The sequence below is a fragment of the Paenibacillus sp. O199 genome (assembly GCF_001636635.1).
GTDB lineage: Bacteria > Bacillota > Bacilli > Paenibacillales > Paenibacillaceae > Paenibacillus > Paenibacillus marchantiae.
Map to the genome: position 1 here is coordinate 245254 of NZ_LGRP01000005.1, position 57671 is coordinate 302924.

At 46.6% G+C, this 57671-nt stretch carries 59 protein-coding genes (1 of these 59 running past the window's edge); 12 read left to right on the forward strand and 47 right to left on the reverse strand.

Annotated elements, in window-relative coordinates; all coding sequences use genetic code 11:
• Positions 1 to 143: 143 nt before the first annotated feature.
• The 34 genes from A6049_RS10195 to A6049_RS10355 form a co-directional block, all read right to left on the reverse strand.
• Positions 144 to 1148, reverse strand: a complete 1005-nt coding sequence (locus A6049_RS10195) for an ABC transporter permease (RefSeq protein WP_024632912.1) — start codon at positions 1146 to 1148, stop codon at positions 144 to 146.
• Between the two features lie 154 nt (positions 1149 to 1302).
• Positions 1303 to 2952, reverse strand: coding sequence for an ABC transporter substrate-binding protein (locus A6049_RS10200; protein WP_063564641.1), 1650 nt, complete (start codon positions 2950 to 2952; stop codon positions 1303 to 1305).
• A gap of 818 nt (positions 2953 to 3770) precedes the next feature.
• A complete protein-coding gene (locus tag A6049_RS10205; protein ID WP_063564528.1) occupies positions 3771 to 4700 on the reverse strand; it encodes a glycoside hydrolase family 25 protein in 930 nt (309 codons plus the stop codon).
• 297 nt (positions 4701 to 4997) lie between these two features.
• On the reverse strand, positions 4998 to 5495 hold the full coding sequence (locus A6049_RS10210) for a phage holin family protein (RefSeq protein ID WP_063564529.1): 498 nt from the start codon (positions 5493 to 5495) through the stop codon (positions 4998 to 5000).
• A 209-nt stretch (positions 5496 to 5704) separates the two neighbouring features.
• On the reverse strand, positions 5705 to 8845 hold the full coding sequence (locus A6049_RS10215) for a pyocin knob domain-containing protein (protein ID WP_063564530.1): 3141 nt from the start codon (positions 8843 to 8845) through the stop codon (positions 5705 to 5707).
• Positions 8846 to 9391: a putative phage tail protein gene (locus A6049_RS10220; RefSeq protein ID WP_063564531.1), complete on the reverse strand. Its 546-nt coding sequence runs from the start codon at positions 9389 to 9391 to the stop codon at positions 8846 to 8848.
• Positions 9388 to 10446: a baseplate J/gp47 family protein gene (locus A6049_RS10225; RefSeq protein ID WP_063564532.1), complete on the reverse strand. Its 1059-nt coding sequence runs from the start codon at positions 10444 to 10446 to the stop codon at positions 9388 to 9390. Before A6049_RS10225 ends, A6049_RS10220 begins: the two co-directional genes overlap by 4 nt.
• Positions 10439 to 10852, reverse strand: coding sequence for a DUF2634 domain-containing protein (locus A6049_RS10230; protein WP_063564533.1), 414 nt, complete (start codon positions 10850 to 10852; stop codon positions 10439 to 10441). Before A6049_RS10230 ends, A6049_RS10225 begins: the two co-directional genes overlap by 8 nt.
• Positions 10849 to 11106 carry a DUF2577 family protein gene (locus A6049_RS10235; RefSeq protein ID WP_205412005.1) on the reverse strand — a complete coding sequence of 86 codons (258 nt, stop codon included), beginning with the start codon at positions 11104 to 11106 and terminating at the stop codon, positions 10849 to 10851. The genes A6049_RS10230 and A6049_RS10235 overlap by 4 nt, the downstream gene beginning before the upstream one ends.
• Before the next feature lie 6 nt (positions 11107 to 11112).
• The gene (locus tag A6049_RS10240; RefSeq protein WP_063564534.1) at positions 11113 to 12123 is read right to left on the reverse strand and encodes an XkdQ/YqbQ family protein; all 1011 of its coding nucleotides are present in this window, start codon (positions 12121 to 12123) and stop codon (positions 11113 to 11115) included.
• 13 nt (positions 12124 to 12136) lie between these two features.
• Positions 12137 to 12832, reverse strand: coding sequence for a LysM peptidoglycan-binding domain-containing protein (locus A6049_RS10245; protein WP_063564535.1), 696 nt, complete (start codon positions 12830 to 12832; stop codon positions 12137 to 12139).
• Complete coding sequence (locus A6049_RS10250; protein WP_063564536.1) at positions 12833 to 14926, reverse strand: phage tail tape measure protein; 2094 nt, start codon at positions 14924 to 14926, stop codon at positions 12833 to 12835. It lies immediately after the preceding gene.
• A 201-nt stretch (positions 14927 to 15127) separates the two neighbouring features.
• Positions 15128 to 15550 carry a phage tail assembly chaperone gene (locus tag A6049_RS10255; RefSeq protein ID WP_063564537.1) on the reverse strand — a complete coding sequence of 141 codons (423 nt, stop codon included), beginning with the start codon at positions 15548 to 15550 and terminating at the stop codon, positions 15128 to 15130.
• Positions 15551 to 15722: 172 nt separating this feature from the next.
• On the reverse strand, positions 15723 to 16181 hold the full coding sequence (locus tag A6049_RS10260) for a phage tail tube protein (RefSeq protein ID WP_063564538.1): 459 nt from the start codon (positions 16179 to 16181) through the stop codon (positions 15723 to 15725).
• Between the two features lies 1 nt (position 16182).
• Complete coding sequence (locus tag A6049_RS10265; protein WP_063564539.1) at positions 16183 to 17499, reverse strand: phage tail sheath family protein; 1317 nt, start codon at positions 17497 to 17499, stop codon at positions 16183 to 16185.
• A complete protein-coding gene (locus A6049_RS10270; protein WP_063564540.1) occupies positions 17499 to 17738 on the reverse strand; it encodes a YqzN/YkzM domain-containing protein in 240 nt (79 codons plus the stop codon). Before A6049_RS10270 ends, A6049_RS10265 begins: the two co-directional genes overlap by 1 nt.
• An 83-nt stretch (positions 17739 to 17821) precedes the next feature.
• Complete coding sequence (locus A6049_RS10275; RefSeq protein WP_063564541.1) at positions 17822 to 18247, reverse strand: phage tail terminator family protein; 426 nt, start codon at positions 18245 to 18247, stop codon at positions 17822 to 17824.
• 31 nt (positions 18248 to 18278) lie between these two features.
• Positions 18279 to 19781: a tail fiber protein gene (locus A6049_RS10280; RefSeq protein WP_063564542.1), complete on the reverse strand. Its 1503-nt coding sequence runs from the start codon at positions 19779 to 19781 to the stop codon at positions 18279 to 18281.
• Positions 19781 to 20371, reverse strand: a complete 591-nt coding sequence (locus A6049_RS10285; RefSeq protein ID WP_063564543.1) for a YmfQ family protein — start codon at positions 20369 to 20371, stop codon at positions 19781 to 19783. The genes A6049_RS10280 and A6049_RS10285 overlap by 1 nt, the downstream gene beginning before the upstream one ends.
• On the reverse strand, positions 20331 to 20591 hold the full coding sequence (locus A6049_RS32940) for a hypothetical protein (protein WP_145921916.1): 261 nt from the start codon (positions 20589 to 20591) through the stop codon (positions 20331 to 20333). Before A6049_RS32940 ends, A6049_RS10285 begins: the two co-directional genes overlap by 41 nt.
• Positions 20584 to 21723 carry a baseplate J/gp47 family protein gene (locus A6049_RS10290; protein ID WP_063564544.1) on the reverse strand — a complete coding sequence of 380 codons (1140 nt, stop codon included), beginning with the start codon at positions 21721 to 21723 and terminating at the stop codon, positions 20584 to 20586. The genes A6049_RS32940 and A6049_RS10290 overlap by 8 nt, the downstream gene beginning before the upstream one ends.
• Positions 21724 to 21727: 4 nt before the next feature.
• A complete protein-coding gene (locus tag A6049_RS10295; RefSeq protein WP_063564545.1) occupies positions 21728 to 22183 on the reverse strand; it encodes a DUF2634 domain-containing protein in 456 nt (151 codons plus the stop codon).
• Entirely contained in the window at positions 22176 to 22586 is a 411-nt protein-coding gene (locus A6049_RS10300) for a hypothetical protein (protein WP_063564546.1), read from the reverse strand. Before A6049_RS10300 ends, A6049_RS10295 begins: the two co-directional genes overlap by 8 nt.
• On the reverse strand, positions 22579 to 23565 hold the full coding sequence (locus tag A6049_RS10305; RefSeq protein ID WP_063564547.1) for an XkdQ/YqbQ family protein: 987 nt from the start codon (positions 23563 to 23565) through the stop codon (positions 22579 to 22581). Before A6049_RS10305 ends, A6049_RS10300 begins: the two co-directional genes overlap by 8 nt.
• On the reverse strand, positions 23562 to 24191 hold the full coding sequence (locus A6049_RS10310) for a LysM peptidoglycan-binding domain-containing protein (protein WP_063564643.1): 630 nt from the start codon (positions 24189 to 24191) through the stop codon (positions 23562 to 23564). Before A6049_RS10310 ends, A6049_RS10305 begins: the two co-directional genes overlap by 4 nt.
• 54 nt (positions 24192 to 24245) lie before the next feature.
• Positions 24246 to 26120, reverse strand: coding sequence for a hypothetical protein (locus A6049_RS10315; RefSeq protein WP_063564548.1), 1875 nt, complete (start codon positions 26118 to 26120; stop codon positions 24246 to 24248).
• A gap of 183 nt (positions 26121 to 26303) precedes the next feature.
• Positions 26304 to 26738: a phage tail assembly chaperone gene (locus A6049_RS10320; protein WP_053783415.1), complete on the reverse strand. Its 435-nt coding sequence runs from the start codon at positions 26736 to 26738 to the stop codon at positions 26304 to 26306.
• 183 nt (positions 26739 to 26921) lie between these two features.
• Positions 26922 to 27329, reverse strand: coding sequence for a phage tail tube protein (locus A6049_RS10325; protein ID WP_063564549.1), 408 nt, complete (start codon positions 27327 to 27329; stop codon positions 26922 to 26924).
• A 94-nt stretch (positions 27330 to 27423) separates the two neighbouring features.
• Positions 27424 to 28887 (reverse strand): phage tail sheath family protein, encoded by a 1464-nt coding sequence (locus A6049_RS10330; protein ID WP_063564550.1) that lies wholly within the window; start codon positions 28885 to 28887, stop codon positions 27424 to 27426.
• Positions 28887 to 29087, reverse strand: coding sequence for a YqzN/YkzM domain-containing protein (locus A6049_RS10335; protein WP_090807999.1), 201 nt, complete (start codon positions 29085 to 29087; stop codon positions 28887 to 28889). Before A6049_RS10335 ends, A6049_RS10330 begins: the two co-directional genes overlap by 1 nt.
• Before the next feature lie 181 nt (positions 29088 to 29268).
• Entirely contained in the window at positions 29269 to 30174 is a 906-nt protein-coding gene (locus tag A6049_RS10340; RefSeq protein WP_143038117.1) for a hypothetical protein, read from the reverse strand.
• 387 nt (positions 30175 to 30561) lie between these two features.
• Positions 30562 to 30921, reverse strand: coding sequence for a hypothetical protein (locus A6049_RS10345; protein ID WP_063564552.1), 360 nt, complete (start codon positions 30919 to 30921; stop codon positions 30562 to 30564).
• 54 nt (positions 30922 to 30975) lie between these two features.
• On the reverse strand, positions 30976 to 32079 hold the full coding sequence (locus A6049_RS10350) for a matrixin family metalloprotease (protein WP_063564553.1): 1104 nt from the start codon (positions 32077 to 32079) through the stop codon (positions 30976 to 30978).
• Positions 32080 to 32380: 301 nt separating this feature from the next.
• A complete protein-coding gene (locus A6049_RS10355; protein WP_063564554.1) occupies positions 32381 to 34237 on the reverse strand; it encodes a DUF4127 family protein in 1857 nt (618 codons plus the stop codon).
• A gap of 353 nt (positions 34238 to 34590) precedes the next feature.
• Between A6049_RS10355 and A6049_RS10360 the strand changes: the two genes are divergently transcribed.
• Positions 34591 to 35073 (forward strand): hypothetical protein, encoded by a 483-nt coding sequence (locus A6049_RS10360; protein WP_063564555.1) that lies wholly within the window; start codon positions 34591 to 34593, stop codon positions 35071 to 35073.
• A 55-nt stretch (positions 35074 to 35128) separates the two neighbouring features.
• Here the strand turns inward: A6049_RS10360 and A6049_RS10365 are convergent, their stop codons facing one another.
• From A6049_RS10365 to A6049_RS10395, 7 genes are all read right to left on the reverse strand, one after another.
• Complete coding sequence (locus A6049_RS10365) at positions 35129 to 36253, reverse strand: hypothetical protein (protein ID WP_240321371.1); 1125 nt, start codon at positions 36251 to 36253, stop codon at positions 35129 to 35131.
• Positions 36228 to 36863 carry a VOC family protein gene (locus A6049_RS10370; protein ID WP_063564556.1) on the reverse strand — a complete coding sequence of 212 codons (636 nt, stop codon included), beginning with the start codon at positions 36861 to 36863 and terminating at the stop codon, positions 36228 to 36230. Before A6049_RS10370 ends, A6049_RS10365 begins: the two co-directional genes overlap by 26 nt.
• Entirely contained in the window at positions 36860 to 37330 is a 471-nt protein-coding gene (locus A6049_RS10375) for a VOC family protein (protein ID WP_063564557.1), read from the reverse strand. The genes A6049_RS10370 and A6049_RS10375 overlap by 4 nt, the downstream gene beginning before the upstream one ends.
• Before the next feature lie 19 nt (positions 37331 to 37349).
• Entirely contained in the window at positions 37350 to 37925 is a 576-nt protein-coding gene (locus A6049_RS10380; RefSeq protein ID WP_063564558.1) for an NADPH-dependent FMN reductase, read from the reverse strand.
• Positions 37926 to 38105: 180 nt separating this feature from the next.
• Positions 38106 to 38828, reverse strand: coding sequence for a response regulator (locus tag A6049_RS10385; protein ID WP_063564559.1), 723 nt, complete (start codon positions 38826 to 38828; stop codon positions 38106 to 38108).
• Between the two features lie 17 nt (positions 38829 to 38845).
• Positions 38846 to 40516, reverse strand: coding sequence for a GAF domain-containing sensor histidine kinase (locus tag A6049_RS10390; RefSeq protein ID WP_063564560.1), 1671 nt, complete (start codon positions 40514 to 40516; stop codon positions 38846 to 38848).
• A gap of 95 nt (positions 40517 to 40611) precedes the next feature.
• Positions 40612 to 41094, reverse strand: a complete 483-nt coding sequence (locus A6049_RS10395) for an ArpU family phage packaging/lysis transcriptional regulator (RefSeq protein ID WP_053783401.1) — start codon at positions 41092 to 41094, stop codon at positions 40612 to 40614.
• A gap of 982 nt (positions 41095 to 42076) precedes the next feature.
• Between A6049_RS10395 and A6049_RS10400 the strand changes: the two genes are divergently transcribed.
• The 3 genes from A6049_RS10400 to A6049_RS10410 all read left to right on the forward strand — a co-directional run bounded on the left by A6049_RS10400 (position 42077) and on the right by A6049_RS10410 (position 44964).
• Positions 42077 to 42523, forward strand: a complete 447-nt coding sequence (locus A6049_RS10400; protein ID WP_063564561.1) for a helix-turn-helix domain-containing protein — start codon at positions 42077 to 42079, stop codon at positions 42521 to 42523.
• Between the two features lie 42 nt (positions 42524 to 42565).
• The gene (locus A6049_RS10405) at positions 42566 to 42973 is read left to right on the forward strand and encodes an ImmA/IrrE family metallo-endopeptidase (protein ID WP_053783399.1); all 408 of its coding nucleotides are present in this window, start codon (positions 42566 to 42568) and stop codon (positions 42971 to 42973) included.
• Between the two features lie 191 nt (positions 42974 to 43164).
• Complete coding sequence (locus tag A6049_RS10410; RefSeq protein ID WP_063564562.1) at positions 43165 to 44964, forward strand: 5'-nucleotidase C-terminal domain-containing protein; 1800 nt, start codon at positions 43165 to 43167, stop codon at positions 44962 to 44964.
• A gap of 582 nt (positions 44965 to 45546) precedes the next feature.
• Here the strand turns inward: A6049_RS10410 and A6049_RS10415 are convergent.
• The gene (locus A6049_RS10415) at positions 45547 to 47316 is read right to left on the reverse strand and encodes a proline--tRNA ligase (RefSeq protein WP_063564563.1); all 1770 of its coding nucleotides are present in this window, start codon (positions 47314 to 47316) and stop codon (positions 45547 to 45549) included.
• A gap of 530 nt (positions 47317 to 47846) precedes the next feature.
• Between A6049_RS10415 and A6049_RS10420 the strand changes: the two genes are divergently transcribed.
• Positions 47847 to 48518, forward strand: a complete 672-nt coding sequence (locus A6049_RS10420) for a 3'-5' exonuclease (protein ID WP_063564564.1) — start codon at positions 47847 to 47849, stop codon at positions 48516 to 48518.
• Between the two features lie 54 nt (positions 48519 to 48572).
• Here the strand turns inward: A6049_RS10420 and A6049_RS10425 are convergent, their stop codons facing one another.
• The 3 genes from A6049_RS10425 to A6049_RS33600 all read right to left on the reverse strand — a co-directional run bounded on the left by A6049_RS10425 (position 48573) and on the right by A6049_RS33600 (position 50780).
• Positions 48573 to 49538: a helix-turn-helix transcriptional regulator gene (locus A6049_RS10425; protein WP_063564565.1), complete on the reverse strand. Its 966-nt coding sequence runs from the start codon at positions 49536 to 49538 to the stop codon at positions 48573 to 48575.
• 162 nt (positions 49539 to 49700) lie between these two features.
• A complete protein-coding gene (locus A6049_RS10430; RefSeq protein ID WP_139295681.1) occupies positions 49701 to 50405 on the reverse strand; it encodes a hypothetical protein in 705 nt (234 codons plus the stop codon).
• Positions 50406 to 50612: 207 nt separating this feature from the next.
• Positions 50613 to 50780: a hypothetical protein gene (locus A6049_RS33600; RefSeq protein ID WP_162842433.1), complete on the reverse strand. Its 168-nt coding sequence runs from the start codon at positions 50778 to 50780 to the stop codon at positions 50613 to 50615.
• Positions 50781 to 51120: 340 nt separating this feature from the next.
• Between A6049_RS33600 and A6049_RS10435 the strand changes: the two genes are divergently transcribed.
• The 6 genes from A6049_RS10435 to queF all read left to right on the forward strand — a co-directional run bounded on the left by A6049_RS10435 (position 51121) and on the right by queF (position 55200).
• Positions 51121 to 51576 carry a hypothetical protein gene (locus A6049_RS10435; RefSeq protein WP_024632428.1) on the forward strand — a complete coding sequence of 152 codons (456 nt, stop codon included), beginning with the start codon at positions 51121 to 51123 and terminating at the stop codon, positions 51574 to 51576.
• An 18-nt stretch (positions 51577 to 51594) separates the two neighbouring features.
• Positions 51595 to 52299: an AIM24 family protein gene (locus A6049_RS10440; protein ID WP_063564567.1), complete on the forward strand. Its 705-nt coding sequence runs from the start codon at positions 51595 to 51597 to the stop codon at positions 52297 to 52299.
• Positions 52300 to 52659: 360 nt separating this feature from the next.
• Positions 52660 to 53346 carry a 7-cyano-7-deazaguanine synthase QueC gene (queC, locus tag A6049_RS10445; RefSeq protein WP_063564646.1) on the forward strand — a complete coding sequence of 229 codons (687 nt, stop codon included), beginning with the start codon at positions 52660 to 52662 and terminating at the stop codon, positions 53344 to 53346.
• Positions 53346 to 53837, forward strand: coding sequence for a 6-carboxytetrahydropterin synthase QueD (gene queD / locus A6049_RS10450; protein ID WP_063564568.1), 492 nt, complete (start codon positions 53346 to 53348; stop codon positions 53835 to 53837). The genes queC and queD overlap by 1 nt, the downstream gene beginning before the upstream one ends.
• Positions 53830 to 54582: a 7-carboxy-7-deazaguanine synthase QueE gene (queE, locus tag A6049_RS10455; protein ID WP_063564569.1), complete on the forward strand. Its 753-nt coding sequence runs from the start codon at positions 53830 to 53832 to the stop codon at positions 54580 to 54582. Before queD ends, queE begins: the two co-directional genes overlap by 8 nt.
• 126 nt (positions 54583 to 54708) lie before the next feature.
• Positions 54709 to 55200 (forward strand): preQ(1) synthase, encoded by a 492-nt coding sequence (gene queF, locus A6049_RS10460; protein WP_063564570.1) that lies wholly within the window; start codon positions 54709 to 54711, stop codon positions 55198 to 55200.
• A gap of 145 nt (positions 55201 to 55345) precedes the next feature.
• On the opposite strand, the gene A6049_RS10465 is transcribed toward queF, so the two are convergent.
• Positions 55346 to 55558 (reverse strand): hypothetical protein, encoded by a 213-nt coding sequence (locus tag A6049_RS10465; RefSeq protein ID WP_063564571.1) that lies wholly within the window; start codon positions 55556 to 55558, stop codon positions 55346 to 55348.
• Between the two features lie 217 nt (positions 55559 to 55775).
• Here A6049_RS10465 and A6049_RS10470 point away from each other — a divergent pair, with 217 nt between their 5' ends.
• On the forward strand, positions 55776 to 57044 hold the full coding sequence (locus A6049_RS10470; RefSeq protein ID WP_062324021.1) for an MFS transporter: 1269 nt from the start codon (positions 55776 to 55778) through the stop codon (positions 57042 to 57044).
• 322 nt (positions 57045 to 57366) lie between these two features.
• On the opposite strand, the gene A6049_RS10480 is transcribed toward A6049_RS10470, so the two are convergent.
• Positions 57367 to 57671 carry the 3' end of an EcsC family protein gene (locus A6049_RS10480; protein ID WP_063564573.1) on the reverse strand. The gene runs 541 nt beyond the window's last position, so the window shows 305 of its 846 coding nt (coding positions 542-846); its start codon lies off the right edge, out of view; its stop codon occupies positions 57367 to 57369.

Consider the following 57671-nt stretch of genomic DNA (forward strand, 5'->3'; position numbering starts at 1 on the left):
ATTGATCCACCTATTTAAAGGTGAAAATCCGGTGATAAATGCGAACACTTCGCTTCTACAGATTGGTTCTGCACTCTTCGTGTCGTGAAATTTTTTAAAGATCTTATATTAAGTTCCATTCATCAACCCAAATGATGAATTTCCTATTTATAACTAATACGCGGATCGAATACGGCGTACAGCAAGTCCACAATCAGGTTGATCACTACGAAGAAAAATGCCACGATCAGAATGCCACTCTGGATCACCGGATAGTCCCGCGAACTAATTGCTTCATATATATAGCGACCTACACCGGGCCAAGCAAAGATCGTTTCCGTCAGTACGGCTCCCCCCAGCAAAGATCCGGTCTGTATGCCGATGACGGTGAGCACGGGAATAAACGCATTTTTCAACGCATGTCCATATACAACGAAAAACGGGCCGAGTCCCTTAGCCTTCGCGGTTCGGATATAATCCGAACTCATTACTTCGAGCATGCTGGAACGCGTCATCCGTGCAATAACGGCCATCGGAATTGTTCCAAGCGCGATACTTGGCAGCAGCAAATGTTTCGTAACCGTCCACAGCTGATCCCAACGTCCGGCAATCATCGTATCCAGAACATACAAGCCCGTAATGGCTTCAATGGGATCACGCGCATTCATTCTGCCGATGGATGGCAGCCAGTGCAGTTTGTTCGCAAATAGCCATTGTTCCATCAGCCCAAGCCAAAAGATCGGCATCGATACACCAACCAATGCAATGACCATGCAGCAGTAATCGAACCACGAGTTATGTTTCCACGCACTAACGATCCCTGCATTCACGCCAATAATGATCGCAAACAGCATACTCGCCATCGTTAATTCAAGGGTCGCTGTCAGATAGGGCACAATTTCCTGGGCAATGGGAACCTTAGTGCGGATGGATGTGCCCAGATCTCCCTTAAACAGATCACCCAGATAAGCAAAATATTGTTGAAACCAGGGTTTGTCCAGTCCGAGCTGGTCACGCAGAGCTTGCTTGGATTGTTCGGTTGCCTTTTGCCCGAGTATGGTCTCGGCCGGATCACCTGGAATGGCGTGGATAATGGAAAAGACGATCAGGGTCATGCCCAGCAGCACGGGCAGTAACACGAGTACACGTTTGACGATGTAACTGTTCACTCCTCATTCACCTGCCTTTAACGTATAAAAAGCGCTGGCAGACATGCATGCTTTAGATCGTTACATCCTGATGTGGGTTCTGCCAAGCATTGCGTATACGCCAGCGCTTTGAACTAATGGTTCCTATTTAAACTAAGTTCATCTCATATATAAGTTATTCAAAGTAGGCATTGGCATAGGATTCCGTGCCCAATGGGGACGGTACGAAATCTTTCAGGTTCGCTTTACCAGCCAAAATAGGAGTGGTGTGCACAAGTGGAATCCATGGAGCATCTTCCTTAATAATCACTTGCGCTTGCTTGTACAGTTCCGCACGTTTGTCCTGATCCGTTTCTTTCTGCGCACTCGTTAGCAACGTATGCAATTCTTCGTTTACGTAGAAGCTGCGGTTGTTACCCGGGATTGCATCCTTATCGAGCAGCGTGTACAGGAAGTTATCCGGGTCACCGTTATCACCGGTCCAGCCAAGCATGTAAATATCGTCTTTCTCCCCGGCTTTGGCATCATCCAGATACGTTGCCCACTCTGGTGATTCAATGTTGACGGTCACTCCGATTTTCTCAAAATCTGCCTGAATCGCTTCGGCCACCTTCTTGCCATCAGGCATATACGGTCGGGATACTGGCATAGCATAGAATGTTACCGGGTCAGGCAATCCGTCAGGGTAGCCAGCTTCGGCAAGCAACGCTTTTGCTTTTTCCAGATCGTAAGCATAGTCCTCTATACTGTCGTTATACCCCCACAGCGTTGGCGGCATCGGGTTCACCGCTGGCTGCGCTTGTCCCGCAAAAAAAGCATCAATAATGCCCTGTTTGTTTACCGCATGGTTGAGGGCTTGTCTTACTTTCACGTTATCAAACGGTTTTTTCTTAAAGTTGAAGCCAATGTATGACACGTTAAATGGTGGACGCTCGATTTTTTGCAGCTCACTATTTCCCTCAAGGATGGACAGATCGTCCGGGTTCAGATCCTCCATGATATCAATCTCTCCGTTTTGCAGCGCATTGAAGCGAGCCGTATTATCCGGAATCGAACGCACGATCACTTTGTTCAGCTTCGGCAGTCCCTCTTTCCAATAATTCGGATTCTTCTCCAGGGTGATGGAGTCGTTCCGCTTCCACTCTTTGAATACAAATGGGCCTGTGCCTACTGGCTCGCTCTTGAAATTTTCCTTTTTCTCCTGTATCGCGGTTGGACTTGCAATGCCAAATGGCGTCATCGCAATGTTTTGCAGGAATGGCGCTTGTGGCTGGTTCAGTGTGAACTCGACCGTTGTCTCGTCAATCGCCTTTACTTCCTTGATCACACGTCCGTCTTCCGGACCAAACATAGAGTCATAATAGTCGAAGGAATCTCCCTCGAATTTATATTCACTGGCCGGATCACTCCATCGGTTGAAGTTGAACACCACAGCGTCTGCGTTGAAGTCGGTACCATCGTGGAATTTCACGCCGGACTTCAGCTTGAAGTCATACTTGAGTCCATCCGCCGAAATCTCCCAACTCTCAGCCAGTCCAGGAACAACCTCGGTTCCACCTTCTTTGTAGTCCAGCAATGAGTCGAATACCTGATGTCCAATCTTCAGCGACTCTCCGTCTGTTACAATTGCAGGGTCCAATGCCACCGAATCCCCACCGCGGCCCATGATCATCGTATCCTGAGCCTCGGTCACTTCCGCTGGAGGTTCGCTGCCTTCGGCCGGAGCAGGTGAATTCCCAGCCCCCTCATTGCTGGAGCAGCCTGACAGAATCAACACTGTGCTCATGGCCATTGCCATGACCCCGGATAACCACTTTTTTCTCATTCGCATACGTACAACACCCTTCCCTGTCTCATAATGTGTGTGATACTGGCTTGAAAAAACTCCAATGATTACAATCGATCGGTTTGGTGCTTTGTATCATATGAAAGGCTTTAGATGCCTTTGATACCTGTCATGTAAATCTGGATAAGTAAAAGCGTATATATGAAATGCAAAACGGGATGTAACCGTACACATTTTGTAAGTTTTTTCGGATGATGTGACGAGTTGTAAATGCCTGTGGTTGTTGCGTAATAATTGAACTTAGGTCAATAAGCAACTGTAGAATGGTACAGACTGTGTGGCGGCCGACAAGGCTGATTTTGAGAGTAAATGTCTGGGGTGGAGTTTGGCTTAGGGTTTGGCTTGGAGTTAAACGTCATGGCTAAAGTGTAATAGGCAAAAATTTAATGGTGGTAAGTAGCTGAAACAGAAAGTTGGTAAACAAAACATTTTAGTGGTTTCTCAAACAGGTTGGGTTGGATTGAATTGTTTCAAAACGTTGCGAGATTGATCTAGAGATGTTGGATTTTACAACAGGGAGACATTACAATAACTTTTCATGTTAAAGTCTTGTCATGATGAGGAGGTTTGTGTAAATAAACAGTGGTGAAAAACGATTTCATGTAACTTACTTTACATCACATTCATCAATTAGACAAGAGATTTACGGACATAAGTCTTCAACTTTATTATATATGTCAATATCATTTACATAAAACACAAAAAAGGAACACTATTCGACAAAAAGTGTCGTGTGTCCCTTGTTGTGTTCCCTCTTTTAAAACCAGGTCCAACTTATATTTTTATGTTAGGTCAGCTTATTTTTTGAATAAACCTCTGCGGTACATGACCGTGATAAAACGGTAAAAATCATAACTCGCCCCACTATCGATGCTGAACAACGGATTCTTGGTGTCATATGCCAGTGCTGCGTCAACGGCCGCTTTCGCCCAGACTGGAACTTCCATCTGCTGGCGCGCCTGCAGTTTATCGACCTGGGATTTGAGCGCATCAAACGCTGCTTTCTCTTCGGCTGTCATCGGTTCGCCCCCTTTCGGTGGTTCGGCTGGATTCGTGGGATTGGTTGGTTTGGGTGGCTTTGGTGTTGCTGTTGCATATCTTGCTCTCAATTCCGCTGCCGATCCTTGGAACTCGTTCATATCCACGTTGCCGCTGATCCCGTTCACCTTGCCCGAGTCCGTATACTGCCAGAATGTCCAACATTTCCAGGCAGGCTGGTCATCTGGTACACGTGTGTTGCTGTAACGCGCAATCCATAGATCGTATGAGCTCATTGAAGGTTCAAAATTGCCGGCAAATGAATTGCCCGTGTATATGATCGGTTTCACACCCGTGAGACGTTGCAATTCCGTTAAAAAAGCCTTGGCGACCGTATTGATCTGAGCTTTGCTCAGGTTACCCGGATTGTTCTCGTAGTCCATCACAGGAGGTAATTGTAGCGCCTTGGCCCCTCCAACTTTGTTAAGTGTATTGGCATAATTTGCCGCTTCAGCCTTGGCACCGTCGGTAGTCGTTGCGCGAAAAAAATGGTACGTCCCTACCAGCATGCCCGCCGCCAGTGCGCCAGTCACATTGGTTTGGAAATTCGGATCTGTATACGTCTGCCCTTCGGTGGCCTTGATGAACACAAATGTCATACCGCTTGCCTTCACTTTGGCCCAGTCAATCGTGCCCTGATAACGGGAGACGTCAATGCCCTGCGTGTTGCCCGAACTTCTCGTTTGCATGTTTCTCACACCCTTTATGCGGCAAATTGCCGTTTGTATATAGTTAATGCTTGGTGGTCAGGGGTTGCTTGTGTGCGTGTCCCTGATGTGTTTGAAATGAACTAAGCCTTGTTCACACGGATACTCCGATGACAGAATAACCTTCCAATCGCTGTTATCCCCGGATTGTTTGATTCCCTTTATAAAGGGGAAAATCCGGGGATAAAGGCGACCGCTTCGCTTTTTCAGGTTTTTTTCTGTCCTCTCCGTTATTGTGTGGAATGTTTAAGTTCAATCTATTTAGTTGCTGTGGTGGAGCTACTTCGTTCCATCTCTGGTCTGTTGATCAGCGTCCTCATGATCTGACTGTACATAAGATTCTCTGGAATCAGGAGTATAGTTACCGGAAATCCCCCCGTCTCCTCCCTTGCCCTTGAGCACCTCAATAGCCTGCCGGATCACAGGTGGAATTGGTGCGCCCAGCCTGCCCCCGTTTTCAATAATGGACAACAACTCATTTGCGATATAAAAAAAGGCGACCGCATCCCTGAACAAATGTCCGTCTCCCAGAACACCGTCCACCAGATGTGCCACCGATACCATTGCAAATATAAATACCTTTCGAGCGATGCCGAACATCCCCACATTACTCTCCAGCTTGCCAGTCATCCCCGCCGCCGCGATACCTGTTAGGTAGTCGAGGATGACGAATACGAGCAATACGCCGAGTACGCCTGACCAGCCTCCGAAGAAGTAGGTTACTGAGCTGCTCATGAGTGCAATTCCCCATTTCCATAGGGTATCCCATCGTTCCATGTTTTCACCTCCTTGGTCTAAAAAATTGTTAACTTGTTTTAGTTGGTAAGGAGAAGAATTACCTTAACTATTTGTTCGCAAACTCTTCACTTCCCCATGTAAAAAGATAAACTAAGTAAATTTATCTGTTATCAGGCAACTGAATAAACAGATAATCCATCTTTTACTTTATTAGTAAGTTTTTGTTCTAATGTCCTTTACTTCGACTTCTAAACCCTGAATGCTTCCCATGTGTAAGACGTATTTGAATTTAGAACAGGAACACGAAAGCCACTACTGTTTACGAAAGCATTCGAAGATGGAATTCCAAGCCCTGAATATTCATAGACATTCACGATGTATGCTGATCTTCCCTGACCATTCGAAAATGTATAGTAGTTGTAGTTTGAACCTGTCGAATTCTCTGCTGCAGCACGAGTGTAATAATCGTAAACATTCAGATCCTCACCACTTGCTTGTACAGTTCGGCGGATAATAATTTTGTTTGGCCTGAAATCAAGATTGGATACTGATAAATAGTTAAAGGCGTAGCTGCCGTTATATGTCATAAAATACATTGAAGTAGCCGCTGATTGAATCGTTCCAGTTGCATATTTCGGCCCGACATTAATTTGATTGATCTTTCTCGCAAATTCTAAATGTGTATCGCTGCCTGATGCCACTATACCTTTGCCAGTAATGGCGGCAGCGATAGCCGATTTCCCATCACTGACAGAGGACTTTAAACTTTCAAACTCTTCTCTGGATGGAACTTGTACCCATACGCCCCATATGTCATAAAGATTTCGCTGCCATGTCGTAAATCCTACTGGAAGAAATGTTATTAAAGTTTGTGTTACTCCTAGGATGGACTCTTTATTTTGCGTTCCATTTTTACTCACCTTAAGACTGAAAGCTACTCCAACAGGACAATTTTTTAGAGTTTCCGCTGTCGTATTAAATTGGCAATAATATTCTCCTTCAGCTACAAAGCCATTTAAGTCTTGATTTTCACTAATACCTGATGATTTTCTGAGATAGTTTTTATCAGCATATTTCTGTAATTCCATTTCGTTATTTTTACTTTCCACTACAGATAGCTGCCTTGAAATATTGGAAGAATCGTTTATAAATTGTTCTATAATAGATTTCTCACTTACTCCTATCGTTCCGTTAATCCATATTGGTGAAAATTGATCCTGAACCTGATATGTTACAGTATAATAAGCCGATGGATCATATTGAGAGGCTGGCAAGGAAGCTAACTCTAACCCAAAAACTTCTGACTCCGGATTAAAGCGTAGGATATCCCAGTAATCTCTGACATCATTTTTATAAACGGACAGTATTTTTTTTACCCTACTATTTAATTTAGCTGACAAATTATAGTTATTAATGTTATATGATTTATGCACATCTGAAGTATATACTGGTTTAACACTCTCTCTAATTATCATTCCTGAACCTACTTCAACCTGATTATCTCCCTCAAAAAACGTTAATTGACCCTCTGACGTGATCGGATCGATAGTTGGTACTGCAAGCTGATATACGAGTTGATATGGAGTCAAATCTGGTGCTTTTGTAGTCGGTAAAGTAGTTGTGCCCACACCTGGAGTCGAAGTTCCGTCAGACAATTTATGCCAATATTTCGTGCCTGCCCCGTTGTAGAACGCTGATTCGCCGTTATACATACGCCATCCCATAAAATATGCCTTAATCTCATCTGCTGTCGGCGTATATGAATCTCCCCATCCACTATCTGCACTAGCAATAGATACATTGAAGTCTGATAAATCTGCAATTCTGAAGTAGGCGTTATCAGATTCAGACATATTTCCGTTTTTAGTAAGCACATTACCATTGTACTTCGTAACAACCAAGCTGTTAAAAGCTGCTACTGGTTCTGATAGAGTACAACCAACTACTTTGTAACCCGACGATGATGCTATTGATCGGTAACGAAGACTTTCATCCAAAATTATCTTGCGCCACTTGGTCATCTTGTAATATTGGCCATTCTTTTCAAACACTTCGTCAGCATTCAAACCTGTCACCGGGTCTGAATATAACTCCGTTTGAAGTGCAAGCATAGAATCTTCACATGTTTTTAACGGTTTCACCTCCTTACCAAGAGTCATAATTGGATATGCAAAACTCGCTTTATTCCCCGTAGACCATGTCCATTTATTCACATCAAACTCTTCTGTATACTGCGTAACACCACTAAGATTTACACCCATTCTTACGGCCCTTGAGACCGTTTTAATGGTTTTAGTCTCTCCCGGATTAATGAACATACCTTGTAATCTTGTATATGAATCGTATACACTCACTCGAATTTTGCCTGTACTTGCTGCCGGGTTACTAATCGTGTAATCTTGATTTGCTAATACACTTAAGTAAGTCACGGCATACGCATCAGTTCCAATAGAACCAGATACTAACTCACCAGTAGCCGTATATGGAGACGTTTCTAGAAAAGTGTGTCCTGTGTGCTCCCATTCATAGAATGGCGGCAATAAATACTCTCCGTAGCGAATCACATATGGATTTCGTACAGGCTGAACGCTTTCGACATATGGGTATTTAGCAGCTACCTGCTGTGGTGTCAACGACTGATCAACAATTGAGATCTTGTACATAGCGGCTTGGGCATATTCGGTCACTGCATTAGTGGCATTTGTTGTCGTCGAGTATTCGGTTACCAAAATGAATCCAATGGATGACCAATTGTCCACGATTTGCTGCGTAACAGTAATAATCCCGTACAAATCGAGTTTTTCTCCTACTGCTGGATTCACTGCAGTCATAGCATTAAAGATAATTTTTTCTCCAGAGCTATACAAATATAACCGGACTGCTGAGCACAAATTTTTAGGTATGGCTTTTGCACGCAAAAAGAGTTTCTCGCCCACTTTGGGGGCAAGTCCTAAGTTAGTATAGGTGATTTGTGGGTTCAAATTTGAACCTGTACCTATAACCGTTACCTTGTTATTGTTCACGTTGGGCGGTGACGCTGACCAATAAGACCAGTGGTTTAAATTGTAGAAACCACCATCACGCCCCAACAAATTCACCAGCGTTCGGCCCTTCAACCCATCCAACTTAAACGCCGAGGCACGTTCAGAATGAACAACTTGCAATCCCGGCTCCAACGTCACGGACTTGCGCTTCTCCGTATCCAACCGCTCTTGAATACTACTCACCTGTGCCGCGGTGTCCTCAGCCTTTTCTTCGACTTTCCCCACACCCTCATCAACTTTCTCCCAGTTCTGATCCAAATACTTATCCAGATCAAAATAGGTTGTCGATGGCGAAGAACGGTCAATCTTATTCAATCCAAGATTCGGTGTTTTTGGTTCATTCATTTAAGCCCCACCTCCTGCAAATTTATCCTGCCGGGTCTGTTCAATCTCATCCAGCGTCATGCTTTCAACTTCCGTAATCGTTAAATACCGCAGACGGTACTCCACGGTCATATGTGCTGGTTTAATATCCTCAATTGCTGCCTTCAGATCGTCCAGATTGGGCGGCAAGCCCCATGTGTCGATGAAACGGATTCGGATCAAGTACTCCTCGGGCGAAACGGATACATCAATCCCGCCACTTTCGTAGGCCTGCGCCACGTTTTTGAGCATGGAGCCTGAGACTTTGCCACTGCCACGCATTTTGGAAATGATCACGGATCTACGCTGGTCGTCCGGTTTTGCTTGATTTGTCGGGATTTGCAAATCCCGCTCATACCGCTCCAGTGCCCAGGTCGCAGACTCCGGGTAGAATTGATCCAGCACACTTTCAAAACTCACCGTAAGCTTGTCCAGCTCAACACCTTCGGTCTTTGTAAGGAGCTGCATCTCCAGCACATTCTCATACAACGGGGGCAACAGAGTCATTAATACCTCTGCTTTGCTCATGTCACCTTCACCGTCCCAAGAACAGCTACTGCGCCGGGGGCGATCTCCAGATTGGACATACCACCATTCACCAGCAGATCGCTATAATCAATCACGGGCGGAATATCCAGAATGACATTGGCAATACGTGTCCAACGAACCAACGGATCGGCAAAAGCCAATTCTTTCAGGTACGCTGTAACCCCCGTTTCAATCAGTGTCTTCACGCCCTCGTACGTTGAACCAGAAGCAAGCGTAACCTGTACCCCCACATCGATGGGTATTTCTTCCGCCCCCACCACCGTGACCACAGGTCCGATTGGAGCTGCTCCTTCTCCCATTCCATCCTGGGTTGGATCGATATATTCCTGCACCGCCTCAATGACCGCCTCAGCAGGTGTTTGCATTTCATTATTCAGCAATGCCACTTTGACTGTACCTAGACCATCCCACAGTGGAAAAGCCTTTGCTTTGCCAACACCGGAGTTTTCCCGTGCCCATAGCTCATACTGATATTTGTTGGCACTCGTAATCGGTCGGGAAACTTTGTCCTGATAGCGGTCATATAAGGCTTGGTCCGTTTCCTCGTCTTCTCCAGGAACCAGCAACTGTGTCAATTCAGCTGTGGTCAGGCCGGCAATATAATCGATAGGCAGTAGCGCCCCTGAATATTCATTGCCTAAAGCTCCCGCGACTTCACTCTCCAACGTATATTGACCCGCCGCTATTCGTTCCACAGTCAGGTACACCCGATCTCCTGTGGAAAAACGACTCTCCAAAGGAACCTCCACGGCTTTACCTCCGTTATCTCGGAAGCTACCGAGCCAGCGTGCCCGAGTTGCCCCTTTACGAGTGATGCCTGACCAGGCCACCGCCCGATCCAGATACTCTCCAGAAGCTGTATCTGCAAACTTCAGATTGGCGTTCACATCCAGCTCGATATACATCTGGGCCATTTCCACAGCCGCTGGCGCAAGCGCATCATAGATAATGCTGCCTTCACGTTTATCCACACCATCTGGTACCCTATCCAGCATTCGGTTTAAAATAACTTCATACGTCTGCTCTTCATACATCCATGTTCACCTCCGTCTCTTCCCTGAAGCTGCCAAAATCTGTTTCCACGGTAAAAGACACCCGCACTCCATCAGCTTCGTGGACAAAATCGAACTCGGTTACATCCGAAATGCGATCATCCGGAAGCAATGCTTCGCGAATCCAGCGTTCCAGTTCCGATTCAACCATGGATCTCCCTGCCATTCCTTCCCAGGACCATTCCATGCCGTAATCCGAGGAATAGATTAGATGCTCGTAGCGGCGTGTAGACAACGCTTTGTAAACCGCCTGTTTTACCGCATCTTTTCCATCCAGTTGCAGCCTTCCAATCCGCTGTCCCGAAGCTTGAAACACATACGTCAGACTTGGAAGCACAGCAGCTTCTTCCTGATCTTCTGCGCTAATCTGCGCACCCTGTGGAATCATGGATTCACCAGCCGATCCAGTACGGCAAAGCTGTCTCCGCCTTGAACACGTAACAACAAGACATGATCACCCACGGTCCAAGCTTTGTTCACTACGGATTCCGGCAGTACCAGAAAAGGCTCAGCCAATGCCAGCCGTTGTTCAACGGTGATCTCCAGAGGTTGTGTGTTTGTCACGCTTCCGTACATTACCTGAACGGGAGACTTGGCATCTACAGCGGCCACTGCCGCCTTTTTAATCACGTCCAGCATCATTTATCGTTACACCACCTTCAAATCCAGTGACATCGTGTGCACGCCGCCTTGTACCTTATGCGTACATTCGTCTACCAGAAAATATTGATTGATCTTGAGTTCATCGATCTGGATGTTGACAAAACTACCCGCCCTCACCTTGAAATCGCCAAGCGCATCCACTTTCAACGTTTGCATCTCGCGGTTACGGAGGGTCATCAGGGTCTTCAGCATGGCATCGATCTGACCTTCATTCAGGCCATCATCCGCTTTTTGGTACAAAAAAAGCAGCCCCCATTGACGGATGCTGCCTGAATCCTGATGTACAAACGTTTCTCTTTTTCCCGTATCCTTGTTATCCCGGTACAGCTTGATCTTGTTATACGTCTGGTCGTCAATAGACCTTGTATAGCTGTAATCCGTGAGCAGACTGTTATCCCCAATGACAAAGCCGTAAGGCATCTCTTCCACATCCCGAAGCACAAGCTTGCCGAAATCATCGTAGAAGATGTAGTTTTTGCCGCCATAGATCAACGTTCGGTCGAGCGCCTCACAGATCATATCGATCAGCTTTTTGTTATCAAATAACATACGCGGAATAACATATTTCGGCTGGATCAGCTCGCCTACCTTTAACTGAAAGTCGGTAGCAATTCGTTTGATCACATCCGTAGCCGTTGCGTTAACGAATTTGTACGTCTGATTCGCGGTCAGATAACGTGTCTGGTCATAGGCTTTGATTTTGACACTTTCGTCCTTGCCGCTATCCACCGAAAAGATATATCCGTAAAATATGCCTAACTCGTTGCTGATATATTTCACGACATAACCATTCTCATATGTGAATTTCTTATTTTGGTACAGACTGCCCTTGATCAACGTGAATTCCAGAGAGGAAGGTTTGCCGATACGGGAGGTTTTGTACGTAATGTCGCCGGCAATTTCGCTAATGTCCCAGATGTTGCCTTGCTTGTCATCCAGTAATAACCGTTCCTTCATGTTGGCCAGCTTATCATCCAGCCTGATCTGCTCTTGCATATTCCCTCTCCTTTCACGGAAGCTTGATCACAAGTCCGATCGGTAACTTCTTCAGTTGTGCATCTTTGACGTTATTTAGCTTCTGCAGCTCTTTCCAGCGAGATCCATCCCCCAGATGGGCTTTGGCTACAGACCACAAAGAGTCTCCGGCTTTGAGTGTGACCGTCTTGGGCTGGATTTTTTCATTGGACCGGGAGGCTTTGGTTTTTGTTTTCGAAGCAGCCGTATCCTTGCTGTCCTTGAGTGGCACTACTTTTTTGGCGGCATAAAAGATAAACTGCTTCAGCTTGATATCATACTGGATATCGCCCACCGTACCCGCTGTCTCCTTCCAGTCAAAGCTCTCAATGGAAACAGCCATATTAATGGTGTACCTTGCACTGGAAAAGAACAGCCTGACGGGTCTGCCCGTCTGCATCCAACGGATAATCTTTTTCACATATTCATACGGATCACGGTAAAATTGCTTCTGTACTGCCGGATGACTTGCATCAAAATTCAGATGATACGGACTGTAGTCTGCTGGAAAAATCCCGCTGAAACTGACTTCACGCAGCTTCGGCGACTTAATCACGTTAATCTCACCCAAAGCGCTAACGTTAAACGTACTACCGTCTCCCGAATCCGAAAACTCAATGCTCTCTGGTGTCACCGGGAAAAACATGTATTCGGAGCGGTTATTGAAGCTAAGCTGAATATAATATTCCATCTAACCGTACACCCCCTGGGCGCTGGAGACGATCTGACTGTTCAGTCCATCGGTGATTTTGCTGATAATGCTGTCCACATCATGTCCGCTGTTAATATCCCCGGTCGTGACCTGAACAGTTGGTGTCAGACTGACAAATCGCTGAATCGCCTGCATCTCAGCAAGCTCACGCATCAGTTTCAGATCTTCACTGGCTACATCCACTGTGCCATCCACGTCTCCGATTTTGTCCACCTGCCCAATATTGTTGATTTTGTTGATGTTACTCATATTGTTGTTGGGAACGACCGTGGGAGCGGGTACTGTTGGCATCGATGGCATGGAAGGTGTTTTGGGAGTAGAGCCACCGAAATTTCCGGGTAATTTATCAGAGCCGTTGGGGAATAGGTCTTTGGTGGTATCCATCAAATCGTGCCCCTTGTCAAATCCCATATCAAATGCATCCTTATAGTCCGCAGAAGCGTCCATTCTCCACAGGCTAACAACGTCCTTCTGGCTCTCAGGAACACTAGCTTCAAGGTCACTCATTAAACCCTGTATCTTACCGCTCATTGAATGAATGTTAGCATCATCCACTAGTTTAATACCGCCCCAATTGGTCCCGAAAATTTTATTAAGATAGGGTATTAATTTATTTATACCTCCGATCATCCAGTTGATTTGATCTTTGAAACCACCTGCGAAATCCTCAATTCCCTTTGTAATGTTGAACAGAATTTGGAGTACAATGAGTCCCATATCAACAAACAACTTTTGGAATGCATAGGCTGGATCCCTGAATACATTAATGACAAATTCGGCCCAAGACATGAAATAATTCAGAATGGATGCAAAAATTGATTTCATATGCTCGTAAACCATATAAAAGTAACCTATAATCGCTCCCACCATATCCCCAGCTGTAACGCCACATAATTGCAAAATAAAGATGAGTCCTGCAATGGCACCAATTACAAGCAAGATAGGCCAGTTAGCTACCAACCATGCCGCTGCCAGTGAATAAACCTGAGCAATTACAACTCCGAGCGTAATAATGATATTAGCTAGTAGCACTAAAGCAATGGCAGTTAATATAGGTCCGATGATAGCCCAATTTTCCTGCACAACTGTAGCAAAATTGATGAACCCATCCACGATAAATGCCACCACCTGAGCGATGATTGCAAACGCCCCACCAATCCATTCAATGAAAGCACTGAACTGACCTGAGCTTATTGCTTCGTTTAATCGGTCAAGCACAGGAGATAAAACTTCCAAAGCTCTTGTCCCGATTTCAGTTAGTATTCCATTGAACTGATTCACGAGAGCGGTCCATTTTTGCAATGGAGAATCCAGCATCGTATCAAAGGCTTCTTGCGTGTAACCTTGCATTTCAAGAACCGTCTGCAAACCTTGTATAAAACCGTCAAGATCTTTAGTCTGAATAAATTCACCTAATCCAGCCCCGGTCAATGCACTCTCCGGGATGTTAAATTGACTAGCCAAGTCTGTATTTTTTCCATTCATGGCACTAACAATAGCCTTGGATGCATCGGTCAGACTTTTATTATCCGGTGACAACATACTCAATCGTTGAGTCATTTCATTTAACTGATCTACCTGCCCTGTATTCTGTGCCAACGGTAAGAAGCCTAGAGAAGACTTAAGCGAATTATTGACGTCTTGGCCGCTCTTGGAGGCTTGATCTCGATACTTATTATAGATGCTTTCCCCGAGCCCCGGATCTTCTGCGGCAACCATGTAACGATATTTGAAGTCTTCTTGTTCAGCAGCCGCTTTTAACACGACACTTCCAGCGGACTTTACCATTTGAACCCACTTGGAGAGTTTGCTCAGATTATCACCCAAAGCATTGCTTGTATCATCAGCCGTATCCTCCAACTTTTCCATCAGATTAATCGTTACATTTAGTTGTTGATTTACTTCATTAAAATGGTTGGATATATTCGTCTGGTTGAATTGGTTCAGATTAATCCGGTTAATCTGGTTGAAATTATTAAGGATCTCGGTTGTTCTTACTTGAACCAGATTTAGATTATTGATCAGGGTATTAATGGACGGAGGATTAATTACATCGATACTTGTATCGGACATCTATTTCTCCCTCCTTTCCTTTTTACTTCTTCCGGGCGCGGCTCTTGGACCGCTCTTTCTTCTCTTCCTCCACCCGGATGGAGATCATAGCATAGATAGCGGCTCGTTCTCGCATGGAGAATGCCATTAGCTCATGCGGCAAAATGTTTAATTCATGGAGAGCGTAATAAGCCAGATTGGCTTCTGAATCGCCCTCTTTAATCAGTTTTTTACGTCATCCACCAGTTCGTTCATGTCCTGATTGAAGCCGTTCAGCTTCTGAACCTGTTCACCGAGCGAAGCAAATTCCCCAGGCAACAGCATTTTCCGCAAAAGCGATTCCGCCCCCATCACGCCATATGACCGCTGGAGTTCTGCGTTTTTCAAATCGGGGTAAACTACACTTGCACTCATCAGGCGAGCCATATAATCATTCGCATCGATGTCGGGTGTGTAGACACCGTTCTTTCCCTTAATTTTCCGAGTAGCCGCTTTGCGGCATTCCTGGTTTTCGTCCTCGGTCATGCTGCGCAGTTTCCAAGCAACCGGTTCACCTTTCTCATCTTTAAATCGGGGGGATACGATAAACTTCTCCGTTGTATCCGTTGCTGCATTTTGGGCAAAAAACATACTTAATCCACTCATGTATTGTTCCTCCTCTAAAGTTAGGCTCCCCGCCGCAATAAGCGGCGAAGAGCAGAATTTTGACACGACAAATAGCCCGTAACACAGGCAAGTTGAACAGGTTTCTTTTACAAATCCGCTGCTAATTTATACTCTTTATAAATCTCAAATCACTATTGCTTTCCAAGCTATATTACTTCGGCAAATTGAACGATACAGGCATATCGACATCTTCAAAGGTAAAGCTTACTTCTTCCTCCAACGCCTCCGCCTCGGTATCCAGAGATGCCATGATTACACTGTCGAGATTGACGCCTTTGAGGGTCACGGTCTGTTTGCCAATTGTAGAGGAAGGATCTTCGTTGGTCACTTCAATGTCGAAGTACGTGTCCACACCATTCTGCATGTACTGGAGCATCAGCTCGCGGAAACGGGAAGAGGTATAAAAGATTGTCATGGAACCCGAGCCAGACCAACCGGTTGCTTTGTGCTGTACGCCGCGGCGACCCAACGTTTTAACCTCTGCTTTTTGTTTCTCTACGGTTGCTTCGAGTGTCTTCACATAGAACATTTCTTCCGTCTGTCCGTTAATCGTTGCGTATGCGCGGCCTTCCTGGCCGGAGATTGTGTCGCTTGCTTTCAAAAATGCCATCTTAAACCACCTTCACTTTCATATATACTTTTTCAACGGAATCCACAGGTTGGACCTGAATCTCGATCAGAATGCTGTCGGTTTCATTGCCGGGAGCAACAGTGATATCTGTTTTGGAATCAAAATTTTGAATCGCCCCAATATCCTGAAGCTGCTTCAGGTAGGTAACACATTGGGAACGGAACAGGCTGCGCCCATCTTCGTTGTTGTTCACTTTGCCGATGTAATAGGACTCGAAAATCCGTTTCATATCGTTAGCGATACCATCAAGTACACGGACAACACGGTTTTTGGCAAAATGACGTGCCTTATCCGGTGTAATAGAACGGAATGTATTCACATCCTGCTCTACCATCGCACGGTTGCTGCTCGCCGTAAACACAAACTCACCATTACGCAATGCTGCTTCTGTCTCGCTATGTGTCAATCGTCCGTTCACATCCACGGCATCATCATACGCACGGAACGTCAGGGATTCATTTAGGTTAGCACCCGCTGTTGCACCGGCAGTCCAGGCTACGGTTTGTTTCGGGGTAAGAACGGTACCGTCTGCGAGCACAACACCATTTTTCACACTGATAATGCCTTCATGATCTGCAGCCGGATAATCGGACAGAACCAGTTGCACCTTCTTGCCCTCGGTATCACGCAAGCGCTTGATGTAGGCTGTGTAGACTGACTTGAGTGTGGCATCGTCTGAAATCAGACCGACTGTGTTAAAATCCAGTACTTCCAGCTTCGTCAGGAAATCGGAATGCTCCTGGTTCGTTGCTGTGCCATCTAATCCACCTGTTAGTGGAAGTGACGCAGTAGTTGTGAGTGCCCCTTCACCAGTAAATGTAACGTATGCGTTGGATTCCAGAGCTTCGATGGTAGACGCGGTTTGTTTGTCTACTTCTATACCCGCTAGCAAAGTGGAGACATCCAATTGTTCCGGTTCATTGATATTGGTGGAGATTACAACAGCCAGATCATTACCACGTACGCCGCCGTGTTGGGCTGTCACTGTCAGTTTGTCCAAGGTTGCCTTGGCTTTGGTCCCTGCATTGAGTCGGTAAAGAAGCAATGTCTGCGCCCGTTTCAATGCCTCGCGGATCAGCAGCATTTGCGGTGCTGTCCAGTCATAGCCCAATTTGGCTTGTACATCTTCACCTACTTGTACGGTCAGGATCGTGCCTGCTTGTCCCCATGACAATGGAATTGCCAAAGCCACCGTTCCTCGCTCACCAACCGTACCCGGCAACGAGCCCTCTGATGCAAAATTCATATATACGCCGGGGCGTACCTTGTTTTGTGTCGTCCATGTTCCTCCAGCCATTATTGTGCCTCCCCATTCATAAATTGTTGGATGTGTTGCTGTGCTTCTTCCAATGTGTAAGTTTGTTGTTCCAGCAGAACTGCTGCCAAAATATCTTTCTCGATCAGACTGAGTTGCTGGGATTCGGAGAACTGTGCTTTGCTGTATTTTGTTTCGTTATGCTTCTCTTCTGCTTCAAGGTTCTTTCGATCTGTTTCTTTCTTGGTGAACATCGCGAGCGCGCCTCCTATTCCTTTCATGATAAGTCCTCCTTAAACGTGTTCAGATAAAGAATATTCACACCAGACACTCCGCGGACTGTGTATATCCGTCTGAAATAAAGTCATACCTGTGTCGTTTTAATTACAGTTGGTTGCTGTTCCAGATGTTGCATTGGACTGGAGGGCTCCGGCACTTTGGTGGTTCGCATCGTGTAATACACCCACAGTTTGGGTGTTTCTCCCCACGCTTTCCATCGTAGCTCCGTCGCTCGACAAAACACTCCCTCCACTTCAAGCGTTTCCAATGCTTCGAAGAGCCTGTCCGGCAGGTCTTCCGGAATGTTCTTCCCGTCCATCCAGCGAATCTCGTAGATGAGAGACTGCACAAACCGGTCGCTCCGCTCACGGATGAGTTTAGCAGCCAGCAAGCGGTAGGCTAGGCATTGGCTATCTTGAGTATCGGCTCCTGTGGCAGGATAAATCGGAATGTTAGGGAGGTGATGCGATAGTGTTATCACGATGGCGGCGGTTAGTTGGGTTGTGGTCATAGTTCACCTCCTTTAAATCGGTTTCACAATATTACTTGAACACCTGTGCTCCACCAGAAACAGTAAAAGTAGAGTTAGTAAGGGTAACGTTCTTCATAGTAATAAGTGCTCCCTCCGCCCTTCCAACCCTCTCATTTCCTGTTCCTGATACATTTTCTAAATATGCTAAACAACCTCGATTAAATTCAAAAGGAATATATTGATTTGAACAAACACAAGAACTCACATAGACTGATAGGACCCCGGTAGCAGATAAAAAGCTAAGCCCTGCACTAACCTTATTGACAAAATATAATGTTAATTTATAACAATTTTGTGCAGAAACACCACCGTTAGAATTAATAATCTCTAAGGGCTTTTCATAGTTACCATTAATAAATACTTCAGCTGAACAATCATCGATTGAAAAATAGCCGTTTAACTTAATCCCTGGATCGAACAGAAAAAAAAGAGGGCCTCCATGAAATTCTCTAACGATAACATTCTCAGTAAAATTAACAGAGTTAGAAGTGTTTTTTATTCTGATTGAACGCCTGCCTGCATTAAACTTCTTCAAATAGTTAACTGCTGACTGTATTGTAGTGAATTGTGCATTAGCATCACTTTTACCTACAATAATTGTAATCTCTGAAGAACGAAGATCCGCATCATTAAACGAATCCATTAGTAAAAAAACTCCTAAGTTGGAGTTGTATTTCACCTCATAAATTTTACTTGTATCAATTAAATTATTTGGTAGGGTATAGTTTTTAAATTGTTCAACCCTAAGTTGATAGTTAGTATCGTTAATCTGCAAATATGTTGGCAGATTAACTGAAGAATTCGTCGTATTAAACTGTATCTTAAAAGACAAACCGTTAGTTACCATAAGGGAACGATTGAAAGCACAAACAAAGATGTTGTCAATAGAACGTACTGCTGCCGAAAATAGATTAAGCGAATTGGAGATTTGATTTACTTGACCATCCGTATATGACTTGGCATTTGTTGCCGCATTCGTCTCTGCCGCCACCCTCGCCTCTCTAACCGCCTTCTCCGTAGCAGCCAAATCTTCACGGGTGCCATCAACTGCGTTGGACAGTTGGACGATACCCTTATCTGTTAAGGATGCATCATCAATAACGATTTCCCCGACTTTCTGATCGGTGTATACCTTTACCTCTTCAATATCATCCCTTGTAGGTACTTTTTTCCATGGACCCCATCCGACATAGTAGTTCCTTTGAAAAACTTGTAGGTTACTCGGTTCAAAGGTTGTTAGAGTTTGGACCACACCAGCATGTCTTTCTATCGTCAAATGAAAGGCTACTCCTACTGGAGAATTAGCTAAAGTTTCTACTGTGGCATTCGTTGGGCAATAATATTCCCCTTCTGTAATATAGCTATTAAGATCAGATTCCGCAGATATAAGGATGGATTCACGTGTCGCCACACCTGCATCAATCTTTTCAAAAATCCCGTTAATACTCTCCCGGGTCACATTCTCGTTCCCCAAGGGAAGAGGTAATTTCAGTCGATCTGTTTCTTTTGGCATTACGCCCACACCTCCAGTTCATTCCACGTCAGGGACGCGGTGTCCAGTTCATCCCAGGTCATCTGTTTGTTGTCCAGATCGTCCCAGATCAGATAGCGATACTCATATTCCACGGCCATATGGGCCGGTTTCAGTTCTTCAATTGCTCGCTTCAGATCATCGATATTGGGCGGGCTGCCCATCGTATCCACAAAGCTCACCGTAAAACTCCACGTTTCCGGCTGAAATGTCACATCTACCTTGCCCCCATCATACGCCTCAGCCACATTCGCAACCTGCCTGCCCGAGAACTTTCCTGCCCCGCGCAGCTTCGACTCCACCACCGCACGCCGCTGCTCCACAGGTTTGAGACGATCCGTCTCAATACCAAGCTCCTGCTCCCAGAAATCCAGACCCCACGTCGCCGTACGGACAAAGAACTGATCCAATGTCTCATCCAGCGCCTGATACAGCAGATCCATCTCGGTTCCTTTGGACTGCATATCGGCCTGCATCACGCGGGAAGTTTCATAATAGCTCGGCAAATACGAGAACAGCTCCCGCCCTTTCTCACTCGTCAGTCCAACATGTACAGCAGAAGGTGCATTCATGACCCGCATCCTCCTTTCCTTTCACATCAACGTAAACAGCTTCACTCAAAAGCTGCGTTACCGAGCGGCGTACCACACGACCCAAGCACTCTTCTTGCCCGACACTTTCTTCATTTCCAGCTGAACCAGATACCGTATAGTCAGAATATTCCCGATGTCCCACCTTACCGCTGCCTCCACATCCGCACTTCGCTTTCACCATCTTCACTGCGCTACTCATGCACATCCACCGTCCCCAGCACCGCAACCTGACTCGCTGTCATCTCGATATTCTGGTCGCTCACACCGTTTACGGTCAGCTCCGAATAGTCGATAATCGGCGGAATGTCGAGCAGGATCGCGGCAATTCGAGTGTAGCGTACAAGCGGATCGGAAAAAGCCAACTGTTTCAGATACGCAGTCACCCCATGTTCGATCAACGCTCGTACATCTGCCAACGTCGCATCACTCGCTAGCGTCAGCTTCACCTGGATGTTCATCGGCACTTCCTCTGCGGGCATCACGGTCACCACCGGACCAGCAGGAGCAACGCCTTCACCCTGTCCATCCTGCGTTGGATCCACGTATTTCTGCACAGCCGCCACCAGATGGGTTCCCGCGGCACGTTTGTCCGTATCCAGCAGGTACAGTCCCACCGTGCCCGGCCCCTTCCATAGCGGTATGACACGAGTTGCACCAACACCTGGCACCTCACTGGCCCATTGCACATATTGCGCCTTGTTACCGCTGGTTCCCTGGTTGCGGACTTTGGCATAAAAGCGTTCCAGCAGCGCCATATCTGCCTCGATATCCGCACCACCTTTGATCACCTCAACGTTAGTTACAGAGGTAACGCCACTCACGGGTGTAGACAGCACGGTCACGGTGCCTGCAGGCACATTGCTTTCTTTTCCGGCAACGAGCGCTCGCACGCCAACACTACCCAGACCATCTTCTCCCAACTCCACACGACCAACCGTTTCATATTCGAGCGAAGCTTCACCGGAGATTTCATCCGCCAAAGTAGCCACAACTGTACCCGCAGGAATCACCTTGCCCGGCCTACCCACGAATCTAACCGTACCTTGTGCCGCCACCGCAGCCCGTCGCGTAAGCCCATGCTCCCCCGCTCGCAGATCGAGCTCCTCCGAACGAAAATTCGAATCACTGCTCGCCGCAGTGCTCGCAAAGCCGCGCCGCAGCAGTTCCTGCGCCCACAAAGCCGCCTCAGACAGCATAAACGCAACCGGAGCCTCCGCATCCCACAGAAAAGATCCTTCCGACTTGTCCAGATCCGCGGGCAGACGATCCAGCATACGCTGCATAATCTGTTCCTCCGTCTGGTCCTCCAAATAACGCGGAATCTCAGCCATCCCGTCAGATCACCTCACTTTCCAAAATAAACATCTCTTCCTGCACACTCGCCACCCGGCATGAGAACATGCATTGCTCCCGATTCCAATCAAACGTAAACTGGTCTACGGAATCCGTGCGCGGATCAGCCAGCAGCGTCTCGGTAACCATCCGGGTAATCTCACTTTCCATCACACCCCGGCTGTCACCCTGACCCACCAGATCTTCCAGCTCCGAACCATAGTTTCGGGAGTAGATCACATGTCTGTACCTTGGCGTTTTCACGGCCTTAATGCACCATTGCACCCAGGCTTCATGCGCACCTGCCGCAGCGACTTTGCCACTTGGAGTCAGCACAAAATCCCCCGCATCGTAATCGAATCGCCAGCTCCGTCCAAACCGCACCTCTTCCGAAGCCGCCCCCGACAGATCTTCCTCGTCTCCCCATACCAAACCTGTTTCAGGGAACAAACTAGGCATGCGCGCTCACCACCTTACACAGCACCACAATGTCGTTACCGCCATTCACCCGCATCGCCAGTACGCGATCTCCCGCTTTTAATCCTTTACCAAGAGACCACACCGCTTCTTCCACTTCCCCTTTTTGCAAAAGAAACCGTCCCGTGCCCGTCGTTCCGCCGTTTGCCACGTCAGATATACCGGAAATCGCGCCGGCAGCCTCGCGCGCCGGCAGTCCAAGCGTGCCCGGCAACTCGGCCACGAGATAATCCTGCACTTCGTGCTTGAAATCATCCAACTTCACGCCGGATGAGGTCATCGTGCCCAGTACCGCGCCCAGCCCGCTCACAGCCTGACGAGAATGTGTGCTCATCGCACCCCGCATGACCTCGGCAAAATGCCCGTACGGATCATCTTTATTCAAGGTAAACCCTCCTTTTCACCATCTCGACCGTGCCCAGCTCCAACGTCATCGTTCCAGGTCCAGCGGACAGATCACGGCTAACCGACATGACGATCAGTTTCAGCCCTTTGAGCAGCACCGCGTCTCCGGCACGAATCGTATTCACATCCGGTGCGGTTACGGTAAAGGTCTCCTGAATACCCGTCAGACGGCTTTTCGCCAACTTCTTGGCCGCAGTCGCTGTTTTCACCTGATCGTCCTCTATCAGCTTTTGCAGTGTGCCCAGTTCGGCTACACCATCCTGCTCAATCGCGAGCACTTTGGAAGGAACTTCTTTGCCACTGCTGGACTCCGAGGCCGCCATCACTTTAACTCTGGTGACCGCGCCTTCGAGCGTACGCATCTGGGTCAGATCAATCAGCCGATCCAACTCATGCACTTTCGCATTGCTGCCCACCTTGAACAGCTGCAGCCCGCCGGGCGTCATCCGCGGATGATACATATCTCCACCAGACTTCACCGTTTCCTTCAGATCGGCAAACATCATCGAAAAAATCGTCTGCGACCGATACACCGCTTTGCTCAGCTTCGTTTTGGTATCCGGTAGAGCGGCGTATGGGATTTTCCATTCCTTAGCATACGTTTTGAGTCGCTGCGTGGCAGTCTGGTCTTTCGGCAGCAAGAACTCATCCTCTGATTTTTCCAGATAAATCATCCGGTCGTAGACGGTCAGGGACAGTCGCTTGGTACCGCTGTTGGAGCTTTCCACTTCCCAGATGACCGCAGGATGCAGCAAGTGAACCATTGATTTTTCACCAAAAGGAATCCCGCTGATCCGCACCGCCATACCCGGTGAGATCGCAGGCAGACCCGAAGAAGCAGACACCGTCAACCGGATGTTGGCCTGATACGCAATCTGGTCGAGCGAGTCCTTCAGCGTAATCGTCTCCACCAATTTGGTGATGTCATATTTGTCGTCCACAATGACCTTGTAGGTCATGGCATCACCAGCTTTTGTCCGGGCTTGATCCGGTTCGGATCACTGCCGATGGTCTTCACATTGAGCTTATAAATCTCGTTCCATTTGGAACTGCTGCCCAGCTCAAGCTTTGCTATTTTGGACAGGGAATCGCCAGATTTGACGGTGTAGGTCTTGCTGCTCGTTTTCAGATCAGTACGGGAACCAGACTTGCTCGCAGATGTAGCCGCGCCAACCTTCTCCACTTTGGAATCCCGCCACGTTCGCAGCGTAATGTCAAAGTAAATATCCCCGCTCTCACCGCCCCGAAAGGTCGTATTGTGCGAGATCAGATACACCGGCACGTTCACCCCCGTGTTGGTAATGATGAAGCGCAGCGGCTTTTTCGATACAAGAAACGTATTTAGCATATTCATCGCTACACGCGGATCAGGCAAAGGCTCGTACATGCAATAGGACGCATCATATTCTTTTGGAAAAAAAGAAGAGAAGGTGATCTCCTTCACCTTCTCTCCCTGCGCAAAATCAAACTCGCCATATTCCAGCATATTAATCGTTTCGTATCCCTTGGATCGGGAGATCGTCAGTTCTTCCGGTTTCACCGGGAATTGAAACTTCGTTTTCCCATCGATCAGGGTAAATTCCATTTTGATACCTTCCACGTTATTTTTAAATACAGTCATGACAGGCCTCCTTTCTGCTTAGGCCATAATCGTTTTTCGATTTTCCATCGCACGGCGCACTTCGCCTGCAAATCTCATTCCAACCTGATGTGAGATGGCATCGTAGTCGATAGCATTCTCCCGGACAGTCACCTGCACAGCTCCTTGTGGTACGTTTACGGAGATCTGGTTGGTCGTCTCAGTTTTGAAATCCTTCAGGTAACCGGACAGACTACTCATCTGGTCTTCGGATATTTGTACTGTCATCGTGGACGATTTGCCATTAGCATTCGTTTGAGCTCCGTTACCTAGACCCATGGCTTGTGTCTGCATCACGCTTGTTCCCATAAAACCAGCAGATGTAGACTGGCCGACCTTATTGTTCATATATGCTGCTGGACCCGTCATTGTCAGTGCCGGTGGAATATAGGCAGGTGGCATCTGCGGACCTGTTGCTATTTGCGACGTTGAAGCCACCGTTGCCGCGGATGCGGTCTTGTCCTCCTTCTCCGAGCCAAAACCGAAGAAACTGGATATGCCATCGGTGATGTTTTTCGTTTTCTCAGAGACGTAATCCGCTGCACCCGACAATGCATTACCCACACCCTCGGTAGCGTTGGACATAAACTTCCCAATATCCTTAGCATTATCGCCGATCCAGCCGCCTGCTGCACTGCCAGCCCAACCGCCTACTGCACCACCAACCCATGTTCCTATCCCAGGCAAAAGAACACTACCGATAGCGCTACCAATCGCTGTACCTGCTGTGCCGCCAATCATTGAGCCTACAGCTCGGCCCCGCTCCTCGGGAGGTGCAGTTGCAACATTCGCTACATCAGCGAGCATGCTGATTGGCCCAAGTAATTTCCCGGCCCCCTTAGCAAGCCCTCCGCTCAGTTTGCCGAACATGCCATTGCCTGAGAAGAGCTTGGACATTGATGAAGTAGAGGGTTGATTAGCGCTAAGGCCCAGTCGATTCGGATTCATTTTTTGATCAAAATCAATTCTGAGCTTTTTTGATTCTGCTGGAGAGATGTTGGTGATGATTTTTTTTGTGGGATCGGAAGCTGGTGATGCTACAGTTCCAGTTGCACGTTCTTGATAGGATCTGGAACCGCTCTTGTAAGAACCTTTTTTACTACTTTCAGAAGTTGCAACACTTTTAGCTCTGCCGCCACCTAATTTTTTTGCTTTGCTACCTTTCACTCCACCTCTTGAGAGTCTTCCCACCAAACTTCCACTAGAACAGCAGCAGCATTGGGAGCCAGAGCTTGCAGTTCCGTCTAATTTTGATTTTTTACCTTTAAATAGGTTTCCTACGAACTTTATTCCTTCACTAGTATTCTTAACTGCATCAGCTAAATGATTAAATTTTTCAGCTCCATCAACAATACTCTGAAACCAACCCTTGTCTTCTTCAGCTTTTGCTGTTCCCGCCCCAGAAATATTGGTTGTGATCCCCAGCTTAGCAGTATTCTCCTGCACTTTAATCGCCAAATCCTGATTAGACATAGTGAGCTTCGCCAGTTCTCCATTCGTTGTTGTCAGTGTACTAGGTAGTTCCCCTATGGATAATTCAACCTTCTGCTGAACCATCACAGAAAAATCCCCCGAAGCCCTAACCATCTGGTTCCTGAAGCTATTCAGTTTCACTAGTGCGCGATCCAATGCTGGACTGAGCTTATCAATCAACCCAATCGTCGGCGTAATCCGCAGTCTGCTCAATCGCACAGCCGTGCTATAAACACTCTCCAGCCTGCGCCCGGTTGTTCTCAGCTCATTGTTCACCTTGATCAGACTCTGATAGCGAACTCTGCCCAGACGTTCGGTAGAACGCTGGATCTGATCCAGATACCGGATAGTCGTCCGCATTTCCGCATTGGATTTGGACAAGCCCACAATCATTTCTGCCATTTCTTTCACCCCCTGTCCGATCTAGTTATCGATTCATTTGCGAAGTTATCGCTGCCATTTCCTCTTCCGAGAAAGCAATCAACAGCGAGCGCTCCCCGCGTGGCAAAGACCAGAATTCTCCGGGCCGTAGATGATGACGAACCCACATGTGATAAAGGAACGTGGTCATCCCGCCGGAGTGAATCAGTTTTTTAGGTCTTCAATCTCCACACCGAAACCTGACAGCTCAAGTACCTTGTCGCCAACGGCATCCAGCTCACCCGCGAGTAACATGCGGCGAACCGCTTGTTCCCCACCGGACAGCTTCATGCGACCCGTGATGCGGTTGTCGCCCCAACCGGACAGTTCCAGGCCGCGTACATTCATTTTCACCGTCGCTTCGGAGATCAATAGCGCGTTAAACGTTTCGGTATCCACCTTTTCCTCGGTGCGGCCTTTGACCGTTTTCCGAATCGTACAGCGTTCGCGGATCTGATCCACTTTGGAGGATGTCAATCCACGCAGAGTCAGCAACAGATCCAAACGTTGAATCCGTACATTCTCTTCCGGCAAACGCTCTGCTGCTTCAAACAACTGATCCAAAATTTGTTCTTCAGACATATTCTCGTTCATACTCATGGGGTACGATCTCCTTCTCATTTCACAATTGGTTAAAACATGCTCCCTTTTCAGGGACAACAAAGAGACCGAGATTTTTCTCGGCCTGCCTGTGTATCCCACTTCTGTTAAGCCTCGTTGCTGTATGCCTGATTAAACAAGCTTGGTTACGAGGTCTTTCCGAAGTTCGAAGTCATTCCATCCTTAATTCGCTACAATCGGGTTCAACAATTCAAATCCTTCAAATGTAAAACTTGTTTCCTCCGGTACTTCCTCACCCGCAGTCCAGTTGGCGAGCTGTACTTTGTCCACCATGCAACCTTTCAGCAAAACACTCTCATGACCGTATGATTCTGGATCATCCACCTTCGAGATAATTTGGAACTTGGTGAAGCCCCGTTGGATCATGTCCGAAGTTACTTTGTAACCTGTCATGGTACCTGTTCCTTTTTTCGCACCATTCTTGTGTACTTTCCAGTCGTTGCCGACCAGATTCAGCTCACGCTTCTCAATTTCGACGCTGGCTTCCAGCTTATTAATATTTGTCTGCCACACACCATCGATATGCAGCTGACCATGGGTACCGAGAATTACTCTTGACGCATCCAACATGACAATTCCTCCTTGAGATTAGAAAATATCGTATATAACATCCGTTCAACGAACAGTAGTTTCTTTTAAAACACCATTCTCTTCTACACGGGCCTTATTGCACGTAAAACGTTCCAAACAACTGCTCCATTACATCCGTCAGCTTCACATTCCATTGCAGGAATACCTGATCCGCCTCCGGCTTGAGAATGGGTGCAGCACCATAATACGCCGGGTCAAGAACGACATCGTATCCCTCAGCTTCAATGACATTGCTCTGTGCGAGCAGCGCCAGATAGGCTTTCATCGCACCGATCAGCGCCTGACGTCCTTCTTCCGTATTGTTTACTTTACCGATATACGTATCTTCAGCAGAGCGCTGCAAATCCGTATTAATTGCATCCATCACACGAATGGAACGGATTTTTTTCCAGGCATTATTCTGTCCTGCGGCAGGGGTCACGAGTGTATTCACTCCGCGAAGCGCCTTCACCTGACGTCCATCATGGAAGAAAATAAATACACCATTCTGAACCGCCTGCTCCTGTTCTGCTCGCGTCCAGCGACGCGTCACGTCATCGAACGGAGATGGTGCATATGTGGTGGATTCATTCAGACGTTGTCCGGCAATCAGACCCGCAACATAAGCAGACGTTTCCGCCGAGCTGTAGAACGCATCTCCCAGACGCACACCCGTACCAACATTAATCACACCCTCATGATTCAACGTAAGTGAACGTGCTGCTGCCTTCTGTGCTGCAGTCGCAGAGGTGTCGTCTGCCGTAGTACCACCGAATACAGCCATCACGGGTTTACCCTCATTGCGCACACGTTTCACCCAAGCTGCAAAGCTCGCCAGCAAAGGCTCATCCGCCGCATGATCCAGTGCCAAAACGTCAAATTGCTCACCTTCCAGCGCGCCCTGCACGGCGATATACTCCGCATTGGTAAGTCCATCGTTGCCACTTGCACCACCTTTGAACGCCGCTCCCGCAACGGTTGCAACAACACCTGTACCCTCGCCAATCGCCTGCGCGTTAATCCAAATGTTGCTTTCATCCGCGTTGATCTCTTTTGCCAGCGACGCTGCCGAAATATCCGCAGTCAGCAGTGCATATAGCATCCGGTTGCCTTCAAACAAGCGCACTTCATGCTTCGTATTATCAATTACACCCGGTTGAATGGTGACGTAGAACCCGTTACCCCGGTCACCCGGATACTTGGCGTCCAGTTGCAGAACGGCTGTATCACTGCTGTCTTTCAGCGTAAGCGTGGCTGCTTTCGCCGTCTCTCCGGCTACCCGATAAGCGAGCAGCTTTTTCGGTCCACCCAACAGAGCGAGCTTCAAGGATGTATAAGCTGTTCCATTATCCTGGGCATGCGCCGAGAAAATACGCTCAATTGCAGCTTCACTGCCGACTTCTACAAAAGTGCCCACCGGACCCCAGTTGGCCTTGATCGGCACAACAACCGTTCCGCGATTACCAGCCTGAATGGCCGAAGACGCTGCCGCCTGAAAATTCATATATAAGCCCGGAAGTACCGGACGATTCGTTTGCTCCCAAGTTCCGCCTGCCATTATCCCTTCACCTTCGCTTTCATAAATTGGTTGATGCGTTCCTTCGCTTCCGCAATGGAAAACGTCTCTTGCGCTACTTCGTACAGCGCACCATACAGCACCTCTGCCTTAACGGCAAAGAGGGCTTCGGCATGATTCATCAGCTCGGCCCGCGTGTATTGCGGGGCAGCCTGTTTATTTTTTTTCACTGAGCTTGCCATGGCCATCTCACCTCATTGTTTGACTACTGAATTCGTTGAACCTGATCTTTGCACCATAATTTTGACCTATGAATTTTTGTCCCTATGAACCTACGAAACTATGAACCTATGAATTTGAAGCTAAAGTATGATATTGAATTTCTCATCTGGAACCCCATCTAGAGTCCCTCTCGACTAGCGCTTACTCTATCCCTTTGCTATGGTGAATCTCACGGATTAATGGCACATCCGTACCCGGACGGCGAATACGCTGCTGCAACGTCAGACGAATCTGCCCGTTCAAGTAAGCGTCTGCCTGCAAGTCGGCAGAAACTTCATCCACCGTCACATATCGCGTACCGTCTGTATCCGTCAAAGCAATACGGGGTTGCACAGCCAGTTGTTCAACCAGATGTGTGACCGTTTGACGGACATCTCCCACATTCGCAGCCAGCACATGCCCAATCCATTGCTTACGAATCTCCAGCGCAGAAGTCCCTGCAGTGGTTGTACTGCATCCCGTCAATCGCCACAGTATAGACTTGGACCTATAACCCCCAGGCCAGGCATCCCCATATACGGACCATTCCTGTCCAAGCTGAGTTCGTGTCCAGCCCTGAAGTGCAGCCATCCACGAATCTGTGGTTTCAGCCTGAGCATATTCCACCGTTTCCGGAACATACACCCCAAATCGCAGGCTGCGCGTAACCAGTCCAGAACTGGCATCCACACGATCACAATCTGAAGAACCCAGATAAATACAGGTAAATGCCCCGCCTTCTTCATCCTCCAGCCTGACCTGATGCAGTCCTTCCATCAGCGCTGCTGACCATACTTCTACTTGTTCAGCACCTCCATCTTCGGGGCGTGCATATGGAGAGATTTTGATGATCCTCCTATACCCAGCCCAAGCAGACTTCGGTACTTCTTCTGCAAAAGCAATCACGGCACAGGGTCCGGCTAACACCTCTCCCGGTGCAGGGATGTCCTTTACTCGGCCATTCCATGCCGGAACAAGAGCCTCCAGCTTCTGCTTCAGCGTTCGTCTGATGACGTTACTCGCTTTCCCTGTGCTGTCCGTGTTGTTTAAGTCACTACTCATAGACACATTTATTTCGCCCCCTTCAGCTGCAAGTTTCGATCTGCCCGCATTGTGCAGCGACAATGTGGCAGCAACGAACTCCCCCCCCTTTAACCGATCTGCTAATGGAAAAAGGAAATCATCGTCAGTACGTCTCTGTGCTAACGGTTCTCCACCGGCGCCAAAGCTGGACACCATTCACCGCAACAAAAAAGACCAGCCCCTTGTGGCCGATCTGTACATTAGCGTATGTGCTTTCGGTGTGTGTCCTTTGCTATTGATCCGATAATATAATCTTACACCCTTTCATTCCTAGCGCGGATGGTCATTCGTACGACTTCGGTGCGATTAAGGGTGCATCTGGGGTGGAAAAAAGACGATCATTTGGTTGAAGTATAAGACGTCTTATTAACATTATTTTATTTCTTTGTATTTGGTATTATAGGCAATGAGGTATTTCTCTGTAGAGTCCTCTACAGCAATCATATCTTTACTGTTTTCGTTTTTGATTTTAAATAGTTTTGTACCTACATTGTAGGTGTTGGAACTAATAACGTTCCCATCACCGTGATCACTCTCATTGGTCGAGGATACCTCTATCTCACCTACTTGTTCAGCTAGTTCCTCCTCTGAGATGATGTCATTGCTTGTAATATAGACTTCTTCCTTTAGTTTTATCATTTTATCTGAAGCAAAACTTCCTGAGGAAGATGAACAACCAATCAAAAGTAAAATCAAAGAAACGACCGGTATAAATAAAAATTTTCTTTTCATATTACCTCCAGGAATAGATTAAGGCCCCCAATTGATGAGGCCTTGACTTGGCTATTAATTAATAGAAGCCGAAGCTTCATCAAGAGTAACTAAACGATTATCGTACAGGTTTTTAAACGAACTGTCACCCGTTTTAAGCGATTGTACACCCTGTTTAATAAAGATACTTTCATCCTCATTAATTGGAATGTATACATTATCATCGATCTTTTTTAGATACATCAATACTTCTGTACCTTCTTGGAGTTCGGTTGAATTTTCATGGTAAATAATAGACGTATCCGTTTCTCCGCCAATTTGGCGTAAAATAATTGTATCTCCTTTTGAACCTTCTCCTTTGATGACATTTTCTATAGCTACCTCTGATTGGTGAAATGCTTCTTCGGTTTCACCATCATTTTTTATGAGAGGACTAAGTTTGTTTTTAACAATCCCACTCACAATAAGATCAGCATCATATGCACGAGCTTCGAGTGTGCTATAGCCAATAGCCCAGGAATAATGATTTATTTTCAAATCTTTTTGTGTTATCTGAGCCTTTTGAAGAATATTTTCGGGAACATCTAGTACAGGTTCTTGATTCTGGGCTTTAGCAAAGTTATTGTCATAAAGAACATTAACGGTATTTATGTCCCATGAAGTTGGTGACTTGTTTGGACGCCCATCTACCAAAGTTCCAGAAGATTTACGTTCAAATGTATTTGGAGTCATAACTGTAGGATTACCATATGGAGCATGATCCAACCCAAGGGCATGTCCAAATTCATGAGTTGCGATACCCTCTACATTGTCTGTATTGTAATGACTTTGCGTTGTGTAGTATGTATTAACCCATGTTTTCATAGTGGAATAGTTACCAGTTATAATACTAAATGTCCATTCCGCAAGACCGTCCCAAGTAACGCCACTGTCAGATTTATTGCCCGCAGTAAATTTAGAATTCGTACCAGCTTTCAGAAAAACATCAGTAGATAGATTCCATTCATCTCTAGCATTTGTCCATATGTTTATGTAGAAATTATTAGAACCATTGTTTTGATAAGTTATATTTCTGCTTCCCCAAGAATAACCAGTTACTGGAGTCGCATAAGCTTGTATGTTACTAAACAATAATCCTCCTAAGCCGCATATTAATAACGCTTTCTTAATATATTTCATACAACCACCATCCCTTTGTTGGATTTTTTTTCCACAAAAAAACCATACCTTGAACATGTAAATATGTCAACGTAATCCAGAAAAATAGCACTTTTATACTGATTTTTTCGGATTGAAATTCAGTAGAAAAGTGCTATTCTTTATTAATTTAAACAAAAGAAATGAATTAATTCCTAAATATCTGATCATATCTTACAAAAGATAACATCCTATCTTTCTAAACGATGGACTGACCAATGCGGAGTATATTTATGAGACTCGCCACATTTCACTTCCTAAAACACAAATAAAAAAAAATAGATTATTTCAGCGTAACTTTCGGATTCAACGTGATTTCAAACGCACGTCCCCAGATGAAATCGGGGTTCGTATATTCCAGCAGCGCGCTGCAATACTCCGCATAAGCTGCTTCGCCATTACAGATTTGTTTGATCGCTACGTTCCCTTGGGCAAAAGCTGGTTTTCCTGCCAACGTTGCTGTATGGGTCTGCATCAGATCTCTGAGTAAAGTCTGCAGATGAGTGTAATCCTCTTCAGAGTTGAAGAGTGCCATGTTCTGATCTGCAAGGGTTGCCACATTGGTATACAGCGCATGCGCTCTGGAATACGTGCGGATATCTGCAATCGCTACTGCTTTATAGTAGTAATCTTTCAGGAAACGTTTGAACAACAATGAACCATGTGCATTCATGGCATCTCGCAACGTATGGGCATGTGTTTCGGTTGTAATCAGAGCATAACGGGATTGTCCCATACCCACAGCCATACCGATTTTGTTCCCCGGCGTATTCCATGCACTGTACCCCAGGACCCGACCCGTATACGGACTGTTCAGGAGTGCTTCGGCTACATCGACGTTCGCCGGACCTTTTCCTACAAAATCAATCACCACCGAAGGAAGACCCTTCTCACTATTACTCGTCAATTGCGCCACAGCCGCCTGCATCTGATCCAGCGCCGTAATAGCAATAATCTCAATGTCCACCGATTTATTACCCGGTTTGCCTGGATGACGGTTCGTCATGCGATCCAGCTCAGACGCCATGTCAAACGAAGAAGCTTCATCAACAGATGTAGCATTCGTTAATTCATTTCCATTTTCCATATCGGGAGTTGTATCCGTTACCACATCAGGCTGTGGATAAGCGGAATCCGTTACAACCACACCACCAACAATATCCACATGACGCACCACATTCTCGTGCACATTCATATATTCATAGGCATTGATAATCGTGGAACCATGCGGGCCAAAATATTTCACTGCATAACGCGTCTTCTTCCCACCACGAAGCAATTGGTTAGCCATGCGTGCCAACAGAGCGTGACCCAGGCCATCCGCATCTGGAAGGATAATCGCCCGATCGGGATCTTGTCCATCCGTCCCACCGAGCCATTCGTTGATCCGTGCTTCCACATAATTGATTTCGTTGATCTGAACGCCTTGCGTATTCGCATCGTCGACACCTACGGCGAGGAAATCAATATATCCTTTGCGAGCAAGCTTATCCAGAATGTATAGATTCGTTTTGAATTTATGTTGTCTGGTGTTGTAGTACTGCTCTTTATTAAAATACGTCGTTTCCCCATATTCCTTAGCCTCTGGAGAAAGGTTGTACCCGTTCACAATATCCTCGAATGCCGTAAAGGACTGGCGTGGCTGCTGCATCAGTGCACGTGACTCGTTGTAGGCATCCAATGCGAGACCATCTGCAAAAGAGGTGGTAGCGAGTCGCATAATGGTATCCATCACAAACACTGGTTTTCTTGGATATTTCCTCCCTTTAATCGCTTTGATCACATCGAGCAAACGGGTAGTGTCCTGGTCGTAATCAGGATATGTTCCGCCTCCATCTTCACGAAGCTGACGACTGCCGATCAGACCACCATAAGCCAGCATATCCGAAGAGATGATGAAGCCATCCACTTTAGCGGCATTTTTCAAAATGAAATCATGAATATTGGACGGTTTCCCATACGTAGGCGTAGACGTTCCAAGCAATGTGGTGCCTTCTACCGTTTTCTCGGAATCCAGACGATTTTGAATGTCACCCAGGTGCGGTGTAATGATATGGATACCGGCTGCTTTTCCTTGTACAACGACGTCATCCAGATTCGCTGGACGATCATCCAGTGGAACATACAATACTGTTTTCATATCCTAAAACCTCCTGTTAGATATATTCAGTCTTTCTTTAGTACCCGATCAGAGCAAGTGTGCAATCACCGCATAAAAAAACCGGCCCCTGGCCGGTCTGTACATTAGCGTATGTGCTTATCGGGATATGTCACTTGCTACTGATCCGATAATACAATCTTACATGTTTAAATCGGTCGCGCTGACGGTTGTCCGTATGGATTACGTCTATTTGTTGTCGCAATCATGGCGGTTAAACGTCGGTTTCTTGCAGAGATTTCCTCCAGATAACCCAACAAATCCATTCCTGATGCTGTTTATATGATAATAAGCAGCCTTTCAAACCTTATTTACGATAAAGGATGGATACGATCATGAAAAAAAAGCTCTGGTTCTATCTGTGGATCGCTATTACCAGTTACATGGCTGGCCCCGTTATGTACGCTTTGACAATGTACACCTTTTATCAGGAAACAGATATTCTAACTACTTCACTCATTGGATGGACCGCTGCAACATTCTCATCCGTTGGTATCCTGTTTATCCTGGTCACAGTCATTCTGCTTCGAGTGCTGCACATCTATTATTTCTGGCTGCAAACCCTGCTATTTGAGTTACTTTTCCTTCTGCTCGTCTATATGACCACTGTTCTTCTTGGGGCTGGCAATACAGGTCTGCCCTCGCTGTCCTTTCCATTTACGCCTGAAGGCATTCCCTTATGGATGTTCTGGGGAAGTATTGCACTTATGAGTTCCTGGGGAATATGGACAGCGCGTCAGCCCATACGAAAATCACCATACATGCTGGCATCCAGAGTCATTTTGATCCTGTTTATCCTTGAAATTTGGTCCCGTTAAAAAGATTAAAAGAAGCACAGCCATCTCAGGCTGTGCTCTCTTAAACGTATTTTGCTCACGCGATAATATAGCGGAAGTTTTCCCAGCTTTCCGGAACTGAATTTCCGTTTCTTGCATGATGGTAGAAGCTGAATGGAAATTTGAACACATGACCTCCATGCCAATCGCGGGAACGTCTGTCGGTGAGCCAGTATTCCAGTTCATGTGGAAGTGCAACAGAGCGTTCTGCACGAATCAATGGCAGACGATCAACTGGAGATTGCAGCGTTGGCATCTCCTGTTCGGCATCCACATCCCGGCTCAGTCGCAGCGCCTTGACCATCCTGAGAAAAGGCGGAATGCCTTTATGGAACAAAGCAGGGTAATCCAGTTCAAATAATATATTAAGCGCGTGCCCGTAGGTTAGCATGTGGCCGATCAGATCATGATGTGCTTCTGCCTGATAGATGGTACGAAATGCGCCAAGCTCATCCAGAATCAGCCGGGACAAGTGTTCCGGGCGTTCTATATCAGGGAATCCGTCTGCCTCACTTAACTTCAAGCTGCGAATTTCTTTCACAGTTGTGTTTACCCAGGATCTACCTGGAATGGTTCGTTCAAAAGAATCAATAAGTTCAACCATCTGATCCATGTCATGCTCCGTGCCCCAACCATCCAGTTCACGAATGGCTTTTAGACTAAGGGCACCATAGATGGCCTGATGACCCACCCAGTGTAGCTCTCCGATGGTTCGATCCAGCGCTGCTGTAATACGCGCTTCGGCCTCTTCCCTTGGCAAAACCTCTCCATTCCGGGAGTTCAAGCCATCATTCAACCCGTGCTGGCGAAGCATGGCTTTTGCTTCAGCCGTAACACTGCCCGCCGCAAGGGCAGTGAGACGATTTTCCCTCACCCAAAAATAAGCCGCAATAGCTCCCGCCCCATAATGGGCGTGCCACAAATCTCCTGTACGCTCCCGACTGGACACAATAACAGCCAGCCCTTCTTCCAACAAACGTCGATCCAACATGCCACCACCCTTCATCGATGCGAACCCTGATACACGCACAACCAGCAACAGTTTTTTTAGCAAAACACTCTTTTTAAAGCGTTTACTTCTATAAGATGATTCAGATGGTGCACATATGACCGTTTTGCCTGCTGTTCCGCGCATTTTAGCCGATTCGAAGTCTCCCAACATCACGTATGGACACTTCCAGCGGATATATGTTTGCTTTTTGCTCCGAAAAGAACCAGGTTCGCTCCTTTCTCACCACAATAAACAAACCGTTCACATCCCCTATAGGGGCAAAGGTATCGCTAATCGCTCTCCATCGTTTCAATCCCATCTGCTCAAGTTCATCTACTGCAGAAAGCACATCTTCCGTGACAAGTCCCACCTCACACACCTGCAGCAGATCTTTCTCCGAAAAGGGGCGATCATTTTCGTTATGAACGGTATGATGAGCAATCAGCTCCAGAATGTTACCGACAGGATCTTCGAAATAGAGCGAATTCGAGTTCCAATTCGTTGAATAGGTCTCATCCTCACCTTCATGCCTACTTAGACGGACACGTGCCGCCGCCCATGCCTTGGCCTCCTGAAAACGATTGGTTGGAATCATCCAGGCCAGGTGGTAAAACGGATTCTGGTCTGTTTCACTTCGCATGAATATCATTTTCGTTAAACCAATCTGTAGCGTGAAGGCATGCTCGGACTCTTCAGCCATGTTCAAACCCAGTGTGTTGATATAAAAGTGCTTAATGTCTTCCAATCGTGCTGTATATAATTTGACCTCTTCAAAAATCATGCTGTGTCCCCCTTCACCCGACCGTGCATCTTCTCCCACTCACTCCATGGCACCATGCCAAGTTCCGGCTTCGCTTCATCCGGGAGCATCGATATGAATTCCAGGGAATGACCATCCGGATCGGTAAAATACACGGACACAGCCGGCATCCATCTAAATACATATAACTCGCCAATATCATCATCCTGAAAGTTATGCGTATTAATTCCTTTATCCTCCAGGTAAGTGACAGCTTGCTTCATGTCCTCCAACGATACCTGAAAAGCAAAATGCTGCCGCTGCACCTCGGAAGGGTCCTTTTGCCACAGTCCGAGCATCGCGTTGCCTTCACCGCCAATCCAGTAAAAGGAGTTCCCACGTTCCTTCTGCCCATAAGCATGCTGCAATCCAACGATCTGTTCATAAAAATGATGGGATCTCTCCAGATCCGTTACATTCAGATGAGTCTCAAATATGCCTTTAATCATGATGAAAACCTCTTTTCTCTTAACTCTCAGATGGTTTCCGTACTGCAGTTAACGTCTCGGCAAGGTGCAAAAATGAACCAATCACGCGTTTGATCCGATCCTCAATATCCTGACTGCCTTCAAATTCTTCGTATCCGTCAAACGTTGCTTCAAATCTTCTGCGCTGTGCACCACCAATGGAAATCCACTCCTGCGCGTTAATACCATGCAAATTGCGAATAATCACCTGCAGCTGCAAAAGCGAGCTTACGCCCACCGCACCTCCTGCTGAGCTGATGGACAATACCGGTTTACCACTGAAATGAGCCTGACTCAGGTGATCCAATGCATTTTTGAGTACACCGCTGATGCTGCCATGATACTCTGGCGTAGACAGAATAATGGCATCTGCGGCGAGCATACGTGTGTTCAGGTCAGACAGATTCTGATCTTCATTCTGTTTTTCATCCGGTGCGTAGAATGGGAGCGGTGTCTGATATAAATCGAACAAGCTGGCTTCATGCCTCTGACCGCTGATTACCTCCACTGCATATTCCCCTAAACGTGTACTGGTTGCATTTTTCCGATTACTGCCTGCCAAAATGATAATATTCATCTATGTCACTCTCCTTCGATTTTATAAAAACATTCTTTCTCTTCGATTCAACTTTCTCTACTCTCATCTTACCTTGCTTCTACCTCGGAATCGTCGGCAGATAGACTTAACTTGCAGCACAAAAAAACTCAACCTTTGGGTTGAGTTTCTACAACTTTAGTCTGAGAATAGGAAGATGGATCAGACGACCCAACCATTTCTTACGGCATGAAGCGCTGCTTGTGTCCGGTCTGCCAGTCCCAATTTGTCTAAAAGATGACTGACGTGGGTTTTCACTGTTTTCTCGGTAATGATTAACTTTATGGCGATCTCTTTATTACTCAATCCTTGTGCAATCAGCCCCAGAACCTCTCGTTCCCGGCGAGTAAGCATGTCCGGTCTATGAGAAGTTTCTTTTCCCAGCCCTATCCGCTCTTGCTCTGGAAGCCGAGTAGACGAATGGGGATTTGCACGCTCATGCGCTTCATTCATCGACAGTTCAGACGATGCCATCACATGCATTAATTGTCCTGCTGCTGCAGGATGAAGCTCTACCTGACCTGCATGCACATTACGAATGGCAACGGCAAGATCCTCTGGCTCAATATCTTTTAGCAGATATCCCTTCACTCCTGCGCGTACGGCCGGTACGACATGATCCTGATCGGAAAAGGACGTAAGTACGATGATACGGATTCCAGGCAAGATCGAACGAAGCCTTCTCGCCGTCTCGATCCCGTCAAGCACGGGCATATGCAGATCCATTAATACCACATCCGGATGCAGTTGTTCTGCTTGTTCCAGTGCTTCCTGTCCATTCGAGGCTTCTCCGACGACTTCCATATCTGGCTGAGTGGACAAAAAAACGTGCAACCCGCGCCTCACCATTGCATGATCGTCCGCGAGTAAAATCGTAATCGGCATGTCTTCTTCCCCCTAATTTATACAGATTCGGACGGAAGTGGAATGACGACCGTTACCGATGTTCCCTTTCGGGATGAACTCACAAGTTCAAGTCTGCCGCCCAGTGACTGGGCCCGTTCCCTCATGATGGACAGACCAAGTGAACTGGCAGGCAAAGCCTCACGCTTTTTGGCCCCCCCTTTTCCTCGATCTGTAACGATTAATATCGCTTCCTGATCGCTTAGCTGGAGGGATATCTCAGCAGAAGGGACTCCCGCATGTTTACGCACATTATTGAGTGCTTCCTGTCCAATACGCCATAAGCCTTCCTCAATACTTTGAGGCAAGGAGCGCATACCCGTCCGATGTACAACGACCTGCAATCCCTGTCCTGTACCATATTCCTGCAATGCACTGAGCAGACCAGACTCCAAACCCGCCGGACGAAGCTGCATAATCAAGGCACGCATTTCCTTTAATGCTTCCTGCGACAAGGAACGTATATCCTTCATCGCTTCCGCAGCCGGATGCAGCTGTAGTGATCCGGCTAACATGCTCTCTGCCCCTTTGGCTGTGAGAGACAGGGAGAACAAAATTTGGTTCACCGAATCATGCAAATCCCGAGCCAAACGGTTTCGTTCCTCCAGTCGGGTTAATTCCCTGCGTTTGTATACCAGTCTCAGACTCTCCCACGAGGCTGTAATATGTTCAGCGAGTGCATCGAAAACCTCACGATCTGCCTGAAGGAAGCCATTGGCCGAGCCCAATCCAACCACCAGTACTGCCGTTTCACCAGGAGAACTTAATGGGATGGGAGCAGCCAAGCCTGAAGCCAAAACAGACTTAGGGAGCCCGGTATTGCAGATGGCAGAAACATCTTGGATTTCCGTTGCCGACAATACCATAGCCCGATGAGAATCAATCACACGATGCATGCGAGTCTGCAACTCTGGAGAGAGTCCAGATATTGTCATCATTTCGGACCTGCCATGAGCATAAGCGGCCTGTACCATAAAACTTCCGTTTTTCTGGGATAACAGTGCGGCAAAAGGCCAATCGTAATGATGCCCAAGCAGCTTTACAACCATCTTGGCCATATCGTCTCCACTGCTGCAATCGTTGACCGTCACGCCCAGCGATCGGCTGAACTCCCCCAGCCTGACATACAGATCCGCTCGCCTTTGCTCTGCGCTATATAATCGCATCCGCTCCATTGCACTACCTATCTGATAAGCTACAGCCTGCAAAAGCGCCAGCTCACTATCACTGAAATGCTCTTTCCCGGGTGCAGCAACATTCAGCAGTCCCAGCATCTTTTCCCCCGAGCGGAGCGGAACCGTTGCATGATGGGTGATGTCATGGGTATCTCCCCATTGATGATCGACGGCATCCTCTAGGCGTTTGCAATTAATAATATTGACGGCATTATCCAATCTCCCGTCCCGGAAGCGATTCACGCACCAGCAAGACCCACAGCGCATCGGCTCCTTGTCATGATGCAGCAGAGCAGGAGGCAAACTGTAATCAGCAATACAGGAGTATTCTCCCTGATTATTGATCAGGAATACCCAGCCCGTAGTCAATCCCGTCAGTTCCAACAATTTACCGAGTACCGTATCCAGCATCAGATTCAGGTCGTTGGATGTGTTGAGCGTTTCCGCGATCGTCTTCAGTGTGTACATCTCCTGCATTCCGGCTTGTTCCGTCATGCGGATTCCTCTCCTTTGACTGATCCTTAATATTGTTTTCAATTATTGTATACAATCAGCGAAGGATATAAAAGGATGAACTTCTTGCTTCACCTCTAGCCCAGCTTCTGTCGCTCTTTGCGAGATGCAGATAAAGGCTCCATATTAATCAGACCCCGATCCGACAGAGCCAGCGCCATTTTATAGAAAGCACGTGTCCGAATCTTCGTATACGTATCCTTGCTGACAGGCGGGTCAAACACATGGTTATACACTTTATAGTCAAATACATCGTCATCCTTCAGATAACGTTCGCTGACAAGTACACGTTCCTTCTCGCTCAGTCGAGATACCACAAAATCAATCGTATCGCAGTACGCCTGACGTGCGCGCTGTACATCCACATTATAGATTGCCGTTCTGGCAGTGGAATCCCCGGTCACATTCGTTGCACCATGGAAACGCTCAGCGTAACTCGCCGTCACCATCACCTCTCGTTCTTCAAAAGCAATCGTTTTATAAATCCGGTATTTTTCCAGCGCGGCTTCAACAGCAGTCTGTGTTTTGCGTCGGTCCAATTCGGGCAGCATCAGTTCCATATTCATTCTCCTCCTTTAACATTCGTTATAGAATGAAAGTTTAGTAGCTTCGCAAGTTCCACTCCGATGACAGAAAAATCTTACAATCGCTGTTATCCCCAGATTTTTTTGATTATATTTTCTAATGTAAAAATCTAGTGATAAATGCGAACGCTACGCTTCTCCAGCTTTTTTCTGTCCTCTTCGTATGCGTAACTTAAAGTTCATTCTATAAAAGTTAAACTCGCATTCATCTCATCTTTGGTATTTTGTATTATTCGGTTCCAGTCGCTTACGGGTACAATAGTTAGACGAATAGAAGCTTTTCGATCTACCTATTGCTAATTTGAATCGCTTTTGGGATTAATACAAAATACTCCTTTTATTAGAGTTATCCAGTTCTCTCAAATAGTAACGGCATTCTTCAAGTTTTTTCTGTTGCCTTTTGGAATCAGTTAAAGTCAGGTATGAAGCAGGAATAATTCATTTTCCTCATCATCCAACTTGTCTCAACTTTACATTTTGTTCGTATTTTGTTCGTATTTCTATTTGAGGATACCACTTTCTGGGGATCGGCGTAAACCTTCATTTTGGGTCGTTTTAACTATAAAATAAAACCCGCGCTCTCGTTTTCTTTACCTTTTGGCATAATTGTTTCATATCCCTTTACCTAATGGTATATATACGATATAGTACAGATAATTAAAGATCCTCGTATAAGTCATTTGACTTTTATAAAGAAGCTACTCCGTTTTGGACGATGGGCTAGAAGTATGGTCACGCGCATACGCAGTGAAGGAGACGGAATCGATTCTGAAGAAGCGAAGCGTTCGCCTTTATCCCCGGATTTTTCCCTTTAGAAAGTGAAATAGGAAATCCGGGGATAACAGCGATCAAAAGAACGATCCGAATCCGGAACGGGCATAGAACGCACATCTATCTCCCTCATCCAACTAGCTTCTTTATAATTCAAGCACTTGTACGAATCAAAGGAGTGGCATGAATGGTGGAGCACACTTTTGGTCCTTATCTGAAACAACTGCGCGAGCAACAGGGATACAGTATCAATCAGCTCGCCGAAGCAGCAGGAATCAGCAACTCGCAAATTTCACGCATTGAGAATGGGGTTCGCGGAGTTCCTAAGCCTGCTACCATCCGCAAAATCTCGGACGCACTCTCGGTTCACTACGCGGATATGATGAAACAGGCCGGCTATCTGGAAACCGGAAATACAGCAAGTGAGCTCCATGACACTCCAGAATGGGCAACTTATAAGGACCGTCGGGACTTTAAAAAGATGCTCGAGGACGAGGATGATCTGATGTTTGACGGCATCCCGCTGGATGATGAGGATAAGAAACGAATTAAGGATGTCCTGACAGGTCTGTTCTGGGAAGCCAAACAGATGAACAAACGCAAAAAAACGAACGATCCGGACGAGCGCCCATGAAGCATTTCAAGCTGAACAAACTAAAGCAGCAGGTGAGATGATATGGATGACATTGTAACAAAGCTGATTCGAAAACACCGGACAAACTGCCCTTTTAGCATTGCCAGAGCCATTGGAATACAGATCCGGTTCACCAATTTGGGCAAGTCTACCAAAGGACTGTATTTCCGAAAGCTCCGTCGCAGATTTATTGTCATTCACAATGACTTACCGCCGGAATGGCAGCGCTTCGTGTGTGCCCATGAACTTGGACATGACCGATTACACAAAGGTATAAACCGGTTCTTTCTGGAGGAACACTCCTATTTTGCCCCAGGCAAGCTGGAAAGACAGGCCAATCGTTTTGCTATACAGCTTCTAACTTCAGGGTTGATGCCAGAGCCGGATGAATCACTGGAGAAATTTTGTTTGCGTACAGGACTGCCACGTGAAGTGCAGCATTTTTTTTAGCCATTTTAAGAACATACGTTCCTTACAAGTGAAGTTCTCTCTTAATCTTCCACTATGAAAATCAGATGTCACTTTCAGGTTACCTATTTTTACACAAATCACGAGATTTCCTAATAGTAGTCTGGTAAAATACAACATGAGTTGTGCAAACGCTCAGGTAGATTATTATTTTGGGGAGGTTACTGATTCATATGAAAATCTGGAAGACTTATGTTTCACTTGTGCTAACGCTCTGTCTGCTGTTTGGCAGTGTGGGCATTGCCGCTGCTGCAACGGATACCACTCCGGGCACAGGTAAGCACATTACTATTCTACATACGAATGACACACACGCACGCGCAGTTGAGTCCTCACCTGCGATGGGTTTCGCCAAAGTTGCTGGAATTGCGGACAAATACCGTAGCGAAAACCCAAATACCCTTCTGCTGGATGCCGGAGATGCAGTGCATGGTACAACCTTTGCTACACTCGTTAACGGTGAGAGCATTGTCAAAGTAATGAATGAAATCGGTTATCAGGCGATTGTACCGGGTAACCACGAATTCAACTACGGTTCCGAGCGCCTCATCGAACTTGCGGATATGATGAACTTCCCCATGCTCAGTGCCAATGTGAAAAAGAAAGACGGAACTCGTCTCTTCGATCCTTACCTCATTAAAGAAGTAGACGGCGTGAAGATCGGTATCATTGCGCTGACTACACCGGAAACGATGTATAAAACGAATCCGAAAAATGTGGAAGGTCTTGATATTACAGACCCAACTGCAGAAGCCAAAGTTCTCGTGAACGAAATTCGCAGCAAAGTAGATGTTGTTGTTGTATTGGGACACCTTGGACAAGACGCGTCCAGCACCGATACTAGCTTCAAAGTTGTAAAAGAAGTTCCTGGCATTGATGTATTCATCGACGGTCATAGCCATACGGTTCTGCAAGATGGACTTGTATCGGATAACGGAACACTGATCGCCAGCGCTGGAGAGTATACAAACTTTGTAGGCGTGATCGACCTGTGGGTTGACGGCGACAAAGTAACGAAAAAACAAGCAACACTGATTGATGAAACTGAAGCAAAAGACATCAAACCGAATGAGAAAGTTGCCGCATTGGTGAACTCCATTCTGAAAGAACAAGAACCCATTTTGAAAGAAGAAGTAGCCAATACAGCGATTCTGCTGGACGGCAAACGTGAACAAGTACGCGCAGGTGAAACGAACCTGGGTGATCTGCTGGCAGATGCCATCCGTGACATCAGCAAAGCCGATATCGCACTCACAAACGGTGGCGGTATTCGTTCTTCCATTGAAAAAGGTATCGTAACTAAAGGGGATATCATTACTGTACTTCCTTTTGGTAATCAGGTTGTAACGCTTGAAGTAAAAGGCTCCGATGTACTCGCAGCCCTTGAAAACGGTGTAGGATCTTATCCAGAACCAAGTGGCGGATTCCCACAAGTATCCGGCATGACATTCAGCATTGATTCTTCCGCTGCAAAAGGCAGCCGTGTACACTCCGTCATGATCGGAGATAAAGCCCTTGATCCAAAAGCAACGTACACAATGGCTACGAATGATTTCACTGCTGTTGGTGGTGACGAGTACACGATGTTTGCGAAATACACAACGTCCGGCATGTACGGTGCTATGGATGAAGCGTTGATCGAATACATGCAAAAACTGGGCGCTGTAGAAATCAAAACAGACGGTCGAATCAAGGAAGCAAAGGCTCCTGCGGTTGAACCGGAAGCTCCAGTAACGGAAACACCAGCTCCAACTACACCGAAACCAGAGACACCAAAACCAGAAACACCGTCGAAACCGACGCCAAGTAAACCAGCGCCAGCCAAAGTGCATGTTGTAAAATCCGGAGATTCCCTGTATTCCATCTCCAAACAATACGGTACCACTTGGCAAGCTCTGCAAAAGCTGAATAAGATCAAAAATCCACACTGGATTTATCCAGGCCAACAATTGAAACTGCCTGCAGCCTCTTAAGTTCTGAGAAGAGCAGATAGTTGTACCAATAAGATTCAAAGAAAGGGTGTCCCTCAAGCCATAACTGGCTGATGGACACCCTTTTTTATTTTACAAATTACATCACTCAGTAGTTAACCTACCGAGTTGCACATCCATGTTTACATGAATATAGCTTTGCTGCAAAAATAAATCTCCAAAGCCACTTTAAGAAATCACTTCATCCCATGCCCTCTACCATGGACTATAGAAGATATCTCCAAAATTGCCACTCTCATGCGGTTATTTCACATTCAAACGATATATTTCTCGTTCCATGATTTGCGTATTTGCACCTGCATAGATTCCTGACATGGTTCGCCAGAAGCTCTTATGGACAAACCGACTGTATACAGAATACAATTTTTCAAATTCTAGTAATTTGGTATGACAATACGCAAATAGTGTTGCATACTTATATGACTATAGCCCTCTTTTTAACGCTTTAATCCGTTACATAACCACAAACATCTCTTACCGCATAATATCTGGACCTATTATACATCGCTCTATTATATAGAGACACGTAGCATGGTTTTCATAAGGATTTTTTTTAATTCTGGACTATAGTTGTTCCTTCACCTGACTTACAGCCTCTTGTGCCGTCATACTGATTCGTTTGGATTCGCCTTGTGCTGCAAGCACATGCGATCCAAATTCTACCTGTCCCTCTGCCGCACCTCGGCCAATAACAATCTGGACAGGCAATCCGATCAATTCCGAATCCTTGAACTTCACCCCTGGCCGTTCATCCCGATCATCGATCAGTACACTGTATCCGGCATCTACTAGTTGTTGTTCCAGTTCAAGCGTGAGCTCGCGTTGCTGTTCATCTTTCCAGCTCATTGCGATCAGATGTACATGATAAGGCGCAATGGCTGCTGGCCAACGGATGCCATCCTCTCCGGCATATTGTTCAGCAATAGCTGCCATCAGACGAGACACACCGATACCGTAACAACCCATTACAGGTGCGCACTGCCGTCCATTACGATCCAGGAAGGATGCTCCCATAGCGTCGCTGTACTTGGTTCCCAGTTTGAAGATATGCCCGACTTCTATTCCTTTTGTGAATACAAGCGATTCTCCACAGGTTGGGCAGCCGTCACCTTCAGCAGCGAAACGGATTCGATCTACTCTGTCCAAAGCAAAATCTTTACCCGGAACTACATTCGAATAGTGTACATCAATTTCATTCGCTCCTGTAATGGCATATTCCATTGCAGCTACATCCGCATCTACTACAATCGGCAGATCCAGTCCAATAGGACCCAGGAAACCTACAGTTAAATTCGGATGACTTGCAAGGGCAGTTTCATCAGCTAGAATTAGCTCTTCTGCACCCAATACCTGCTTCAGCGCGATATCATTCACTTCATGATCCCCACGAACAAGCGCAGCGACCAGTTGACCATCAGCCTGATAAAGCAATGTTTTGATCATATGCTGGGCATCCTTGCCCACAAAGACGCTTAACTCATTGATCGTACGTACACCTGGCGTTTGGATACGAACCAACGTGTCACCCTCGGTATTCCCATCAGCTTTTTCAACCGTTTTCAGGTCAGCAGAAGCTTCTGCTTTTTCTGGATTCTTAGCAGAAGATTTAGAAGTCTGATATCCCGCCTTCTCCAGATTTGCGGCATATCCACAATGTTTGCAGGTTACGATCGTATCTTCTCCCACATCAGCAAGTGCCATGAATTCGTGGGTCTCCCCCTGACCACCAATGGTGCCCGCATCAGCTTCCACTCTAATATATTCCAGTCCACAACGCTCTAAAATGCGCGAATATGCCGTATTCATAGACTGATAGGTGCGATCCAGCTCTTCCCAATCGGAAGCAAAAGAGTACGCATCCTTCATGATGAACTCCCGTCCCCGCAGTAATCCAAATCTTGGACGACGTTCATCTCTGAATTTGGTTCCAATCTGATAAAGTGTAAACGGCAGCTTCCGATAAGAATTAACCTCGTCACGAGCCAGTGCAGTCACAACCTCTTCATGGGTTGGACCCAAGGCGAATTCTCGTGCATGGCGGTCCTTCAGACGCATCAGCTCAGGGCCATACTGTGTATATCTTCCGGATTCTTCCCATAGCTCAGCAGGTTGCATGATTGGCAGCAATACCTCCTGACATCCTGCACGGTCCATTTCTTCCCGAACGATTCGTTCGACATTCAGCAAGATACGACGTCCCAAGGGCAGATAACTGTATATCCCTGCTGCGAGTTGGCGAATCATACCCGAGCGCAATAACCAGCGATGCCCTGCTGCATCTGCCTCTGCTGGTGCTTCACGTAATGTTGGAACAAGCATTTCACTTTGACGCATCTTGTCACACCCCTTATTCTTCTAATCGATATTGTAAATCTGGTTATAAACAGCAAAAAAACACATCCGTCAAGGGACGAATGTGTCGTGGTACCACCCTTATTTAACTGCACTTTGCCGGCTGACCTGACTTCAAATCATCAGGTCATTTGCCATAAACCGGTTCTACGTTTGCAACCGATGCAAAACGTGAACGCGCAGTCCTTCAGGGCATAACGGGCCCATCCGGCGAAGGTTACAGGCCATTCGGGCCTTCTCCTCCGCAGCTCGCGAGGTAGGAATAACGAAACAGCAACAGAAACCTTGCACTAAGCGGTTTCCTCTCTGTAGAAGCTGGCTAACGTAATTGTGTCCTCGTTGATCGCTGTTATCATTTTTGATCACCATAGTGTATTTACAAGAAGTTGTCAACCACACTGTTGCCAGCTTTACGTTAAAATGAATTGCTGGGCGATGGCTGACATGGCTGTGCGTTCCCTGTAATATAGAGAAATAGAAACCATGTATTAATTGATAAAGGAGTTTGTCCTATGCCATATATTATTTACGATCTTGAATTCACGGTAAGTCGCAATACACGTTACTCTTCTGAAATTATAGATATCGGTGCCGTCAAAGTAACGGAAGGTGAGAACGGCCTGTTCGTGTCGGATACGTTCCACACTTATGTTCGTCCATCCAATAAATCGGTGCTATCCGCCGATACAATTCAGTTTACGGGTATTACGCAGAAAGACATCGACGCAGCCCCTCTTTTTCCGGAAGCACTGAATCAATTTATTGCATGGATGGGAAGTGAATCCTATTACATGTGCTCCTGGGGACCGGATGACCGCACCAAACTGATCTCTCATTGTCGCACTCATCAGCTCGATGTAGCCTGGATCACCAACCACAATGATCTTCAGCAGCAATGGTCGCGAACTGTGCGTAAGGAAGGAAAATTCCGTCAGCTTGGACTCGCTCAGGCTCTGGAACTGTGTGGTATTGAATTCGATGGCACTCAGCACCGCGCTTTGGATGATGCGATTAATACAGCCAAAGTATTCATGCATCAATTTGATCAATTCAAACTGGAAACCAATTGCGCCGCAGATGATGAGGGCATCACATCCAAAGTGGTCTATTCCAGCAGTGTAGAAGATGACGAGAAAGATTCCCCTTTTGGTAACCTTGCACACCTGTTCAAGACCAAAGAGTAATTGCATACAACGCATGTTGAACAAAGGCAGACCAGCCATGATCTGCACTGACGTTCAGTTGTAGATCTCTCTCCAACGTTCCAGACGTTCCTTCATCAAAAGACGGTAGCTCTGAGGCTCCAGAATTTCGGCATCGGGTCCATATTGAGACAACCAGGTTAGAAACCCTTGTTCATCACTCAGTATGGCCTCAAATAACAGCGTACCCTCCGGTTCGATCGTCAAGATGGGGCGTGCAAAAAACTGCTCCTGCATGACACGCTCCACGGCGTGCGGCGAGAATCTGATCTTGAATGCAGTCCACTCCGTACTGCCGCTAAGTTCCTGTGGCGTGCGGAAGTGAGATTGTAAAAGGTAATCATCTTTGCGGAACGTGCGTGGCAAAATCCGAACCCTGTGCAAACGATTCACTTGAAATATTCTCAGTCTTTCTGACAGGTGACAATATGCCAACAGATCAAATCGGTATTCACGAGGAATAAGACAGTAGGGATCCATTCGCGCAATCCCCTTTTTACCTTGAAACAGATATTCTCCTTCAATAGTGTTCTGGGAAATTCCGGCCTGAAGCAAGGTCACCAGGGAATGATTCAGAATTTCAGTACTTTCATTTTGCCAAGCAGATGTACCCACTTTGAACAACCCGCTAATTTGCTCAGACCATTCCACTCGCTCTGTTTTGTTTTTCTGACTCGAAGCAACCACTTTCTCATACGCGCTCTCAAAAGCAGGCTTCAGCAACGGACGAATATTCTCCATGACTTCTGCCAGGTGCATAAAGGCTTGAGCTTCTTCATCAGACCAATTCAGCGGATACATGGCAAAATGGCTGATAAACATGTATCCTCTCCCGTGTCCCATATTGGCGATGGGGATATGCATTGCACTGAGGGCCTCCATGTCTCGGTATATCGTCCTTTCCGTTGTTTCGCACCGCTCGGCAAGCTCACGGGCCAGAATACCCGGTTTGGCCTGCACAAGAGTTATAATGCGCATTAATCGGATCAGTCGGTCTGTCATTTTGCCGGACCCTCCACGATGTTGTTTCAATAAATTCGATACAACTCCATCCATTTTTTTATTATTATGTTGTTTAGTACATTCGACTTATTCCTTGACTTCACCTTCAAAAAATTATGTAGAAACATTCCTTTCCGCCCCATCTTCCCTAGTTCTTTATCCCTATTCACCTAACATCGTTTTTCCGCGATTATGAACCATGGAATTAAAAGTAATCCCGTAATGGTGCCGAAGTTTCTCCAATATTTCGGCTTCCTCATAATAATCTAGATCCTGTTTGCGAGCCGCTTCAATTAACAAAGCATCTGCATGACGACGCAGCATATCACTGCCCTCTTGTGTACGGCCTCTTTCATAAGCACGCAAAGCTTGTTTAATCAGAGGAACTGTTTCGTTTAATTTGATTGTCTTCTCTACCTTGGGATCTTCCGGCTGACGCAGCATGCCCAGATGACTTGTATACTGAATATACAACTGTTCTCTGCGCAGCAGCACTCTCTGGCTTTGTTTCAACTTTCGCGTACTCCAATAAGCTGAACATACGGCACTTTTCCCCGATACACGCGGTCCCATGGCGAATTCGAGTAAGATTTGTTTACTCTCTCCCTTGTATACATCACCAAGTCTTAAAACCCAACCGATATCCGTTTCTTTGGAACGACAGCCGTAGATGCCCTTGAGCTGAATTCCAAATTCCGGTTTGAGCAAAAGTTCCAAGTCTCGTGACACAATTTTGGGTGCTATTTTCCTGAGTCTTTTGGCAGGGGCTCCGTTACGCCACTCCACCATCATATATACGGGGTCGGCTCCCCCTGTCGGTATGGCCTCTCTATTCCACGAATAAGATACTTCAAAGACTGAGTTCACTGGTAGTCTCTCCCCCGATTTATATGTATTATCTTCTAAGTTATCAGGGTAAATGGACACTATATTGTCACGGAACATATGTTCGCAGGAAATTTTTCCATAATATTAGTTTCTCATCCCTAAATCCGCGTAATTACGACAATAAACGACGAAAAAGCTTGGCATTATGCCAAGCTTTTAGACCACTTTTATATGACAAGTCCTATCTTAAATCGTAGATGGATAAATTCCCATTTTGTGTAAACTTTGTACAGAATCAGGTTCTGTGATTGGAGCATAAGTAATACTGTCGATAATCAATTCACGCCCGATCGGCTCACCATTTACAGTGATCATAATCGTTTTGGTTGTTGCAGCTTGTTTAGTTGTGTACATACGTTTCTACCCCTTCGTATTCACGATCTTCATAAAAATCGGATATATTGTTTTCACTCATTAAATTACAAATTTCGTTAATATGAATAGCAGGCACCCAGAGCTGAAGTAAAAGAATGATGTCAAGGCCGTCCGGAGTGCTGCCCTGTCCTTCTATTACCCCGACGTTCTTAAAATTAAACACTTGTCCACATGTATTGATTTATTCTCATATAGGGTAATTAAAACTATATCATCTTGAACCCATTGTCCCGGTTTTGACGTATAATGTAAGAGCCGTATTTCAACAAATGACGACGAAATCGGCAAACGATTATGTAACCGAAAGAAGGTGCCATTCATGCCAAAACCCATTCAGGGTTATTTCATTCGGGTGTTATTCACCACATGTGTATTGTTTACTGTTTCTTTGACTTCTACAGTCAGTGCAGCAAATGCCAATATATTCTCCGATATCTATAGTGGATGGGAACGAGTCTCCGAGCTACCTGGAGAAGTGAACGCCTTGCAGGAAAGCTATAAACAGACGCTGGAGCAGTTGAATCAGACCTCTGCCCAATTGGGACAAGCCCAGGCAAATGTCGAAGCATTCAAGGCCCAGAACGAGTTGTTGCTGGCACAAAACGAAAAACTGACCGACATGGTGAGCAAGCTGCAAAATGATCAGGATGCCAAAACGGCAACTGCCAAACGCATTCAAACGATGATTATCACAGCCGTTTCACTCATATTGGGATACTTTATTCTGATTCGGGTGATGCGCTGGGGAATGCGTCGCCGTTCTGGCCGAGTATAAAAGAACAGGAGCAACCGAATGCACATACACCTGAATAATGCCGAAGCTGGCGGAGCCGGACAAGTGGTCACGTTCTCGTTGATCCAGGACGACCGCCTGCATATTCTCCACCCCCAGCAAATTGTCGCTTTTCGCGGCCCAAGCAGCAGTCGCAATGATAAATTCATGAACATTTCGGGTATCTATCGCAAAAAAAAGCTCATCAAATCCGAAATTACCGGTCCTTGTCAATTTGTGGCCGCCCTGCCTCCCGGATTCACCATGAAGGAAGTTGAACTGAGTGAGAACAGCGATCTGCTGTATGACTTCCGCCATCTTTTCTTCTACTCCGACGGCGTCACGATGCACACCAAAATTCAGAAAATCAAAAACATGCTCATCACTCGGGATGCCGTGAAAATGAAATTTTCGGGCAAAGGCAAGATTGGATTGCTGACACAAGGTCAGGTCTGCCAACAGGAACTGCACCCCACCGCACCACTATACGTGGATGCAGGCAGTATTATCGCCTATCCTGAGAACGCGCAGCTGGAACTTACCGTATACGGGAACAACCTTGCCAGCCAGCATATGAACTATCATTGGAAGATGACAGGACATGGCTCTGTACTCTTTCAGGCCGGTCGTGAAAATCATAGACTGGAACAGGATATGAACGATGAAGGCTTATTTAAGCGGATTCTGAAGGAAGTCATTCCTTTTGGAAATGTATTAATCAAATAAGTCCAGATGACGTTAGGCTCGGTTATAAATGGGTTCTCATGGAAAGCATGCTCACCGTATTGGAAATGTGATATACTGTACCGGACAATTGAAGAAGAAAATCCATGCCTATGGCATGGGAGAGGTTCGCGAACTCCCTCTATAAGACTCGACCTTCATTAAGGTCAATAAGTCTTGCGTACTTTTTAGGTAACAACGTACGTAAAAAACTAAGGACACTAGATCGTCCTGCTTTTTTGAAGCAGCCTACGAGAAGGTGTGTTTTTTGATGGATGCCAGTTCATGAACTTCTCTGTTCTTCCGACACTCTGTGCCTATGTGCATGGATTGATCTTAAGAAGATGGAGAGGTTTTTTTATGTTGAACGAAGAAAAAGCAGTCGTTGTATTCAGCGGCGGTCAGGACAGTACAACTTGTTTGTTCTGGGCCAAACAGCAATTTGCCGAGGTTGAAGTGGTTACCTTCGATTACGGCCAGCGTCACAAGCTGGAGATTGAATGCGCCGCAGAGATCGCTCGCGATCTGAGTGTACAGCAAACGGTACTGGACATGAGTTTGTTAAACCAACTCGCGCCTAATGCACTCACCCGTACGGATATGGAGATTACGCATGAAGAAGGCGAACTGCCAAGTACGTTTGTCGATGGACGGAATTTGCTGTTCCTCAGTTTTGCAGCCATTATGGCGAAGCAAAAAGGGGCTCGTCACCTCGTCACAGGTGTATGCGAAACGGATTTCAGCGGATACCCGGATTGTCGGGATTCGTTTGTAAAGTCGATGAATGTTACGCTGAATCTATCGATGGACTACCCATTTGTCATTCACACCCCACTGATGTGGCTGGACAAAGCCCAGACGTGGAAAATGGCGGATGAGCTCGGTGCCTTCGATTATGTGCGGGAGCGCACACTGACCTGTTATAACGGAATTATCGGCGATGGCTGCGGAGAATGTCCTGCCTGCAAACTGCGCAAAGCCGGACTGGATCGCTATCTGGAGCAACGCACGAATTCTGCTAGTGTTGGAACTGCGGGAGCGGATGTTTGATGAGAGAGCCTGGAACATTCCGTATTGTGGAGCGGTTGCAGCGGATTGGGGAAGATATCCTTCCTGCCCAGCTTCGCTATCATCGCAAACGTGTGCTTGTCAGCAAGGAGTTTACATTTGACGCTGCGCATCATCTGCATTGTTATGAAGGCAAGTGCAAGAACTTGCACGGACATACGTATAAAGTTGTTTTTGGCATTAGCGGTTACCCGGGTGAGACCGGACTGACGGTTGATTTTGGACATATCAAGGAGATATGGAAAACACAAATTGAAGGGTATTTGGATCATCAGTATTTGAATGAAACCCTTCCCCTCATGAACACAACAGCTGAAAATATGGTCGTCTGGTTGTTCGAGCAGATGGAACACGCCTTGCAAACCGAACCGTATGCAGCACTGACCGAGGGTGGTCGAACAGAGTTTGTCCGCTTATATGAGACACCGACCAGTTACGCTGAGGCCAGACGGGAGTGGATGATCGATGAGTAGCGTGGAACGTAGCAAAGAGGCTCGTATTCCTGTGATGGAGATCTTTGGCCCGACGGTTCAAGGTGAAGGCATGGTTATCGGGCAGAAAACGATGTTCGTCCGCACCGCGGGCTGCGATTATCGCTGTTCCTGGTGTGACTCGGCCTTTACTTGGGACGGCAGTGGCAAGGACCTGATTCGGATGATTACTCCGGAGGATGTGTGGGAGGAATTGCGTCGCGTTGGCGGCTCACGCTTCTCTCATGTGACCATCTCAGGCGGCAACCCTGCCCTGCTCGCTTCGCTGGGCGGATTGGTTAAGCTGCTTCGGGAGAACGGCATCCGCACCGCGGTAGAAACGCAGGGCTCTCGTTGGCAGTCTTGGCTGGCGGACATTGACGAAGTCACCGTCTCGCCCAAGCCTCCCAGCTCAGGCATGAACACCGACTGGGCTGTGCTGGATGATCTGATCCACCGACTGGCTGCTCGTCCGGTGGAACGAAGTCACAGTCTGAAGATCGTAATTTTCGATGAGACAGACTTGGACTATGCCCGCCGTGTGCATGCACGGTATCCGGGCACAGATTTATTTTTGCAAACCGGGAACCCGGATGTCACTTCTGCTGATACCCCAGATCTGGCGACTTCGCTGCTTGCCCGTTATGAGTGGCTGATTGATCAAGTCAGTGCATCCGATGATCTGAACGACGTTCGTGTGCTGCCACAGCTGCATACCCTTGTTTGGGGCAACAAACGCGGCGTCTGATGGGCTATTTGGATGGAATAATGGGCGGCATGATGTAATTTTGGGAACAACCAGAGGCTAAGATGGCCTATCATATATACCGGTAAGCTTCGTGCATCGCCGGAAATAAGGAGCGTTTACGAATCCATGAGACAACCTGATGAAATGCAAGATTTAACGTTGCTGGGTAACCAGGGCGTAAAATATACGTTTGAATATGACCCGGGAATTCTGGAGAATTTCGATAACAAACACCCGTACCGGGATTATTTTGTCAAATTCAACTGCCCGGAGTTCACCAGCCTGTGCCCGATCACGGGTCAGCCGGACTTTGCAACGATCTATATCAGCTATATTCCTGATGTGAAAATGGTGGAGAGCAAGTCACTTAAGCTGTACCTGTTCAGCTTCCGCAACCATGGTGATTTTCACGAGGATTGTGTGAACATCATTATGAACGACCTGATCAAGCTGATGGACCCACGCTTCATTGAAGTATGGGGCAAATTCACGCCGCGCGGCGGCATTTCCATCGATCCGTACACCAACTACGGCAAACCGGGTACGAAGTATGAGCAAATGGCTGAGCATCGCATGATGAATCATGATATGTATCCAGAGACGATTGATAATCGTTAATTGGGTAGACACACCAATTATGCTTTGTATAAAATTATAGAGCAAACAAAAGCCGAACACTTCTATCTGAAGAAGTTCGGCTTTTGTTTTTTTGTATGCTATGGAACGTGAGCGTTTGCAATAATTGTATGGATCGGACTCGCATTCAAGGGTTACTGTCTTCCTTCAGTTCTTTCACTTTTTTGATGTAATGTCTCAGCATAAGTACACCAATAGACTGAACAACCACAAAAAATCCGATAGCAAAGTACAGAGACGTAGAGGCAACATAGATAGTCAGAAAAGTCATGACTGCCATAAATAGAATGGTCATCGCCAAATTACGTTTGGCAAGAACATATGGTGATAGCGATTTCATATGGATCAGTCCTTTATCATTTCTGATTTAGTAGAACTTTAATAGTAGATTCTTTAAAGTATATCAATAGTTTACATTATAAAGAGAACGTTAATTTCTCCTGTTCCCCTTGTCGACCTTTCAAATCTGTCCTATTATGTAACAATATGCTTAGGCACATCACATCATCAGGCGCTGATCCCTCGTGACCGCGACCAAAGGAGAACTGTTCATGTCCATGCAAAATTCATTATCCAAAGACGCCGCTGCGCGTTCGAAAGCTCCACCCGGATTGGATGCTCAAGGTACCGTTTACCGGATCTTAATTGCCATCAGTCTGGTCCATTTATTCAACGATTCAATCCAATCTGTCATTCCAGCTATTTTTCCAATTCTGAAAGACTCCATGCATCTCACGTATACGCAGATCGGATGGATTTCGTTTGCTATTAACTTTACTGCTTCCATCATGCAGCCTGTTGTAGGCTGGTTTGCTGATAAAAAACCGACACCATCCATTCTGCCCATCGGTATGGGCTTTACGTTTACCGGTATGTTATTGCTTGCCTTCGCCGACAGTTATATGGCTGTCCTGATCTCTGTCATCTTTGTGGGTCTCGGTTCGGCGGCCTTCCATCCAGAGGGTTCACGGGTATCCCATATGGCCGCAGGGCCTCGTAGAGGTCTCGCTCAGTCAATCTTCCAGGTGGGCGGTAACGCCGGTCAATCCTTGGCACCATTGCTAACCAGATGGATTTTCATCCCTTTTGGGTTGTTCGGTGCCATCGGATTCACGGGCATTGCAGCTGCGGGAATCGCGGTTCAAATCTACATTGCTCGCTGGTATGGACGTATGCTGCAATCGGGAGGATATTTGCGCAGACAAGCTGCAGCTCGTCGTGCTCCCAATCCAGCATTACGTAAAAAGATTGCTGCTGCCATAACCATTTTGATTCTGCTCGTCTTTGTCCGTTCGTGGTATGTCGCTTCGATCGGCAGCTTCTATGCGTTTAACCTGAAGGATACATTTAACTTGTCCACAGAGGACGCACAGATCTATATCTTCCTGTTCCTGGCGGCTGGGGCTCTTGGTACGTTCTTTGGTGGTCCACTGGCGGATCGCTTCGGTAAACGTAACATGATCTTCCTGTCGATGGCCGGGGCCGCTCCACTGGCGCTTCTGCTGCCTTACGCCAATTTGTTCTGGACAGCCGTGTTGCTGAGTATTATTGGGTTCATCATGTTGTCCAGTTTCTCGGTGACCGTTGTGTATGCGCAAATGCTGATTCCAGGCAAAATCGGAACCGTCTCCGGCCTGATTACTGGTCTGGCATTTGGTATGGGCGGTCTGGGAGCACTCGTGCTGGGGAACTGGATCGACGTGTTCGGCGTATCTCCAGTTATGCAGATGTGCAGCTTCCTGCCACTGATCGGTATCTTCACCTTCCTGCTTCCATCGGATAAGTTGCTGAACCGCTGGGCTGAAGAGAACGGTAGCGAAGAATAAGGAATATATACATTCAGCCACTTGAAAAGGGGTTTTCGCCTCAATCTGGTTTAGTCACAACTCCTCAAGTAAGCAATAAAAAAAGATAAAAGCGGCGACCTTTTCCCGAAATTCCATCGGGGAGAGGTCGCCGCTTTGTGTAGAAATAGATTTTTAACGATATGTTCTGTATGTGAACATTATGAGAGAATATTTCCTCCATAGGGTATACTGCTGGATGTTCAAAGCTCTCGTAAACTATGTTGTTGCGGTTTAAAAGATCATAGAAACCTTGTTTGTTTAACATGTAAATTCATCTCTTCCAGTTAAGTTTTCTGTAACATTATTTCAAACGCTGAAGAATGAGCCGTTTTTTGTACAGCATTTTTCCGGCTTCGGCAACATCACGAATTGTATTTTTGTTGCTTACCGAACCGAATACCATACCGGCAATCGGAATAAGCTGAAACAGCTTTTTCCAACCAAACGATTCACTGTAGGAATTAAAAACCTCCCGCCAGCCCTGCATTTGAGAGATAACCTCAACCTGCTTGTCCGGATTATCGTAATCGGCGAGTTCATCCATTATTGCTTTTTTGCCCACAATATCGGCAGAGGAGAATTGCAGACATTTGACGATAAATATGC

What these genes read in the sequence shown, in the direction of transcription:
- A6049_RS10260 (WP_063564538.1), bottom strand. Translation starts at nt 16,181, where the DNA reads ATGGCATTTTTGAAAGCAAGCGACACAATCTCCGGCCAGGAAGGCCGC.
- A6049_RS10385 (WP_063564559.1), bottom strand. Translation starts at nt 38,828, where the DNA reads ATGCCGATTACGATTTTACTCGCGGACGATCATGCAATGGTGAGGCGC.
- A6049_RS10470 (WP_062324021.1), top strand. Translation starts at nt 55,776, where the DNA reads ATGCAAAATTCATTATCCAAAGACGCCGCTGCGCGTTCGAAAGCTCCA.
- A6049_RS10220 (WP_063564531.1), bottom strand. Translation starts at nt 9,391, where the DNA reads ATGAGCAAAGCAGAGGTATTAATGACTCTGTTGCCCCCGTTGTATGAG.
- A6049_RS10280 (WP_063564542.1), bottom strand. Translation starts at nt 19,781, where the DNA reads ATGCCAAAAGAAACAGATCGACTGAAATTACCTCTTCCCTTGGGGAAC.
- A6049_RS10295 (WP_063564545.1), bottom strand. Translation starts at nt 22,183, where the DNA reads ATGCCTAGTTTGTTCCCTGAAACAGGTTTGGTATGGGGAGACGAGGAA.
- A6049_RS10285 (WP_063564543.1), bottom strand. Translation starts at nt 20,371, where the DNA reads ATGAATGCACCTTCTGCTGTACATGTTGGACTGACGAGTGAGAAAGGG.
- A6049_RS10335 (WP_090807999.1), bottom strand. Translation starts at nt 29,087, where the DNA reads ATGGCAAGCTCAGTGAAAAAAAATAAACAGGCTGCCCCGCAATACACG.
- A6049_RS10320 (WP_053783415.1), bottom strand. Translation starts at nt 26,738, where the DNA reads ATGAGTATGAACGAGAATATGTCTGAAGAACAAATTTTGGATCAGTTG.
- A6049_RS10435 (WP_024632428.1), top strand. Translation starts at nt 51,121, where the DNA reads ATGCCAAAACCCATTCAGGGTTATTTCATTCGGGTGTTATTCACCACA.
- A6049_RS10405 (WP_053783399.1), top strand. Translation starts at nt 42,566, where the DNA reads ATGGATGACATTGTAACAAAGCTGATTCGAAAACACCGGACAAACTGC.
- A6049_RS33600 (WP_162842433.1), bottom strand. Translation starts at nt 50,780, where the DNA reads ATGTACACAACTAAACAAGCTGCAACAACCAAAACGATTATGATCACT.
- A6049_RS10275 (WP_063564541.1), bottom strand. Translation starts at nt 18,247, where the DNA reads ATGACCACAACCCAACTAACCGCCGCCATCGTGATAACACTATCGCAT.
- A6049_RS10400 (WP_063564561.1), top strand. Translation starts at nt 42,077, where the DNA reads ATGGTGGAGCACACTTTTGGTCCTTATCTGAAACAACTGCGCGAGCAA.
- A6049_RS10370 (WP_063564556.1), bottom strand. Translation starts at nt 36,863, where the DNA reads ATGATTTTTGAAGAGGTCAAATTATATACAGCACGATTGGAAGACATT.
- A6049_RS10310 (WP_063564643.1), bottom strand. Translation starts at nt 24,191, where the DNA reads ATGGAATTTACCCTGATCGATGGGAAAACGAAGTTTCAATTCCCGGTG.
- A6049_RS10365 (WP_240321371.1), bottom strand. Translation starts at nt 36,253, where the DNA reads ATGTTGGGAGACTTCGAATCGGCTAAAATGCGCGGAACAGCAGGCAAA.
- A6049_RS10315 (WP_063564548.1), bottom strand. Translation starts at nt 26,120, where the DNA reads ATGGCAGAAATGATTGTGGGCTTGTCCAAATCCAATGCGGAAATGCGG.
- A6049_RS10230 (WP_063564533.1), bottom strand. Translation starts at nt 10,852, where the DNA reads ATGATTCCACAGGGTGCGCAGATTAGCGCAGAAGATCAGGAAGAAGCT.
- A6049_RS10410 (WP_063564562.1), top strand. Translation starts at nt 43,165, where the DNA reads ATGAAAATCTGGAAGACTTATGTTTCACTTGTGCTAACGCTCTGTCTG.
- A6049_RS10270 (WP_063564540.1), bottom strand. Translation starts at nt 17,738, where the DNA reads ATGAAAGGAATAGGAGGCGCGCTCGCGATGTTCACCAAGAAAGAAACA.
- A6049_RS10305 (WP_063564547.1), bottom strand. Translation starts at nt 23,565, where the DNA reads ATGACCTACAAGGTCATTGTGGACGACAAATATGACATCACCAAATTG.
- A6049_RS10235 (WP_205412005.1), bottom strand. Translation starts at nt 11,106, where the DNA reads ATGATGCTGGACGTGATTAAAAAGGCGGCAGTGGCCGCTGTAGATGCC.
- A6049_RS10330 (WP_063564550.1), bottom strand. Translation starts at nt 28,887, where the DNA reads ATGGCAGGCGGAACTTGGGAGCAAACGAATCGTCCGGTACTTCCGGGC.
- A6049_RS10290 (WP_063564544.1), bottom strand. Translation starts at nt 21,723, where the DNA reads ATGGCTGAGATTCCGCGTTATTTGGAGGACCAGACGGAGGAACAGATT.
- A6049_RS10360 (WP_063564555.1), top strand. Translation starts at nt 34,591, where the DNA reads ATGAAAAAAAAGCTCTGGTTCTATCTGTGGATCGCTATTACCAGTTAC.
- queD (WP_063564568.1), top strand. Translation starts at nt 53,346, where the DNA reads ATGAGAGAGCCTGGAACATTCCGTATTGTGGAGCGGTTGCAGCGGATT.
- A6049_RS10200 (WP_063564641.1), bottom strand. Translation starts at nt 2,952, where the DNA reads ATGAGAAAAAAGTGGTTATCCGGGGTCATGGCAATGGCCATGAGCACA.
- A6049_RS10245 (WP_063564535.1), bottom strand. Translation starts at nt 12,832, where the DNA reads ATGGAATATTATATTCAGCTTAGCTTCAATAACCGCTCCGAATACATG.
- A6049_RS10215 (WP_063564530.1), bottom strand. Translation starts at nt 8,845, where the DNA reads ATGAATGAACCAAAAACACCGAATCTTGGATTGAATAAGATTGACCGT.
- A6049_RS10440 (WP_063564567.1), top strand. Translation starts at nt 51,595, where the DNA reads ATGCACATACACCTGAATAATGCCGAAGCTGGCGGAGCCGGACAAGTG.
- A6049_RS10325 (WP_063564549.1), bottom strand. Translation starts at nt 27,329, where the DNA reads ATGTTGGATGCGTCAAGAGTAATTCTCGGTACCCATGGTCAGCTGCAT.
- A6049_RS10250 (WP_063564536.1), bottom strand. Translation starts at nt 14,926, where the DNA reads ATGTCCGATACAAGTATCGATGTAATTAATCCTCCGTCCATTAATACC.
- A6049_RS10265 (WP_063564539.1), bottom strand. Translation starts at nt 17,499, where the DNA reads ATGGCTGGAGGAACATGGACGACACAAAACAAGGTACGCCCCGGCGTA.
- A6049_RS10375 (WP_063564557.1), bottom strand. Translation starts at nt 37,330, where the DNA reads ATGATTAAAGGCATATTTGAGACTCATCTGAATGTAACGGATCTGGAG.
- A6049_RS10225 (WP_063564532.1), bottom strand. Translation starts at nt 10,446, where the DNA reads ATGTATGAAGAGCAGACGTATGAAGTTATTTTAAACCGAATGCTGGAT.
- A6049_RS10355 (WP_063564554.1), bottom strand. Translation starts at nt 34,237, where the DNA reads ATGAAAACAGTATTGTATGTTCCACTGGATGATCGTCCAGCGAATCTG.
- A6049_RS10425 (WP_063564565.1), bottom strand. Translation starts at nt 49,538, where the DNA reads ATGACAGACCGACTGATCCGATTAATGCGCATTATAACTCTTGTGCAG.
- A6049_RS10350 (WP_063564553.1), bottom strand. Translation starts at nt 32,079, where the DNA reads ATGAAATATATTAAGAAAGCGTTATTAATATGCGGCTTAGGAGGATTA.
- A6049_RS10345 (WP_063564552.1), bottom strand. Translation starts at nt 30,921, where the DNA reads ATGAAAAGAAAATTTTTATTTATACCGGTCGTTTCTTTGATTTTACTT.
- A6049_RS10240 (WP_063564534.1), bottom strand. Translation starts at nt 12,123, where the DNA reads ATGCAAGAGCAGATCAGGCTGGATGATAAGCTGGCCAACATGAAGGAA.
- A6049_RS10205 (WP_063564528.1), bottom strand. Translation starts at nt 4,700, where the DNA reads ATGCAAACGAGAAGTTCGGGCAACACGCAGGGCATTGACGTCTCCCGT.
- queF (WP_063564570.1), top strand. Translation starts at nt 54,709, where the DNA reads ATGAGACAACCTGATGAAATGCAAGATTTAACGTTGCTGGGTAACCAG.
- A6049_RS10465 (WP_063564571.1), bottom strand. Translation starts at nt 55,558, where the DNA reads ATGAAATCGCTATCACCATATGTTCTTGCCAAACGTAATTTGGCGATG.
- A6049_RS32940 (WP_145921916.1), bottom strand. Translation starts at nt 20,591, where the DNA reads ATGAGTAGCGCAGTGAAGATGGTGAAAGCGAAGTGCGGATGTGGAGGC.
- A6049_RS10390 (WP_063564560.1), bottom strand. Translation starts at nt 40,516, where the DNA reads ATGACGGAACAAGCCGGAATGCAGGAGATGTACACACTGAAGACGATC.
- A6049_RS10415 (WP_063564563.1), bottom strand. Translation starts at nt 47,316, where the DNA reads ATGCGTCAAAGTGAAATGCTTGTTCCAACATTACGTGAAGCACCAGCA.
- A6049_RS10420 (WP_063564564.1), top strand. Translation starts at nt 47,847, where the DNA reads ATGCCATATATTATTTACGATCTTGAATTCACGGTAAGTCGCAATACA.
- A6049_RS10255 (WP_063564537.1), bottom strand. Translation starts at nt 15,550, where the DNA reads ATGAGTGGATTAAGTATGTTTTTTGCCCAAAATGCAGCAACGGATACA.
- A6049_RS10380 (WP_063564558.1), bottom strand. Translation starts at nt 37,925, where the DNA reads ATGAATATTATCATTTTGGCAGGCAGTAATCGGAAAAATGCAACCAGT.
- A6049_RS10210 (WP_063564529.1), bottom strand. Translation starts at nt 5,495, where the DNA reads ATGGAACGATGGGATACCCTATGGAAATGGGGAATTGCACTCATGAGC.
- queE (WP_063564569.1), top strand. Translation starts at nt 53,830, where the DNA reads ATGAGTAGCGTGGAACGTAGCAAAGAGGCTCGTATTCCTGTGATGGAG.
- A6049_RS10395 (WP_053783401.1), bottom strand. Translation starts at nt 41,094, where the DNA reads ATGGAACTGATGCTGCCCGAATTGGACCGACGCAAAACACAGACTGCT.